The sequence below is a fragment of the uncultured Corynebacterium sp. genome, from assembly GCF_946998835.1.
In the GTDB taxonomy this organism is placed as follows: domain Bacteria; phylum Actinomycetota; class Actinomycetes; order Mycobacteriales; family Mycobacteriaceae; genus Corynebacterium.
This window is the reverse complement of the sequence record NZ_CAMQAZ010000019.1, coordinates 1-49,711: the sequence shown is the minus strand read 5'-3', so window position 1 is coordinate 49,711 and position 49,711 is coordinate 1. Positions and strand designations below refer to the sequence as shown.

Below are 49,711 nucleotides of genomic sequence, written 5' to 3'. Positions count from 1 at the left end.
ATGGAAACTACAGGGCAAGTAAGCCATACCGGGACCAGCGACTATCCCCATTATCGGGGACACTCACAAGGTAACGGGAATGCGACCGGGGAAGCCCAACGCATGTGGGCCTCGAGCATTCGCGTTTTAGCGCTTCAGCCCCGCGATCATGGTCTTCAAGTTGCTGCGCAGGAAATCCTCGTAGGTTCCCGCGACCGTGCCCGGCTTGCCGAGCTCATCGGAGTGCAGTGGCTCGTCGAAGATCGGAATCCCGGCCTCCTTCGAGACGGTCTTCATGGGGCGCGTATCCACGTTCGACTCCACGAACAGGTGCTTCGGGCGCTTGTCCTTCAGCTGGCGCACGAGGTGTCCGATCTGCGCGGGGGAGCCGTTTTCATCCGTGTCGATCTGCCAGATATACAGCTGCTCCATGCCGTAGGTGTCGACCATGTATTGGAAGGCATGTTCACTGGCCACGAGCACACGATCCTCCTTCGGCAGCGCACCGATCTGCTCGCGGTAGTCGGCGTCGATGCTCTCCAGCATGGCCTTGTACTCCGCCCCCTTCTCCTCGATGTGCTCGGCACGCTCGGGCAGGGCCTCGGCCAGCGCCGCGGTCACGTTCTCGGCCATCGCGATGCCGACGGTCGGGTCCAGGAAGGCGTGCGGGTTGATCTCCTGATTGCCCTTTTCGTCCTTGAGGTACTTCGGTTCCACGCCCTTGGTGGCCTCGACCATCTGGGAATCGTCCAGGCCCGCGGTGTTTTTCAGTTTCGCGAGCCAGCCGTGCTCACCGCCCTCGAGGTTCAGCCCGTTGTAGAACAGCAGGTCGGCGTCGCTCGTCGCATCCAGGTCCGCGGGCAGGGGGTCGTAGTCGTGCGGGTCCGTGCCGGTCGGCACGAGGTTATGGACGTCCACCGCCTCGCCGCCGATCTCCTCCACCAGGTCCGCCAGCAGCGTGAAGGTGGTGACGACGTTCAGCTGCTCACCGTCTGCCTTCTCCTCCGTCGAGAAGGTCACGGCCCCGAACACGAGGGCACCGCCCACCAGGAGGGCCAACAGCGCGGCCAGTGGCTTATTGCCCAGCGAGCGAGCAATCAGTCCCTTGCCTGGCGCGAAGAGGAAAGCCAGCAGGAACAGCGCGCTGGCGGTCAGCACGATCGTCACGCCGGAGGACACGTTGTAGCTATAGCTCAGGAACAGCCCCACTACGGAGCTGAGCGCCGAGATCGCCACTGAAAGCCCGATCATCACTCCCAGCCGGTTCGTCAGCAGGTACGCCGCCGACGCCGGAGTGATCAGCAGGGAGACCACCAGGATCACGCCCACCGTCTGCAGGGAAATGACCGTCACCAGCGTGAGCACCACCATCAGCCCGTAGTGGATTGCCCGCACGGGCACGCCAGCCGACTGCGCCATGACGGGGTCGAAGGTGCTGAGCTTGAGCTCCTTGTAAAAGACCAGCGTGAGAATCAGCACGGCAGCGGCAATACCGATCGAGAGGTTGCGGTCGGCGTCCTGAACGGTCAGGACGTTGCCGAAGAGGATCTCCGTCAGATCCGTCGCCGTCTGCGCTTTCGCCATGAGCAGCACGCCGATCGCGAAGAAGGTGGAAAAGACGATGCCGATCGCCGAATCGTTCTTCACAGTGGAGCGTTCGCTGATCAGCCCGATCGCCAGTGTGGCGAGTAGACCCGCGACCACCGCCCCGAGGAAGAGGTTCGTGCCGAGCAGGTAGGAGGCCGCGACCCCCGGTAGTACGGCGTGCGAGATGGCGTCGCCGATCAGGGCCATGCCGCGCAGCACGATGAAGCTGCCGACGATGCCGCAGGCCACGCCCACGATCACCGAGGTGATCAGCGCTTTTTGCAGGTAGCCGTGGCTGAGTAGTGAGTCGAGGAACTCCGCGATCATGCTGTCTCCTCCTGGAGGGCTGCCTGCCGTGGCGTGGGGTGGGCTGGTGCTGACGGCTCGCGGATGACGAGCGCGCCGAAGGCCTTCTGCAGCACGTCGGGGACGAAGACCTCCTCGGTGGGACCCGCCGCGACGAGCTCGCCGTTGAGGACGATGAGGTCGTTGTAGTAGCCGCGCACCGTGTTCATGTCGTGGTGCACGACGACGACGTGCTTGCCCGCGTCCGCCATCTGCCGCAGCAGGGTCACGATCGTCTTCTCGCTGGGGACGTCGATGCCGACGAAGGGCTCGTCCAGGAAGATGTACTCCGCGTCCTGGACGATGGCGCGGGCAAAGAGGACGCGCTGGAACTGTCCGCCCGAGAGTTCGCTGATGTGGCGGTGGCGAAAGTCCCACATGTCGACGTCCTTGAGAGCCTGGGTGGCTGCTTCGCGTTCGGCCTTGCCGGGGCGGTGGAAAAGACCCAGGCGCGGGTAAGTGCCCATCAGGACGGTGTCGAAGACGCTGGTGGGGAAGTTGCGGTCGAGGTCAGAGCGCTGCTCGATATAAGCGATTGCGCGGCGCTGCTCGGCGGGGGCCTTGCCGTCGAGGGTGACGGGGTAGCCGGCAGGGGCGCCGGTGGGGCCTGTGCCGTGGACGTTGTGTTTGTCCAGGATCTGGAGCATCGCCTTCATGAGGGTGGATTTGCCTGAGCCGTTGGGGCCGATGATGCCGTGCATGCCGGGGGAGTCGAGGGTGAAGCTGATGTTCCGAATCGCGGTGTTCGCGCCGTAGCTCACGCTCAAGTTCTGGACGCTAATACTCATGGCAGCCAAGAATAGTGGTCAGTTCAATGAATCACCAAGTTCAATGTATTGACCTTTGGGGTGGGGTGGTGTTGGGGGGGGCAGTAATGGCACTGATTTGGGGCTTGAGCAGTCAGCCGCTCAAGCCCCAAAAAATGCCCAACTTCCGCCCCCCACAACTCACCCCCAAATTTTCACTTTCCCAGAAACAATTGACCGTTTTCACACACTCGGTTAACACCGCTTCAAATGCTTAAGTCCCTAAAACGGGGTTGCATGAACTGGCGTGTTCCAATCATTATGGAATAGTGACTTCTCTCCTGTGCATCCTGTTCGTTACGGCAGCGCTTGCACCATGGACGATTAAGTGGCTCGGAACCCGCGGGTTCCTCGTACTCAGCCTCCCGCTGGCAGGCGGTGCCATCTACACCGGCACCCATCTCGTTCGCTTAGCTCTAGACAATGGCAACGGGGAAACTTCCGCACTCACGCAACCCGCCGTCACGCATTTTTCGTGGATGCCCATTATCCACTTGGATGTAAACCTGCGATTAGGTCCTATTGAATCGCTCTTCGGCACGCTGGTTTTGACCATCGGCTTTCTCGTACTGGTGTACTGCTCCGGTTACTTCATCAACCCGCCACTCGGCAAACGTCGCCGCGTAGGTTCCTTCGCAGCCCAAATGATCGCCTTCGCTGCGGCGATGTACGGCCTGGTCATCAGCGACAGCATCATGCTGATGTTCGTCTTCTGGGAAATTACCTCGGTGCTGTCCTTCCTGCTGGTGGGCTATTATGCCGAGCGTGCTTCCTCCCGTCGCGCAGCGGGCCAGGCACTCCTGATCACGACGCTGGGCGGGCTAATCATGCTGGTCGGTATCGTCCTAATGGGAGTGACCACAGGCTTTTGGAACTTCTCTGAACTCACCGCGCCTGGTGCTCTAACCGTGTCGCAGTTGAACTCCACGGCAGTCTCCACAGCTGCAATCCTGCTGGTCATTGGTGCACTGTCGAAGTCCGCCATCGCGCCCTTCCACTTCTGGCTGCCCGGCGCAATGGCTGCGCCAACTCCGGTTTCTTCCTTCCTGCATTCCGCAGCGATGGTCAAAGCCGGTGTATTCCTGGTCGCCCGACTCGCACCAACTTTCAATGCCACCAACGCCTGGCACCCAATCATCATCCCGCTCGGCCTGTTGACCATGATTATGGGCGGCTGGATGGCCCTACGTCAGAAGGATCTCAAGCTGATCATGGCGTATGGCACCGTCAGCCAGTTGGGGTTCATTATCACGGTCGCGTCGATAGGCACGCGTGCGACGATGCTGGCAGCCCTGGCACTGACGCTCGGCCATGCCATGTTCAAGGCCGCGCTGTTTATGGTCGCGGGCACAATTGACAGGCTGACTGGTACGCGCGATATCCGTGAGCTCTCTGGGCTCGGTAGAAAGTCGCCGCAGTTGTTGGTGATTTCGATTCTCGCCGCTGCATCGATGATGGGTGTGCCGCCGTTCTTCGGCTTCGTCGCCAAGGAAGCTGCGCTGGAGGCCACACTCAGTGCTGAGCCGCTGCACGGCATGCCGTCGGTGTTCACCACCATTGGCCTGGTCGTGGGCTCGATTCTGACCGTGGCGTACTCGCTATACCTGCTGCGCGCCGCTTTTGCGACCAAGTCCAGCACGCACGCCAGCGGTGGTGGCACTTCCCCTGCCGTCGCCGAGATGGATTCCCCGACGTGGGATCAGGTTGGCCCGGCTTGGCTGCTAGCGCTCGGGGGCCTGGTTTTCGGCCTGATTCCGCGCGTCCTCGACTCGATTATCTCGCCCTACCTCACCAGTGCGTTTCCGAATTCGGAAACAGAATCACACCTTGCTCTCTGGCACGGTTTCACCCTCCCCCTGGCGCTGACGGCCACAATCCTGGTCGCGGGTGCCATCATGCATTGGCAGCGCAATCTGGTGCGTCAGCTACAGTTTGAGCAGCCAGCTCTCGGTAGTGCCGATGCGCTTTACGACGGCATCCTGGACCTGGCCCGCCGTCTTTCTCTCCGTGTCACTGCTGCGACCCAGCGTGGTTCCCTCCCGTTGAATGAAGCGGTCATTTTGCTGACCCTCATCGTGCTGTCCATCGGGGCACTGCTGCTCGGTGAGCGCGATGAGCTGCGAATGGAACTGTGGGACTCCGCACCGCAGGGTGCAGTTGCGCTGATTATGATCATTGCGGCGCTGGCCGCTACCCGGCAGAAGAACAGGCTCTCGGGTGTCATTTTGGTGGGCGTGACCGGCTACGGCCTGGCCATTATCTTCGCCATGTACGGTGCTCCTGACTTGGCCCTGACGCAGCTGCTGGTCGAGACGGTCTCGATGATTATTTTCGTGTTGGTACTGCGCACGCTTTCGCCGCGGGCACCGGCATCGAATCCGAGGTGGACTCGGCACCGCGCGTGGCTGGCCATTGCAGTCGGTGTTACGGTTCCCGTTTTGGCCGCCTACGCCATGGGCTCGCGTCGTACTGAGCCAATTTCTGGAGACATTCCGCCGCTGGCCCACGATATTGGGCACGGCCAGAACGCTGTCAACGTGCTTCTTGTCGACATCCGCGCCTGGGATACCTTCGGTGAAATCACCGTGCTGGTGATGGTGGCCTTGGGCATTACCTCGCTGGTCTTCCGTACGCACACGATGCATATGCGCTCGAAGATTAAGCCTCAGCGGAATCGTGCTCGTCGTACCAACCGTTGGCTGAACACTCTCGATGAGTCCGGTGAAGCCGAGCGGTTGCGCTACCCAATCATGGTGCTGGTGGCATCGCGTGTGCTCTTCCCCGCCATGATGGTGGTTTCCTTCTACCTCTTTTTTGCCGGCCATAACGATGTCGGCGGTGGCTTCGCCGGTGGTCTCGTGGCTGCGCTGGCACTGACCATGCGTTATCTCATCGGTGGTCGTCGTGAGTTGGCAGCAACTCTGCCGATTCCTAACGAGATACTTCTCGGCGGCGGTTTGCTGGTGTCGGCACTCAGCGCGTTGTGGCCACTGTTTGTGGGTTGGGCACCGCTAACTTCTGCATATGGCTCGCGGGAAATTCCGCTGCTTGGCGATGTCACCGTTGTCTCCCCCATGCTCTTTGACCTGGGTGTGTACCTGATCGTAGTCGGCACGATTGTCTACATCCTGCGCAGTTTGGGCGGTGGCATCGATATTCAGATGAATCTTCGCGCTGAGCGTGATCGTTCGCGTCGTGTGAATCGAGCCGCACTGGGCCAGTCCCGCCATCTGCGCAGTAAGTTGGCGGCGACTAAGCCAGCAGGTGTTAAGTCCGCAGGCGCTAACCCCGCAAGCGTTAAACCTGCCGGCACTAAACCCGCAAGCACCGCCAACACAACCGCTTCCGAGGCTTCACAACCGACAACCCCAGCTAGGACCGAAGGAAAGGACACACACCCGTGATTCTCAATTTTGTTCTGCTAGCTACTGTCGGCACGCTGATTGCCACCGGGGTGTACCTGTTCCTCGACCGTTCGTTGACCAGGATGCTCATGGGGCTGCTGCTGATGGGCAACGGTATCAACCTGCTCATCCTGCTTGGTTCTGGTGCGCCGGGACGGCCACCAATTTGGGATAGGGAGTCGCTTGTCAGTGATGCTCAGGCAGACTCGCTGCCCCAGGCCTTCATTCTCACCGCAATTGTTATTTCGATGGGCATGACCGCGTTCCTGCTGGCCCTGCTCTATCGCCAGCACCGCTACCGCATCGGCGATCACGTGCAGGATGACCACGAGGACCGCAGTCTGGCAATGCGTCGCGCCAGCGACCCGTCAGCTGCGCCGGATCACGACAAGTCCGATGACCCCACCACCGGTCGCCCTACGGAGGCCGGCGATAACTTCGGTCCGGTCAGTTTCGAAAAGCCTGTGGCCCCACCATCAAACAGCCCAGGAGGTGACGACGATGACGACTGAGCAACTAATTCTGGCACTCATTCCGCTGCCAATCATCGTCCCCGCCGCCACTGCCGCAATCGCACTGCTGCTGGCGCGTTTCCCCAAAGCACAGCAGGCTATCGCGCTGATTTCACTCGGTAGCCTGCTGGGAATCGCCGGCACACTGGTGTATCTCATCTACGCCCACGGCATTCACACCGTTCAGGTTGGCGGCTGGGACGCACCAATTGGCATCACGCTCGTGGCCGACAACCTCGCGGTGCTGATGATTACTGTCTCGCAGCTAGTCCTCTTTGCCGTGATGTGGTTCGGCATCGGCCAGGGCATTAGCGATGGTGATGAAGACGAGCCCATCTCCGTCTTCGTTCCGACGTACATGCTGCTCAACATGGGCGTCTCCATGGCCTTCTTGGCTGGCGACCTGTTCAACATGTATGTCGGCTTTGAGGTTCTGCTCGTAGCCTCCTACGTGCTGCTCACGCTGGGGGCATCGTCGTCACGCATTCGCGCGGGCGTGTCGTATGTGATGGTCAACATGCTGTCCTCGATGGTGTTCCTGCTGGCGATCGGCCTGGTTTATCAGGCGGTCGGCACGGTGAACTTCGCGCACATTTCCCTGCGCATGGAGGACATCCCGGACGGCACCCGCACCGCAATCTTCGCAGTGCTGCTCGTCGCTTTCGCGGTGAAGGCGGCGGTGTTCCCGCTGTCGGCCTGGCTGCCGGACTCCTACCCCACCGCACCGTCCATGGTTACCGCGGTCTTCGCGGGCCTGCTGACGAAGGTGGGTGTCTACGCGATCATCCGTACGCGCAGTGTCGTCTTCCCCGACGGCAGGCTTGACGACGTCCTGATGTGGGCCGGCCTGGCGACAATGCTCATGGGCATTCTCGGCGCCATGGCCCAAAATGACATCAAACGACTCTTGTCATTTACCTTGGTGTCCCACATCGGTTACATGATTTTCGGCATTGCCGTCGGCAATACGCTGGGACTCGGTGGCGCGATTTTCTACATCGTGCACCACATTCTGGTGCAGACGGCACTGTTCCTGGTGGTCGGGCTTATCGAGCGCCAGGCGGGCTCGTCCTCCCTGCGCAGCCTGGGTGGACTGGCTAAGACGTCGCCGCTACTGGCCCTGCTATACCTCGTGCCCGCGCTCAACCTCGGTGGTATCCCGCCGTTCTCGGGCTTCTTGGGCAAGGTCATGCTGATTGAAGCCGGTGCGCAAAACGGATCCGCCACTGCGTGGATTCTGGTTGCAGGTTCCATCATCACCAGCCTGCTGACTCTCTACACCATGATTATCGTTTGGTCGAAGGCCTTCTGGCGCGACCGCTCCGATGCCCCCGAGGGTGACACTGTGCTGGCACACCCAGCCGCACTTCGGGAAAAGACTCAGATGGTCGCTATCGGAGAGCGTGACGACGTCGGCAGGATGCCAATCGGCATGGTGATGCCGACGGCCCTGCTGGTGATTGCCTCTGTGGGCGTTACTGTGCTGGCCGGGCCGCTGTCCAATGTGGCAACCGAAGCGGCAAGCAATGTCGCGAATGTCGATGAGTACCGCGCGGCGGTTCTCGGTATTGACTCGGCCGATGACAAGGGCTTGGAGCAGTTGGAAAACCCAGGCCGCACCAAGAGCCCGTGGCAGTCGAATCCAGTGACCGAACATGCCACCAGCACGCTGGAAGGAGCAGGTGAAGGCTCATGAGTAAAGCGCGCGCCAAGATGGCCGCAAAGCGACCACCACGTATTTCAATCCTGCTTTTCTTGTTCACGCTGATCATTTGGGTCATGCTGTGGGGAGAGGTGACATTTGCCAACGTACTATCGGGAATCCTCGTGGCGACGTTGCTGAACCTCGCCATGCCGATTCCGCCGAGCAGCGCACTGGACCTCAATTTCGGTGGCATGGTGCGCCTGTTCGGTTCTTGGACAATCGACTTCGTGAAGGCCTCCGTCAATGTCGCCTGGCTGGCCATCCGACGAGATGATCCGCCTCCGACAGCCATTATCAAGGTCCCCATGCGCACCAATGACGATATTTCGCTCACGACTGCAATGGCACTGATCAATTTGCAGCCGGGAGGCATCATTGTGGACATCGATAAGCGGGAAAAGACGCTGACCATGCATCTTCTCGACGCTTCGTCGACGGGCAAGGTGGCTGAGCAAATCAACCAGCTGACCCGAATTGAGCGGAGGGTGATTCGCGCATTTGAAAACCGCGATGTCCACGAGCAACCAGCTGGGCCTAAGTCGGAGCCAGGCGACAAACAGATAAAGCTAGGCGACGCCGAGTTAAGCAGCGCGAAAGCCGAAAAGCACAGCGAACATAGAGACGAAAGGAGTAGCCGATGAACCCGGAAGTTTTTAACACTCTGCTCGGAGTGGCCGCTGCGGGCTATTTCATTGCGGTGATGATTACCCTCGGGCACATGATTGCCGGGCCAAACTCGCTGGACCGCCTGGTGGCCCTGGAGTCCATGACTGCAATGCTGCAGGGCATGCTCGCTGCGTTCATGGCATGGAGCTTGGATACTTCCGTGGTCTACCCAATGCTCATCATTGCGCTGCTCGGCTTCCTGTCTTCGCTGGCAGTCGCCAAGTTCCGTGTCCCAGATGACGGAAAGGTGCCGGCAAAGAGCGCCCGGAAGGGTACGGCGAAAGTCCCCGGAAAGTCCGCCGGAAAAGTTGCAGGAAAGGCCGCTGCGAAGAGTGCCCCACCGAAAATCGTGAAGGGAGAGACCAAATGATTCTCGTGGCAGACATTATCGCCATCGTTCTCATTCTCTCCGGAATGCTGCTGTGCGTCGCAGCGTCCGTGGGTTTGATCCGCTTCCGCGACACCATCAGTCGCATGCACGCATCATCCAAGCCGCAGACGCTGGGGCTGATTCTGACGCTGGCGGGCTCGCTGTTGCACGTCGCTATGCATGCACCAACTCACACAACCACTAACAGTGACTTGGCTCTGCTGACCCTGATTATCCTGTTTGCACTGGGAACATCGCCGATTGTTAGTAACCGGGTTGGCCACGAGGCATTCAAGGAGCGGCTTGTGGACGAGGACAGCCTGGCCCGCGATGACAGCCGGGAGCCGCGGGACTAAGCGCCCCGGCCCTCCGCTCCCCCAGCCAGCTCCCCTCAGTTACTGACTGAGTGTATGGCCTAGTGACTAGGTTTATGCACACCGAAAGTGCTATAAGCCTAGTCACTATTTTTGTCTACGCACCCACCGAAGCACCGCTTGACGACGACTAGTCGCTTACCTGCTCGTGGAAATCCGCAGGTGCTATCGGATGCCCGGCGCGCAGTTCCTGCACCGCAAGGTCCACGGCGGCCCGCCACGGGGTGTGCCCAATGCGCTGTTCGTTCGCCCGCACATCATCCTCGGTAGCCATGGACGGCAGCGCCCCGGCCGCATCCGCCACAGTGCGCTGACGCTCGTATGCCGCGCCCATTTCCACGATAGTGTTGACGAATTCCAGTTCGGCTCGGCAGCCCAGTTCGTCGGCAAGCGGGGCGAGCTGAGCCACAAGCTCACGGAGTTCATCGCGCACCCACCGCTCGTCGGTATCGCGATTGACAACGACCAGCGCGTCCATGCCATAGCGGGCGGCGCGCCACTTGTTTTCGGCGATGTGCCAGGACTGCAGGGACGGTAGCTCCTCGCCGGCCTCCCACATGCGGTCGTAGTAGACCGTCAGGCAGTGCGTCAAAGCGACGATAGCGGCGAGTTCCTGCAGGTTAGAGGTGGCATCAGCGACGCGGACCTCGATGGTGCCGTACTTCGATGCCGGACGGATGTCCAAGTGCATCGAGCCGGTGTGGTTGATGACGCCGGAGCGGGACTGGTCGTGCATGTAGGACTCCCACTCGGGCCACGTGTAAATCGCCGGCGGCTGACCAGCTGTGGGAAGCTGTTGATAGAGCAGGCTTCGGTTAGAGGCGTAGCCCATGTCCTCGCCATTCCAGGCCGGTGAAGAGGCAGATAGCGCCAGCATGTGCGGCAGCTTGGTCGCCAGAGCCTGAATAATCGGCCAGACCCGTTCGGAGTCCTTAATGCCGACGTGGACGTGGACTCCCCAAATAATCATCTGATTGCCCCACCACTGCGTGCGGCTGATGATTTCGGAGTAGTGCCCCTTGGCGCTGACCTGCTGAGCAGTGCCGCGGGCAAACGGATGCGAGCCCGACGACCACACGTCTACCCCGACGCGGTCAGCGGCATCGAGAACCATATCCAGCTGGCTCTGGAGCTCCGATACGGCATCGGGCACGTTCATGTGCACGCCGGTGACGAGCTCCACGGTGTTGGCGAGGAATTCGCGTTGGAGCCCATGTCCGGGATGCTCCGCATCGATGATGTCGAGCACCTCGGCGGCAGCGGGGGCGGTGTCGCGCGTTCGTCGGTCAACGAACGCCACTTCCCACTCCACTCCTAAAGATGGCTGCGCCGATCCGGAAAATTGCTCAGTCATACCGTTATTTTTTCACACTAGGAGCCGTTTTCCTCAGTTGGCTCCGTCCAGTTGACGGTTTTTGCGCAGGAAGCGAGGTCACCGTTGGAATCGACAAGCGCGACTGTGGTGAAGCTGTCCTCGTCCACCTTGGAGGGAACGTTCCAGACATTTGCATTCTGCTTGGCATCGACGTGCACTTCACCGATGACACCCAGCCCCTCGGCCGCGGGGCTACCCACTCCACTGCAGCCGGATGCGCCGCGGGCCTGCACTGTGTACTTACCCTCGTCCAACGACGTGAACTGGCCCTTTTCATCGGAAAGGCCCATCCACCCCTTGGCGCTCATGACGTGTACGGTTGCCAGCATTTTCATCGATCCGTCGTCGTTGGTACGGATGAAGTTATAGGCGCTGACTGGTTCAGTGAGTTTCGGTGCGGCGGGATCTACGCTCACCGGCGCAGCGCTTGTCGACGCCTTCGCGTCCTTGTCCTTGTCACTGCTGAAGTCAACTCCCGAGCAGGAAACCAATAGTGCTGCTGCACACCCCAACGCGGTGGCGATGGCAGCGCGACGACGCTTCACGGCCAACATTAAAAACCTCACAGACCTCACTGGCTACTAGCAGAATAGTAGTACCCATCTTTCAATCGTGATCTGTTTGAGGTCGCAAAATATGTAAACGCCCTGCGCAAGCCATGGGTTCATGACTTTCGCAGGGCGTCGATACCACCTCTGATGAGAGAGAACAGCGTCTACTGAGCTGGATCCGTGGCAATCACAACGACTCCAGCTGGCGCACCGCGGAGACGGTCATCGCGAGGGGCGACTTCCCAGCCGTTGTCGTGAGCAATCTGCTCAGCTGCGGCCTTTTCCTTTTCATTCTTCGGGTCGAAGTAGACGGTGGTCTTCTCCCACACGCCCATCTTCTCTTCAGGGGCGTTACCGGTTTCGCCGGTACCCCAGCCCTGCTCGCCCATCTGCTTGGACAGGTCATCAGCGAGGCCCACGACCTGGGAGTTATTCAGGATGCTGACCTTGACAGTCTTGCGGTCAATCTGTGGTGCTTCGTTATCCTCACCCGGGGCACGCTGGTCATCGGCCGGAGCAACCGGTTTTCCTGGCTCATTCGACGGCGGCGGCGGTGGGACCTCGCCTTCTTCGCCATCTCCAGTAGCGCCGCCCTTGGCCGAATCCTTGCCGCCGGCCGAGGAATCTGGCGCGTTCGAGTCAGCCGGAGCCGATGCTGCGGTGTCGTTCTGGCCTGCGTTCTCAGCATCGTCGCCACGCGTGCTGAGCGCATAGGCACCATAGGCGACCAAGCAAATACCAATTGCGAGCAGAACAATAGCGAGAACACGCATGTAGCGACCGTCGCCGGCACCATCGCCGACATCGTCACCGTCGATGCCGTCAGCAGCGGCGCTGTCAGCAGAGACACTATTAGCAGTAGTGGCACCAGTTGCCGCGCCTGCCGCGCCTGCCGCGACGGAGTCCGCAGATTCAGACGGCGTGTATTGATCACCCGACGGCTCGGAATACACATAAGCTTCGCGTTCGGCGGAAGTACCCGCGTAGTCGCTGTACTCATCGAAGTCGTCAAAGTCGTCTTCGAGTCGATGACGGCCCGGACGCGGCGAATTCTGAGGGTTTAGTTGATCAGACACATCCCACATCCTATATGCTCCACCACCTAACCGTGAAGTTAAACTTGAACCTTAAGTGCTGTCACCGTCCCGCACGGCGCGCAGCCGATGAACCAGGACAGGCTCAGCTGCTTCGGCCGCCGGGGAGTCCAAAAGTTGCGAAAGTACCTGGTGGTAGCGGATTGTGTTGTTGCCGAATTCCTCGGCAAAACGACGTCGAATTGCCTCCTGCCGCGCGCCGGCCATGCGCGGTCCACGGCGAGCAACTTTCAGCCATCCTTTCTCAAAATTCAGCATTTTCTGCGCCAATACGGGTTCAATACCGCCGGTGTCACCCGCAAGTCCAAGATGCTCGGAGGCGCCAGTCCGAAGCTCGGACTCGGGCTCAAACTCGTAACTGTCGCTTGCCGTGCTCTCGCGCACCATTTTCCACACCTCGCTTCCTTTTTTTGACTCGCACTATTCCACTCCGCCCTATTTTTCAGCCCTGCACAACACTGCCTGTACAGATACCTAGTGACGATACATAGTAAGCCCCGGTCACCCAGCCCCACCTACACCTCCCCGGTACAACTCAGACATCACCAGGCGGTTTAGAAGTAAAGGATGCCGAGTAGAATCAGCGACATGACTATCCGCCCCATTGTGATTGCCGGAGACCCCGTTCTCCACACTCCTACCCAGCCGGTGACCGAGGATGTCTCCGAGCTGCGTGAGCTCATCGAGGACATGTACGAAACCATGGACCGCGCCCACGGTGTGGGGCTGGCCGCCAACCAGGTGGGCGTCGGCAAGCGTCTGTTCGTCTACAACTGCCCCGATGACGACGATGTCTGGCACCGCGGCTGCGTCATCAATCCGGTGCTGACCACCAGCGAAGTCCCGAAGACCATGCCTAACGACGACGGTTCCGACGACGAAGGCTGCCTCTCTGTGCCCGGTCTGTCCTTCCCCACCAACCGCGCGGAGAAGGCCGTTGTCACCGGCCTGGACGAAAATGGTGATGAGGTCCGCATCGAGGCCACCGGTTTCCTCGCCCGCTGCATGCAGCACGAGGTCGGCCACCTGGATGGGTTCCTTTACACTGATTGCCTCACCGGTCGCTGGAAGCGCATGGCCAAGAAGGAGATTAAGCGCGCCGGTTGGACCGAGGGCGGCCTGACCTGGATGCCGGGCGTGGATCCGGACCCGTTCGGCCACGAGGATTAAATCGTGGCAGATAGGCAATTGGAGTCGTCGGCAAGCGAGAACCCGTCACAGAAGCTGCCGATTTCCCGCTGGGGTGTCGGCGAGGTGGCGGTGGGACGTCGCGTCATTGTGCGGCGCGCGCTGACCGATGCAGAAGCGCTGGCCAGCGGAAAGAAGACTACGGATGTCATTGGGCACGTGCTCAGCATGGATCCGTTCGTCGTGCGTCCGCAGGTTCGCGCCGGCGTGCGTGCCGACGAGTCCGTGGCAGCGGTGGACTTTAGCGATAAGCACATTTTGATTGTTAAGGCCCTGCCGGATCATCCGGTGCGCAATTCGGATATTCGCGCCGTGGAAACTGCGACCGCGAAGGCCTTCCCGGGCATCGCGCATGTGGTGGAATCGGGCTGGCTGCTGCGTGCGGGCGATGGTATTACGGAGCGTTCCAATTCCGCGCTGCCGCTCGAACCCGGAGCTAGCACTCAGCCGGTGCCATTGGAGAAGATTAAGTCGTTTTATGATTCCCACGATTTGCCGGTGCGGATTGCGATTCCGGATAGGATCGCTAAGCCTGCTCAGGCGCTGGTCGCGGGGCCGGAGTGGACGGTCGGACCGGACATTGTGGTTATGACGCGCTCGCTCGATGGGGATTTGCCACCCGCTGTATTGGGAGCTGAATCGACCAGCGCCGAGTCGGCAAACGTGCAGGTGGACATCGCTGACCAGCCTGACGACGACTGGCTGGAGCTCTACCACTTCCGCGGCACCACCCTGCCCGAGCATGCGCTACAGCTACTGCGCAATGAAATCGATGGCCGCATGTGCTTCGGTCGACTGCGAGTACCTGACGACAATGCGCCTGAAGGCATGCGCACGGTGGCAATCACACGCGGAACGCTAACCGAATCGGATGACGGCCGCGTCTGGCTCGGATTCTCCGCGGTCGAAGTCGCAGCCGATATGCGCCGCCGAGGACTAGGCACGCTGCTTGGCATTCACATGATGCACTGGGGCGCACAACACGGGGCAGATTCGGCATATCTGCAGGTATTGGGCTCAAACGAGGCCGGTATTGCGCTGTACCGGACACTCGGTTTTACGGAGCACCACCGGCACCGCTACGCGGAGCTTACGGAGGCTTAAATTTCAGGAGTAACAAAGCACTGTCGACGGCAGCGCAATCAGGACCAGCCAGGCTAGGTTTAGCCCCCCTTTTTCCCTGGTAGTCAATATTTCTCTGCTCTTTCTACTTCCCTCGCTTAACTCGCTTCCCCTGTGTCTTCCGCTTCAGCTGTCGCGACTTGTTGCCCTTCTGATCCATGTGCCGCTGCCCGCGCGACAGCTCGCGTGTCTCAGGTTTTTCCACCACACGCGTACGGACCGAGAGCTCATGGCGCCCTCGACCCAGCGGATCGCGGGACGCACCCATCGCAATCCAGCCAGCCAGGCCCGCAGAGACAAACCAACCGGCGAACGGAATCATCGACGGCAGAATCCAGGCATTACGCACGAAACCATCACGCGCCGAAACAGGCATTCCGTGTGCGCCTTCAATCTTCATCCCCATGGCGTGCTTACCAGGCGAACCATCGAAAATGGAGTCCCCCGCAACACGGTAGAGATAAAAGCCACCGGGTCCGAGGAAGAGACTGATTACCATCACCAACACACCGTTTTCAGAAGTTCCCACGATGCTAGCGAGAACTGCGATGGCGGCAATCAACGCAATGTAGATCACAGAATCCACCAGCAGCGCGCCAGCACGACGTGCCACCGAGCCATTGGCCAGATTGGGGTCAAAGCCCAGGTGCACTGCCATTTGCGCGGTCAGCGGTGCAACTTTGGGGTTAGTGCTGAGCTCACCGAAGAAAGACTCCCCGTAACCGACGGGGTACCCGCTTTCATAGCCGACCGGAATATTTGATGCCGGGTACGGCACTTCCTGATACGGCATTGCCGCATCGTACGCCGCGTAAGCGTCGTACTCCCGATAAGCGTTCCCGCCACCATTACTCAGGTAATCCGCCGGACTGTACTCGCCGCCGTAACGACGATCGTCCCAGTTAGTCAACCTCGAAACTCCCTTTCCTGACGGACCTTTGCCCGTTTGATTTGCCAATTTTTCCGCGCACCTTGGCTTTCCGCACACCTTGTCCTGCTTTGTTCAACGCATGAAGCCGCCATTTCGTTCCCCTTATACGTTCCCCTTTTACAATCGTTGATATGCGAATCTGTGTCTGGAACGTCAATTCGGCCCGAACTCGCCTCGACCGCATGGTGGAAATGCTGCGCCGAAATGACATTGATGTCCTGGCCGTCCAGGAAACCAAGTGCAAGGACGACCAATTCCCCACCGCTGCTTTTGAAGAGCTGGGATACCAAGTCGCCCACCATGGCCTAAATCAGTGGAATGGTGTTGCCATCATCTCCCGCGTCGGCCTCGACGATATCCAGGCAGGATTCCCCGGTCAGCCCGGTTTCAACAAGGACCCCGACGCAACACCCGCGTTGGAAGCCCGCCATATCGCCGCTACCTGCGGTGGGGTGCGCGTCCACAGCCTCTACATCCCGAACGGTCGCGACATCACCGACCCGCACTTCGAGTACAAGCTCGAATTTCTGGAGCAGCTGCGTCAGCACATCATCGCCACGCTTGACGACGATCCGGAGGCCACCTTCATGATGGGCGGCGACTTCAACATCGCCCCGACCGATGGTGATGTCTGGTCGATGGCAGCCTTCGCGGGTAAGACACACGTCACCCCACCTGAACGCGCAGCCTTCTATGCGCTGGAGCAGGCGGGAATGAAAGAAGTGACTCGCCAATTCACTCCAAACCAGTGGACCTACTGGGATTACAAGGCCGGTCGATTTTTTAAGGACGAGGGCATGCGTATCGATTTCCAATTCGCGTCCCCCGCCCTTGCAGCAAAGGCATCCTCAGGATTCATCGATATCGAAGAGCGCCAGGGCAAGGGCGCATCCGACCATGCTCCGGTGATTGTGGATTACGAGGTATAGGTACGACGTGTAGATAAACGTGTGGGCATGATTCCCGCAGAACGGCTGGTCGCTGGGGCCGTCGTAAAGCGGGTTTTAACGGGATTATCTGCTGGCCCCTAAAAACAGGGGCGCAAGTGCGCGATAAAGCTCCTGCACAAGACTTATCAACCTAACTTTTTGTTTAATCTACAAATTTTCGCCACGGAAAGTTCTTTCGACGATATAAGGTGTTAATTCAGAACATCATTTCATTACGTCGGGAAGGAAGACCATGACTCCTGCACGCTCCCCTCAGCGCACCACCACTCCGGAGCCAGCGAGCGGCTTCCCCACGGCGGATGACTCGATTGAGTTCGATGAATCGCTGCGCGAAAGTGTGCAGAAGATTTCCATCGGGCTGTATGACTTCCTCGCGTCGACTCGCCGTCTCGGCGAGCGTCCGAATGCCAGGATGGATATTTCCCAGTCGGAAATGGAAGTACTGCATTTCATTTCGACTCACCCGGGCTGCGGCGTATCTGACATTGCACGTCTGCGCTTCCTCCGCCCATCCAACGTTTCGGCGACAGTTCGCCGACTGCTTGACAACGGACTGATTGAGCGCGAGAACAACGCGAAAGATCGTCGTGCGCAGAACCTCTACGTCTCCGGCGACGGCGAGTCACTATTGGAGCAGCTTATCGACCACTGGGGTGCGCTGGTGTATAAAATTGTGCGGACGATGTCTCCGAAGGATGTACGCGCACTGATTAAGGCTCTGCCATCACTGCTGAAGCTGGCAGAGCACTCGGAAAGCTATGTCGAAGAACACCAGCGCCGCCAGGAGCCATTCTAAAAACAACCGCCGCGAAGCACTTCTTACCAGGTACGATAATGCGTATGGCAACTACTTTGAAGAAGGCAAAAGACGTAAAGACCGCTCCGCTGGTGGCCACTGGCCTCATCGGCGGCTGGCTCACCGCTCGCGAAACCGGCATCCGTCCACTGGGTGGCGTCATCCTGGGTGCAGCTGGCGCATACGCAGCACGCACCTGGCACGAAAAGACCGGTGCTCTCGGAACCACCGGATTGGTGGCTACCTACCTCGGCGCTTTCGGTCTTTCACACCCGCTGGCCAAGAAGATTGGCGCATGGCCGTCCGTCCTGGCCGTCACCGCGCTGGCCGCTGGTGCGGCAGCAGTCGCTGACTCCAAGTAGGCAATGAGTAGACAAACAGCAAAGCCGCCGAGCCGCTGGCTAGTTGAGGTTTTCCAGCAGCGTCTCAAGGTGCGCGCGCACCCGTGGCCACGATTCCGCGAAGGGTGGCAGCAGGTCGAGGCTGTCGACGTCGTCAAGCGGAACCCAGCGCAGCTCTAAGGACTCTTCGTTCGGGTTCGTCTCCAGCTCCTCGGCAGCAAATGCGTAGACCGTGTGATACTTCCAGCCGCCAGCGAGCTCAGGGCAATCCGGATCGGCCGGGAAGGGGCCGGTGGTGACCTGCGTGTCAAGAATGCGAAGCTGATGCTCAAGCAGCCCAGTTTCCTCAGCTGTCTCACGCAGCGCAGTCGCCTCGGGCGTCTCATGTGAATCACACGCCCCACCAGGAACACCCCAGGTTAGGGGGAACGACGTCCAGTCAGCTCGATACTGCATAAGCACAGTGCGCTGAGGACTCGCAATCAGCAGCCCTGCAGCTCCGAAGCGTCCCCAGCAGCGCGTACCGTTGGGACCAGCTGACCAACCATTTCCATCCTGAAGCATGTTTCCACCCTACGCCAGATACCCTTGTGTTTTCGGTCACAAGCTCGAACGACTAAGATTTGCAAGGAACTAACGTTGCTCTGAGCGGAGAGATTGTCGCGGGCGACTTCGGTCACGTCGGAAGGACACGTGCACATGAGTGAAACCACTTCAAGTGCGCCTCATTCCCGCGCCCACGACAAAAGCCGAAATCCATTTCACCGCAAAAACCGCGCCCCGCGCCGGGCCCGTTTCAGCGGTCGAACTACGCCCGGCGGCGAAAGCCTTGATACTCACACCGCGGCTCAAGCGGCAAAGGAATCGAAGAAATCCTCCGCCTCTAGCCCTGCCTCCGTTTCCGCTCCCCCACTCAAGAGTGCTGCACCGTCGACTGCTTTGGAAACCAGCGAGTCCTCAGCTGCTGCAACCACAGCGCCAGCACCAGCCACACCAGCAGACCCAGCAAGCCCGACAGAGCCTGCACCCCCAGCAGCTCCTCCGCGCGATACGGACCTGCGCGTGGATGCCCTCGAGATTGGCCCCCGCAACCGGAGACTGACACGTTTTCTCGGCGAGCGCCTCTACGACAAACTTGGCCCGTCTGCGACGTATGTGCGCCGGTCAGTGTCATTTTTAATGACATCGCCAGGCCGTTTGACCATAGTCGCGCTCATTCTTATCGTCGCTATCCTGGCCGCCGGCCTGTCCATGTGGCAAACGACATCGCAACGCCAGCAGCAGCTGACCCGCATCTCGCAACTGAGCGAGCCGATGGCCAATGCCTCGCAGAATCTCTACGCCTCGCTGACAATTGCCGACGCATCTGCCAACACCGCTTTTTCCCGCGGCACGCTGAACAGCAACCAGGACTTGGTCAGCAACTTCGACGACGTCATCGCGCAGGCCTCCATGTCCGCCACCCGCGCAGCTACGGGCATTGAAAACGTCGACGCCCCAGAGATGAAGGACATCGCGACTGTACAACGCCTGCTGCCGGTCTACACCGGCATGGTCGAGACCGCTCGTGCGAACGCGCGCCAGGGCAATCCCGTCAGTGTCGCGTACCTCGCCTCCGCCTCAAACTTGATGCAGGTGCAGATTCTGCCAGCGGCAAAGTCACTCTACGAACGCACCAGTACCGCTACTAATGCGGAGCAGCGCGAACTGTCGAAGCCGCCGCTTTTCCCCATGTCTGGCATGGCAGCGGCAATTTTGATGCTGCTACTCACACAGTGGTGGTTGACCCGTCGCACTGGCCGTCTTTTCAACGTCGGCCTGTTTGGCGCGACTGTGTTGATGGCCATCGCCCTTGTCGGTGTGGGAATTGCTACCACACAGCCGTGGCAGTCCAGCTCCATCTTCGGTGAGCAACGGCCGGACGTTCATACCCTCACCGAGGTGCGCATTGATGCCCAGCAGCTTCGCGCCAGCGAGACTCTCGGTCTGGTCCGCCGTCAGCCTGCGGATGCGGAGTCCTTCTCACAGTCCGTGCGCTCCTTGGTCGGAGAGCTGGAAAGAGTCGATGCCAATGCGCCAGACGACGATGTCAGAGCTGCCATCCATGCGATTTACAGCTGGGAGGCCGGCCACAATTTGATGATGGAGCACCTCGGCGCAGGTGATTATGCCGGGGCAGTTCGCATCGCGACCGATGTGGACAATGACAGCTCATCGGCAACTGCATTCGATCACTTCGACGAGTCGCTGCAGAACTCGATTGCCGAGTCCCGCCTGACCGCCCGCGAGAACCTTGACCAATCCCGTCGCGCTATCGCGGTACTGTCCATCGCCACAATCACTCTGACCGTAATCGCGGCAGTTCTGGTCGTTTTCGGTTTCCGCCACCGGCTCCTGGAGTACTTATGATTGTCTCGTTGTCCCCATCGCATCGTGGTCTCAGCGGTTGGCGGCGCAGGGCTACCCTCGGCGTACTCGCCGTCGCCGGTCTCACTGTCAGTGCCTGCGCGGCAGATTCGCTTGCCGACGATCCCTACTCGCGCACCATCCTTGAGGCCACGGGTGACTTCCCCCTGCCACCGGGCGCGTTCTACGACAAGGCTTCCTCGAGGCAGCCTGCGGCACAGGCCAACACACCAGATCTGTCCACACTCGCTCCTGAAGACCAGACACCAGAAGAGCGAATCCCGGAGATCTACCAGCGTGGCCGCATCATTGTTGGTGTTGACCAATCGTTGAACCTGCTCAGTTTCCGTGACTTCAGCACCGGTGAGCTCTCTGGCTTTGAAGTATCTCTGGCGCAGGAGATTGCCAGGGATATCTTTGGTAATCCCGATGCCGTAGAGTTCCGGTTCGTCGACAGCAAGGAACGCACCGCTGCGCTCGAAGACGGCACTGTCGATGTTGTATTGCGTACTATGACGGTCACCGATGCCCGGCGCGAAAAGGTGCTGTTTTCTGCACCGTATTTGACTGCCCGAGCTGGAGTCCTGGTCTCTTCGCCGAATGGCGAAGCCTCCCCCGAGGATGTCGAGGACGGTCGTATTTGTGTCTCCCGTGGATCCACTACCGAGGATTTAATTAGAAGGCTCTCGCCGAACAATACGCTGCTGTTGGTCGGTAACTGGTCGGATTGCCTCATCGCACTTCAAAACAACCAGGCCGAGATTGTCGTAGCCGACGACACCATCCTCGCGGGCATCAACGACCAGGATCCGGCCACGGCGATTGTCCAGCGGGACTTGAGCGAGGAGAGTTACGCGGCCGGTGTCTCCCAGAAGAACCCCGGCCTGGTTCGCCAAATCAACGCGACTCTAGAGCGCATAGCAAGCGATGGCACCTGGCAGTCGCTCTACGACACCTGGTTCGGCCCCTTCCTACCAAGCGGCACCCAACCAGTGCCGCAATATGGAGAAGACGAAAACATACTTGGAATCGCACCCGCTCCGGAAGCGCCCCTACCGGAAGCTACCCCAGAAGGCGAGGTGAACAACCGATGAGCGACGAGACCCAATGCTCCGAACGCAACCAGTACCCCGAGCACAACCAGCTCGCGCCCGAGCCCTCGGACGACACGAGCGCAGAGGCAGAGGCTGCTGCTACTCAGGCCGTCGCCTTCGACCCCTTTGCAGACGAGGATGACGACCACGAGCCCGGCACTGCCGCGGTCGCCTTTGACCCCTTTGCAGACGAGGATGACGATGACGACGAGTTCGATATCTCCGAGTTGTTGGGGCGCGGGGGATCGTCGTCAAGCGTGACGACCGCACCCGGTGCCCAGAGCGCAGATCCGTCAATGGCCTCGCACCGTAAAGCGCTGGAGGACTTTCGCCGGAAGCGCTCGAATGCGCACCGTGGACGCACTGTCGCCGACGGCATGGTGCATCTGCCGTACATCACGACGCAGGACCCACGCGATGCAGTGATGAGCGAAGAGAAGATTCGGGCGACGAATAAGCCAGCCCCGAATCTGAAAGCCGGCGATATCGTGGCAGATCAGTACGAGATCGTGGGGCCAATCGCCCATGGCGGTCTCGGCTGGATCTATCTGGCGATTGACCACAACGTCTCGGATCGCTGGGTCGTGCTCAAGGGCATGATGGCTGCCAAAAGTGAGAAGGATTTCGCCGTGGTCCAGGCGGAACGCGAGTTCCTCGCGGAAATCTCGCATCCGGGGATTGTGAAGATTATCAACTTCATCGATGAGACGGATGCCAACAGCGCTACCGGCTTCATTGTGATGGAGTACGTCGGTGGCCCGTCGTTGCGGAAACAGCGCCGCAGCTACCCGGACGGTGTCATGCCCTGTGACCTGGCGATTGGTTACATCCTGGAGCTGCTGCCCGCGCTGGATTACCTGCATTCGCGCGGCGTTGTCTACAACGACTTGAAACCGGACAACGTGCTGCTCACCGAAGACCACGTCACGCTTATCGACGTCGGCGCGGTCACCGGCATCGGAGCTTACGGCCATATCTACGGCACCCCGGGCTTCCAAGCGCCGGAGATCGCCACGACGGGGCCGACAATCGCCAGTGATATCTACACCGTCGGCCGCACGCTGGCCTCGCTAATTCTGAAGCTACCCGCAACCGATGGGGTGTACAATCCGGGGCTACCAACACCTGCCGAGGAACCCCTGTTCCGCCGTTTCTACTCGCTCTACCGCTTCCTCCTGCGCGCTTGCCATGAAGACCCGGAGGCCCGCTTCGGTTCCGCTGAAGAGATGAGTGTGCAGCTCATCGGCGTATTGCGTGAGATTCTGGCGGTGCGCGACGGTGTGCAATTCCCGCAGGCGGTATCGAATTTCTCGCCACAGCGCTCCACGTACGGCACCAAACACCTGGTGTTCCGCACCGATCAGCTTGTCGACGGAATCACCCGAGGCGTGGAAATCACCCCACAAGAGGTGACTTTCGCACTGCCCGTGCCGCTGATTAACCCTGCGGACCCCGGCGCGCGAATCTTGAGTGCCTCGTCATTTACCGAGCCCAACGAATTGATTGAAACCCTGACCAACGCGCTGTTCGAACCCGAGTACGGTTCCTCGGTGGAAATTCCGCTGGGCATCGTGCGCGCACAGTTGGATCTCGGCTTGATTGACGAGGCCCGCGACAGCCTCCGCGAGGCCCCTGAACGCCTGCAGCGCGATTGGCGTTACCGCTGGTACGAGGGCATCACTTATCTGCTTCTCGACCAGTTCAACGACGCCCTGGCCTCGTTCCACCACGTACTGACGATGCTGCCCGGTGAGCCGGCCCCAAAGCTGGCGTTAGCCGCCACTTTAGAGCTGATTCAGCAGCGCCTGGGTATTGCTAACGCTTCGCTTCTCGAACCCGCAGTCGCCCGCGCCGCCGCGAACTTGAGTAACGCATTGGACAATGTAGCCGCTGATACACCGGGAATCTTCTCCCCCACGTGGGCCAGCGAGTCCCTGTCGCCACAGACGATTCGTTTCAATACGCTGCGTCTTTACGCTGTCGTGTGGGCAGCCAACCCCACAACGGTGTCGTCCGCCTTCGGGCTGGCCCGCCAGCTGGCCTCTGAGCGGCAACACGAAATGGCTATCGCCCAGCTCGACCGCGTCCCCGGTAACTCCCGCCACCATCGCATGGCGCGCTTGACGACGATCCTCATGCTCACATCCGGGCAGCCTTCCGAGTTGACCGAGTCGAGAATTCGCCGTGCTGCGCGCCGCCTGGTGGAGCTCCCGACGAATGAACCGCGGATGCCGCAGCTGCGCATTTCCGTGATGGTGTCAGCGCTGAACTGGTTGCGCGGTTCCAACCTCGACCACGCGGCTAGTTCCAATGGCCTTTTCGACGTGCCCTTCACTGTGGCCGGGCTGCGGGAAGGCCTGGAAAAGGACCTGCGAATGCTGGCTCGCTCCTCACAGTTTCCGCGACACCGCTACAACCTGGTGGATATCGCCAACCTCATCCGGCCGCGAACCTGGCGTTAGGCTGAAGAAGTTTGAGAGTTGAGAAATCAGGGGGGGGAGGGGGAGGCGGCGCGCCACCCCGGAATTGGTGAATAAGGGGCAAATTGCTGTTCGTACTTTAAGATACTTCTTATGTTTGCCTCTTCGAAGTCTTCTCTCCGCAGCGCCAAGCGGGTCATTATCAGCGCTGCAGCCCTCACCACCGCTCTTGGCCTCGGCGCGGGTACTGCTGCTGCTCAGCCGGTTTTCCCAGATTTGCAGGTACTGGAACAGAATATCCAGGACCTCCAGCTGCCTGAGAGCCCAGCTCTGAATCTGGACAATCTTGCACCGAAAGTTTCTGAAGCTCTGAACAACGCGAAGGTCGAGCTCTCAAATTCCGTTGTTGCTCTTATTGATCAGAACTTCAAGTTCGCACAGAACAACATGCAGTTCGTCGATGACGTCCACAAGCAGCTGCTAGAAGCCATCAAGAACCTGCCGCTGCCGCAGCCACAGAAAGACGAGGCTACCCGCATCGTCAACGATGTTTTCGCTTTCTTGAAGGAACAGCTAAACCGGCTGCAGCCGGCTCCGAATCCCGCACCTGGCCCGGCTCCAAAGCCGCAGCCGAAGCCACGCCCGACTCCGAACAGCCCGTGCCCGCCGAGCGCCCGCGCTTGCGTTGACCTGGCGGGCCAGAAGACTTGGCTGCAGGAAAACGGTCGTATCACCTACGGCCCGGTGCCAATGTCCTCCGGCATGCCGGGATACGAGACCACCCGCGGTCACCTGCACGTTACCCGTAAGGTCAAGGACGACTGGTCGGTTCCTTACAACGGCCCGATGCCGTACTCGGTGTACTTCACCAACGACGGTGAGGCTTTCCACGAGGGCTCTGTCAAGCAGATGTCCCACGGCTGCATCCACTTGGAGCACCATGACGCTGTGAAGTACTTCAACACCCTGCAGGTCGGCGACGGCGTCTACATCTGGTAGTTTTCCGCTCCCCCTCTCACAGGCTCACAAGCTCACGAGCCCGTCGGGTGCGCGTCAACTCTGACTGGACAACTGTGTCTTTTCGAGGCACAGACACAGTTGTCGGTGTCACGTACGAAATAAGCTCGCCCCGCTAGCTTCTTCCCTTTCTTGGGAGCTAGCGGGGCGAGCTTATTTGTTGAGCTAGTCGACGAAACTCATTGCGTAACGGGCAATAGCCAGTTCCTCATTAGTCGGAACTACGAAGACCTTGACCTTCGAGTCATCCGCCGAGATCAGGCGCGGGCCGTCGTTCGGCTGAGAGTTGCGCTCATCGTCAATCTTGATGCCGAAGTTCTCGAGCTCAGCCATCGAGTCACGACGGATACCGACGTGGTTCTCACCCACACCGGCAGTAAAGGTGATGGCGTCGAGGCGACCGAGAATCAGCATGTAAGAGCCAATGTAGCGGCGCAGCTGGTGGACATACATCTGGTATGCGGCCCACGCATCCGGATCATGGTTGTCCATGCGTTCCTGCAGCACACGGAAGTCATTGACACCGGAGACACCCTTCAGACCGGACTGACGGTTGCACAGGTTGTCAATCTCATCAATGCTCAGGCCGTTGCGGTAGAGGTGGAAGATAACGCCCGGATCAATGTCACCGGTACGAGTGCCCATCATCAGACCAGCCAGCGGAGTCAGCCCCATGGAGGTATCCACCGCCTGGCCACCGCGGATAGCCGCACACGATGCACCATTGCCCAGATGAAGTGTGATCTGGTTGATTTCTTCTGCCGGCTTGTTCAGCAGGTCCGGCACCTGCTTGGAAACAAACTCATGCGAGGTGCCATGGAAGCCGTAACGACGGATGTCGAACTTCGATGCGACTTCGGCATTGAGCGGGTACAGCGCCGCAGCCGGCGGCATGGTGTGGAAGAAACCAGTGTCGAAGACGGCAACGTGAGGCACGTCGGGAAGTAGCTTGCGAGCCTCTTCAATACCGACGATGTTAGCCGGGTTGTGCAGCGGAGCCAACGGAATCAGGTCGCGGATCATGCCAACAATCTCGTCGGTAATAAGCTCCGGGCCAGAGAAGAGGCGACCGCCGTGAACAACGCGGTGACCGACAGCGGCGATGTCCACCGACTCAGGGCCAACACCGTTTTCATCCATCAGCTCAAAAGCACGGTCGAGACCGCTAGCGTGGTCAGCGATTGGCTCAGTGATTTCAATCTTCTGTCCGGAGAACTTCAGATTAACAACACCGTCTTCTTCACCAATACGCTCAACCAGACCGGAGACGTACGGCGGTTGGGTGGAGTCCTTCTCCGGATCTACCAGCTGAAACTTGATAGAGGAGGAACCGGAGTTCAAAACAAGCACATGACGGGACATAAGATTTAGTTTCCTCCAGCCTGAATAGCGGTAATTGCAACCGTGTTGATAATGTCCGGCACCGTAGCGCCACGGGAAAGGTCGTTGACCGGCTTGTTCAAGCCCTGCAGGATCGGGCCGATTGCCAATGCACCACCGCAGCGCTGAGCAATCTTGTAACCGATATTACCGGCGTCCAGATCCGGGAAGACGAAAACAGTTGCCTTACCCGCAACAGAGGAATCCGGCATCTTCTTCGCAGCCACGGACGGATCAATGGCGGCATCGAACTGCAGTGGACCGTCGACAGCGAGATCCGGAGACAGCTCCTTGGCCTTGGCCAAACCTGCCTTCACGCGGTCGACGTCCTCACCTGTGCCAGACGCGCCAGTGGAGTAGCTCAGCATGGCGACGCGGGCATCGATACCGAAGGAAGCGGCGGTCTCCGCGGAGACCACGGCGATTTCTCCCAGCTGCTCCGGAGCCGGCTTTGGCAACACAGCGCAGTCTGCAAAACCCCACAGCGAGTTGTCCATCACCATGAGGAAGAGCGACGACACCGTGGAAGCCGACGGCTTGGTCTTAATAATCTGCAAGGACGGACGGATGGTGTGAGCAGTCGTGTGGGCTGCACCGGAAACCATGCCGTCGACAAGCCCGTTGTGAATCATCATCGTCGCGAAGTAGGAGATGTCCTGCATGGTCTCACGGGCCTGCTCCAGCGTGACGCCCTTGGCCTTGCGCATCTCTGCGAACTGCTCCGCGAACTGCTCAACGTACTCGGAGGTCTGCGGGTTCCAGAGATGAGCAGCGTTGATGTCGTACCCCAGTTCGGAGGCGCGCGCCTTCATAGCGTCCGGGTCACCGAGGATGGTGAGCTCACAGATATCCTCGCGCAAGAGGTAATCAGCGGCCTCGAGAATGCGATCGTCATCGCCCTCTGGCAACACAATGTGGCGCTTATCAGCCTTGGCGCGCTGCAGCAGCCACCACTGGAAACGCTGCGGAGTCATCACAGCGGTAACCTCGCGGCTAACGACCTTGCGGAGGCCCTCGGCATCGTCGACAGCAACAACGGGAACGTCGAGCTCGAGAGTCTTAGCCGCCTCGGCTGCTTCCTCACCGGTAAGGACCACAGCGAGCACTTCGCTGTGACGCTGAGCTGCACTGCTGAGCGCCAGGCGAATGCGGGCCTTGGCAGCCTCTGCGTGGCAGCCCTTACCGCCGGCGACAACAATGACACCAGCACCTGCGACGGTGGCAATGCGGAAGTCAAAGTCCAGGTTGCCGGAGCCCGTCAGAACAGCCGCGCCCTCGCGCGCAGCGCGGTCGGCTTCGACAGCACTGATGATGGTGTCAAGCGCAGATTCCGGATCTTCAACAACCTGGTCCACGGTGGCGCCGTGTGGCCCACCGACAGCGTGGAGACAACGTGCGCCACCAAGTGCCTGAGACAATGCCGTAATGACATCTTGAAGATTATCTGCGCGGTCCACTGAAGTAATCAGGACTGCGGAGTTGTTGGTGGACGCTTGGGCGTTCTGTTCGCTCACCGACGTTCCTTTCTCGCACTGCGCTTAATCGTTGCTTAGTTGCTTAACTTAACCATCGGCTGGACTTGAGCCGCTGGACTGTCTGAGCCTCAAACCATGCCGGAGCAACCACACCAGCAATCACGCCTGAGTCTCAAATCATTATTTTCATCTTATTGTGAGTCACCTTACATCTCACGGCGGAGTCAAACCTCTCTGGTTACCCCTGGTAGCCACAGATTTCCCCACAAAATCCAACGATTTCCCTGTCCAATATGCGCTTTTCCGTGGTTTTTCTAGTGAACTACCCCAAATTCCCGCATAGAAAGTGACTAAGCTCACACCTAGTTTTGTCCACCTTCGAAAGCATCTGGCCGATGATGTGATGCTCGCCTCTCGATTTTTCGTAAGTTATCGCTACGATTGGGGGCGCTACCATTGGGAATGTCGAATAAACCCAAAGCTGACCAATAGCTCACTTTCCCGCGAGGTCACCGCAGGCAGTCACTTAGGCCGCGGACTCGTGGCCGTCGTAAAGCATGAGAGAAAGAAGGACAGACTTCATGAATCGCCCGCTCCGTGTTGCCGTGATTGGCTCTGGCCCGGCCGGTGTTTATGCTTCCGATGCACTAATGAAATCCAGCACTGACGTGGAAGTCGACCTCTTTGAAAAGATGCCGGCCCCATTCGGTCTGATCCGCTACGGCGTCGCCCCCGATCACCCGCGCATCAAGGGCATCATCATGGCCCTGCACCGTGTGATGGAAAAGCCGGAGCTGCGTCTGTTCTCCAACGTCGAGTTTGGTAAGGACATCACACTCGACGAATTGAAGGAGCTTTACGACGCCGTCATCTTCGCCACCGGTGCCGTCGGTGACCGCGCGCTGCCGACCCCGGGCGCGGACCTGCCGGAGCACTTCGGCGCTGGTGAGTTCGTGGGCTTCTACGACGGCAACCCGCTCTTCGAACGCACCTGGGACCTCTCGGCAGAGTCCGTAGCCGTCGTCGGCGTCGGCAACGTTGCGCTGGATGTCTCCCGCATTCTGGCCAAGACCGGCGAGGAACTACACGTCACGGAGATTCCGGACAATGTCTACGAAACTCTGAAGACCAATAAGGCCAAGGAAGTCCACGTCTTCGGCCGCCGTGGCCCTGCACAGGCAAAGTTCACTCCGCTAGAGCTGAAGGAACTGGACTACTCCCCGAACGTCGAAGTCGTGGTCGACCCCCGCGATATTGACTACGACTCCGCGTCCGAGACCATGCGTCGCAACTCCAAGATTACGGACCAGGTCTGCACCATCCTGGAGAACTACGCCATCCGTGACCCGAAGAACGCTCCGCACAAGCTCTACATTCACTTCTTCGAGTCGCCAGTGGAAATCCTCAGCGAAGAGGGGGCCGACGGCCAGCAGCACGTCACGGGCTTGCGCACCCAGCGCATGGAATATGACGGTGCTGGTGGGCTGCGCCCGACCGGCGCAACCACCGACTGGAAGGTCGGCGCTGTCTACTCCGCCGTGGGCTACCGCTCCGACGCACTGCCGGGAATCCCGTTCGACAACGTCAAGAACGTCATCTCCAACGTCGGCGGTCGAGTCATTAAATCGGAAAACACCGAGGATAAAGAAGCCGAGACCATCACCGGCCTCTACACCACAGGATGGGTTCGCCGCGGCCCTGTTGGCCTGATTGGCAATACCAAGGGCGATGCCAACGAGGCCGTGGCCAACCTGTTGGCCGATGCCGCAGAGGGCAAGAAGTTCAACCCGTCCAAGCCGGAACTGTCCGCAGTCAACGAACTGCTGGAGTCCAAGGGCATCGATTACCTGGACTGGGATGGCTGGCACAAGCTCGATGCCGCCGAGCGCGCCGCTGGCGAGGCCGAAGGGCGCGAGCGCAAGAAGTACGTCGAGTGGGATGAGATGGTCGCCCACTCCAAGGGCGAGTAACTAGGGCACTACCCCCACGACCGGCCTACGCCACGACCGGCACGTCCGCGTAGGCTGCGCGCGAGTCCCAACGACAGCACACGATTGGCGCCAAGAGCTCGGCCAACGGCTCACCATAAGCTACTTGGCCAGCGCCAGCACTAGCGTCAGCGTCGACGACTCGATCCCACAGCAGGCCCGGCGCGGTAAACAGCGGCACCACTACCAGTCCGCGACCGCGCTCGGCCGCACGCTGCTGTGCTTCGGCTACGGCACCCGCCCCCTTAATTTTCTCAGGGCCGACCACGAATGCCGCACTCACATGCCCCGGCAGCATCCCGTCCAGGCGGGCCGCAAACTGATGCACAGCCGCATTGGCATCCTCATCGGAGGAGCCGACCCCCATTACCAGGGCATCGACTGGCCAGGAAAAAGACGCATTCTCCGCGGCTTCAATGATTCGCTTGACGACGGCGCGCTTCGTGCCGTCGCCAAGCCCAAGCCCTGCAGCCACTGTGATGTCGACACCATGACGATTGCAGTGTGCGACCTGCTCGGGAACGTCGACTCGCGAGTGGAACGCATCGGTGAACAGCAGCGGTACGGCCAGTGCGTGAGTCTCGCCAGCAGCGGCGAGCTCGGCACAGACGGTGTCCAGCGAGGGCTCGTCGAGGTCCAGCCAGGCGAGGCGAATCCGGGAGGGGGCGTCCAGACGGGTGAGCGGCATCTTCTCACGCACGAGCGCGACTACCTCTTCGAGCACCGGTTTGGTCTCGGAGTGTCGTGAACCGTGCGCGAGCAGAATCAGTGCGGTCATCGATGGTCTCCCTCAGTCTGAATGGCTGTGCTTACTCTTCTTGCCTGTTGGTGCTACCTGCGGCGCTACTGCGCCGCACCGCGCACAAGGCCAGCGGTGAGAGTGTCACCGGTACCTGGCTCGATGAGCAGGAACGCACCGACACGACCACCGACGCGGTAAGCGTCGACTGGCAGCGGCTGGGCGACCTCAATCGTGACCTCGGCGACATCGTTGACCGCGAGCTGATCGGCAACGCCGGTGGGCTCGCCGGTCTCAATGTCTATAAGGGCATCGACGGAAGCGATACGGCCACGCACAAGCGCAGCACCGTAGCGAACCTCGACAACGCGACCGACGGCGAGCGGCTTGTCCGCAAGGTGGACAGCCACGGCGGAGAAGCGACGGACATCTTCCGGGCGGGTGCCACTGATGAGGTCACCGCGGGCGAGGTCGAACTCGGCATCCAGGCTGATGGCCACGGACTGACCGGCCACGGCCTCGTTGACATCCTCGGCAGCCACAGTGATCTTTGTGACCGTCGCCTGACGGTTAGCATCAACGGAGACCGTGTCGCCCACACGCACGCTGCCTGCGGCAATCCGGCCAGCGTAGCCACGGTATTCGGTGGCGTGGTCACGGATGACATAGTCGATGGGCAGACGCAGGTCGGCCTCGGCATCAGCCTCCAGGTCGGCACCAATGTTGAGGTTCTCCAGTACCTCCAACACGGTCGGCCCCTCGTACCACGGGGTGTGTTCGGAAGAATCGACAATATTGTCGCCGACCAGCGCCGACACCGGCACAACGAAGGTGTTCTGCAGACCCAGGCGCTCTGCCAGCGCTGCCACATCCGACTCAATGGCGCGGAAGGCCGCTTCGCTGTAGTCCAGCAGGTCAATCTTGTTGACTGCGAAAATCACATGGCGAACACCCAGCAGACCGGCCACCGTTGCGTGACGCTTGGTCTGCGTCACGACGCCGTTGCGCGCGTCGATAAGCAAAACGACGGCCTCGGCGGTGGACATACCGGTGACGGTGTTTCGGGTGTACTGCTCGTGACCTGGGCAGTCGGCGAGGATGAACGAACGGACGTCGGTGGCGAAGTAGCGGTAGGCGACATCGATGGTGATGCCCTGCTCACGCTCGGCGCGCAGGCCGTCGACCAGCAGCGACAGGTCAGGATTTTCCTGACCGCGCGCCTGCGAGGATGCGACGACGGCCTCGTACTGGTCCGCGAGGATGTTCTTCGTATCGTGCAGCAGGCGACCGACGAAAGTGGACTTGCCGTCATCGACGGAGCCAGCGGTGCAGAGGCGAAGGGTGCGACGTGCGCGGGTGGCGCGGTCGGCGGTGATTAGGGTGGCTGGGGAGTTTGGCTGGCTCATCAGAAGTAACCTTCCTTCTTGCGGTCTTCCATGGAGGATTCGGACAACTTGTCATCTGCGCGGGTAGCGCCGCGCTCGGTGAGCTTGGATGTGCGAAGTTCCTCCATGACCTCCGCAATAGTGGTGGCAGTCGATTCGACAGCGCCGGTGCAGCTCATGTCACCGACAGTGCGGTAGCGGACAGTGCGGACCTCGAGGGTTTCGCCATCGCGGGGCCCACCCCACTCGCCCGGGGCCAACCACATGCCGCCGCGGTTGAACACCTCACGCTCGTGGGAGAAGTAAATAGGTGGCAGTTCAATGTCGCGGGCCTCGATGTAGGCCCAGATGTCAGCCTCGGTCCAGTTCGAGATTGGGAAAACACGAACGTTCTCGCCGGCGGCATGGCGACCGTTGTACAGGCCCCACAGCTCGGGGCGCTGACGACGCGGGTCCCAACCGCCGAAGGAGTCACGGACGGAGAACACACGCTCCTTGGCGCGGGCCTTTTCCTCATCGCGGCGGGCACCACCGAGAACAGCGTCGTAACCGCGGTTGGCAATGGTCTCCACCAGCGGCACGGTCTGCAGGGGGTTGCGGGTGCCGTCTGCACGCTCGGTGAGCACGCCACTGTCAATCCAGTCCTGGACCTTGGCTACGTGCAGCTTGATGCCCGGTTGGGCGGCAATCTTGTCACGAAATTCAATGACCTCGGGGAAGTTGTGGCCGGTGTCGACGTGCAGGAGCTCCAGCGGGGTACCTGCCGGCGCGAAGGCTCGCTTGGCCAGCTCGAGCACGACGACGGAGTCCTTACCGCCGGAGAAAAGCAGCGCCGGGCGGTCGAACTGGCCGGCGGTCTGGCGGATAATGTCGATGGCCTCGGCTTCCAGCTCGGCAAGCCGCGGATCGAGGCGATTCTGTACGGAAACTGTGGTTGGGCTAGTCATGGGGGTTCTTTCTGTTTGGCTGTTTTCGCTGTGTTGGCTGTTGTAGCTATTTCGACTGTCTTAACTGTGTGCTGGTACCGGCTAGTGGCTGACGACCAGTGACTACCTGCCAGCCGCGCGCACTACGCGAACTAGAGATGCAAACCGCACTCTGTCTTTTCGCTGCCCGACCAGCGGCCCGAGCGCGGATCCGCGCCCTCGGCCACTCGCGCGGTGCATGTCGCGCAGCCAATCGACGGGAACCCCTGTTGCGTCAGCGGATGCACAATGAGGTCGTTGTCCTCGATGTACTGGGCAACATCCTCATCCGTCCAGGTGGCCAGCGGGTTGAGCTTGATACGGCCGGTCTTGTCGATCTCCAGTACCGGCGTGTGTGCGCGGGTCGGTGCGTCCACGCGCTTCAGACCAGTGACCCACCCCTCGTAGGGGCGCTTCACGGCTGACAGCGGCTCGACCTTCCGCAGTGCGCAGCATCGCGTCGGGTCGGTCTTGTACAGGTCAACGCCCTCTTCGGCGTCCTGTTCAGCGCGGGTGCGCTTCGGCTCAATCGACAGCAGACGGTTGCTGTAACGCTGCGCAACCTGCTCCGCCACATCGAGAGTCTCCGGAAAGTGGTAACCCGTATCCAGGAAGATCAAATCCGCGTCCGGCGCATGCCGAGCAGCCAGCTCCGCCAATACCGTGTCCTGCATCGACAGGGTCACAGCCAGTGGCGTGTGCAGGTGCTCCGCACCCCATTCCAGCACTTCCCCGGCAGTGGCAGTCTCCAGCTTGGAACCCCACTCCAGTGCGAGCTCAATCAGACGGCGAGCGGTCTCCGGATTGTCCAGCGCGTCCTCACGCGCGAGCGCCTCCTGAGTCTTAATGACTTCAGCGGTTTTCAATCCCGTGCTCATGACGCCACCTTCCTATCAATATGACCATGCAGTTTCACTGTGAATACCCGGCAGCATTCGCGGCATTGCCAGGCGTAATCGGTTTCCACATCGGGCCACAGATCATCACCGCCGCAGTATGGGCAGTGCATCACCGCGCCCCGGTTCGGATTGGGGTGTGCGCTTCGGCCGCCGATTCCCAGTCGTGCCGGCGCTTCGTCGTTGTCGCTTGACGACGGCCCCTGCGACCGAACCCCATTGCGAGATTCACTCACTTCAGGTCCTCCTCATCAGCTCGGACGATCCACTCGCGGAACTGTTCGCCCTCGTGACGCTGCTCCTTGAAGTGATTGACGACCCGCTCGATGTAGTCTCCCAGTTCTGCCGAGGTGACCTTGTGACCGCGGACCTTGCGGCCGAAGTTGGCATCGAGCCCCAGCGAGCCGCCGAGGTGAACCTGGAAACCCTCAACACGGTTGCCCTCGTCATCGGTGACGATTTGGCCCTTGAGGCCGATGTCGGCAATCTGCGTGCGAGCGCAGGCATTCGGGCAGCCGTTGAGCGCAATGGTGATTGGGACATCGAGGTCGCCGAGGCGTGCCTCCAAGTCGTCCACCAAATCGATTGCGCGCTGGCGCGTGGTGACAAGTGCGAGCTTGCAGAACTCCAGGCCGGTGCAGGCCAGGATGCCCCGTCGGAAAGCGGAAGGCTTGGCGGACAGGCCGATGTCGTCGAGTTCGGCGAGCAGGGAGTCGACCTGGTCGTCGGCGACGTCGAGGAGGATGAGCTCCTTCATCACGGTGGTGCGGACGCGGGAGACACCGTGGCGCTCGGCGATGTCGGCGAGCTTGACCAGGTCAGAGCCTGGAACGCGACCGACGGCGGGCTTAACACCGACGTAGTTGAGACCGTCGGCCTGCTTGTGCACGCCGATGTGGTCACGGTCGCCCTCGAAAGGTTCGGGCGCGGGGCCGTCGATAAGCTTGCGGTTGAGGTAGTCGTCTTCGAGCACCTGACGGAACTTCTCCGCGCCCCACTCGGCGACGAGGAACTTCAGACGCGCGCGATTGCGCAGACGACGGTAGCCGTAGTCACGGAAGATGCGGCATACACCCGCCCATACCTCGGGGACCTCGTCCTCGGGGATCCAGGCTCCGAGACGCTGAGCGAGCATCGGGTTGGTGGAGAGACCGCCACCGACCCAGACGTCGAAACCGGGGCCGTGCTCGGGGTGATTGACACCGACGAAGGCAACGTCCTGAACTTCGTGGGTGACGTCGAGTCGCGGGGAACCGGAAACTGCGGACTTGAACTTACGCGGTAGGTTGGAGAACTCGTCGCCGGAGAGGTACTCCTCCTTGATACGGCGGATGGCATTCGTGCCGTCGATAATCTCGTCTGCTGCAACGCCGGCGACCGGGCTACCCAGGATGACGCGGGGAACGTCGCCACAGCCAAAGTTGGTGTCGAGGCCGACTCGCTCCAGACGGTCCCAAATCTCCGGCATATCCTCGATGCGGATCCAGTGCAGCTGAACGTTCTGACGGTCGGAGAAATCCGCGGTGTCGCGTGCGAAGTCGCGGGAGATTTCGCCGATGGTACGGATACCCTCGGTGGTGGTCTGGCCACCGTCGAGGCGGACGCGGAGCATAAAGTACTTGTCCTGCAGCTCGGCGTTGGTCTTCACGCCGGTGTGCTCACCACTAAGGCCCTGCTTGCGCTGGGTGTAAAGGCCAATCCACTTAAAGCGCGGGGCTAGGTCCTCTGCGGGGATGGAATCAAAACCCTGCTTGGAGTAGGTGTCGATAACACGCTGCCTAACGGCAAAGCCAGCATCTTCTTTCTTGATGCGCTCGTCGTCGTTAAGTGGCTCGCGGCCGTCGATAAGCCACTGTCCCTGTGGCTTCGGTGCGCGCTTCTTACGTCGGGTAGCCGCTGCGGAGGCTGGACGCTCGGCGGTTTTCGTGGGAGAGCTCATGGGGGATTTACCGAATCTCTTTCGTTTTGTTCTCGCTGACCAAATCAGAGTTGTTTGAATCAGTCCTGAACGGATTATTTTCTAAATTTCTATAGACCGTGCGGTCTATATTGCGTTGCTGGCAACATTAGACCGACCAGTCTGCCTAGTGCAAGGTGGGGGCGCAACCAGATAGTTACCGAAACCCCGCTTCGCCCACGTGGACACCGTTTTCCGCAGTCACCCTGACACCGTCAGAAGTCCCCACAGGCCCAGCACCGACAGATGCCCGCGATGGGGATTCAGAATCAGTTACAGCAGTCGAGGAAGACGGCGAAACCGGTTCGAGCTGCACACGCTGACGCAGGCCCGGAAGAGTGTCGTGCGAACGCGCCCACAACACCAGCACCACAATGGAAAACACCCATACAAGCAGCACCGTTACCAGCACACCACCGGAAACCAGCGGGGAGAACAAAGTACGGATATTCAGCCCCACCAATACGCCACCGATCACAATTCCAAGCAGACGTGGATTAATGCGCCCGACCAGGAAGGCCGCCAACGGCGCTGCGATTACACCACCGCACAGCAGGCCGATAACCGGCACGGCATGCTGGGTGAATTCCTCCCGCAACTTAGGCAAAAAGCCCAGCACAGCAGCTAGAGCGACAAGAAATTCCGCCGCAGAGACGGTGCCGATAATCTTGCGCGGCTGATCCGCCTCAGCGCCGAGCAACGTGGAGGTTGTAACAGGCCCCCAACCACCACCGCCTGTGGAATCGAGCAGACCTCCGAAGAGCCCCAGCGGAGCGAGCTTTTTCGTCCCCCAGGTCTTCTTCTTGCGCTTTACATTGGAGAAGAAGGCGAAGCGGATAATCACCCACAAGCCGAGAAAAAGCAGAATCGTGGAGGTCACAGGCCTAGCGGCGTCACCATCGAGATTGGACAAAAAGGTCGCACCAGCAAAGGCACCGATAGCACCCGGCACGCCGAGACTCAGCGCACGTCGCCAGTCGACATTGCCAAACCGCCAGTGCGAAATACCAGAGGCAAGTGTCGTACCCACCTCCGCTACGTGAACCACCGCCGACGCAGTGGCAGCACTACTACCAGCGACAATAAACAGAGAAGTGGCGGTGACACCGAACGCCATTCCCAACGTGCCGTCGACCAATTGTGCACCCAGGCCGATTAGCACGAAGACTATGAGTTTTTCCATGACAAGCCCCCTTCCCCGCTTACCCCAACCAGAGCCTGCCGTTGCCACGATGCTCAGACGCTGAACTCGCTCGAAGTTCCTCCAGCAGGAGCGATGCGCAGCAAAACCCTCTCAAGCCAAAGCGGTGATTCTTGCGGTGTTTTGTGTTTGCATTTTGTAGACCAGTTTGTCTATATTCTGTGTCAGCAAGCATAGACCGACCGGTCTACGATAAGCAATCGAGACAAAGAAAAACGTAAAAAAAGGATTCCACCCAATGCCCACCAACCAGGTGCCCAACAACCAAACTGCTGCCCAGAACGCGGCTGCTTCCCCACTACCCGACCTCGCTGAGACCACCACGCCACTGCGCGTAGCCGTGATTGGCTCGGGCCCGGCCGGCATCTACGCCTCCGACGCGCTGATGAAGTCCGGCCGCGATGTCGCCATCGACCTCTACGAGCGCCTGCCAGTACCGTTCGGCTTGATTCGCTACGGCGTTGCCCCGGATCACCCGCGAATCAAGGGCATCATTAAGTCCCTGCACCGAGTGCTGGACAAGCCACAGGTCCGACTGCTGGGCAACGTGGACATCGGCAAGCAGGTCAGCGTTGAGGAACTGCGCCAGTTCTACGACGCCATAATCTTCGCCACCGGCGCGACCGGCGACCGCGACCTGAACATCCCGGGCTCCGACCTACCGGAGCACTACGGCGCCGGTGAGTTCGTAGGTTTCTACGACTCCCACCCAGAATTCGCCCGCGACTGGAATCTCTCCGCTGAGTCCGTCGCCGTGGTCGGTGTCGGCAACGTCGGCCTCGACGTCGCTCGTATTCTCGCCAAGACTGCCGATGAGCTGCACGTCACCGAAATTGCCGACAACGTCTACGACGGCCTGGCAAAGAACGCGGCCCGCGAGGTTCACGTCTTCGGCCGCCGCGGTCCAGCTCAGGCGAAGTTCACCCCGCTGGAGCTGAAGGAACTGGACCACTCCGACACCATTGAGGTGGTCGTGAACCCGGAGGACATCCAGTACGACGCTGCCTCCGAAACCGCCCGTCGCGAGTCCAAGATCACTGACCAGGTCTGCACCATCCTGGAAAACTACGCCATCCGCGAACCGAAGGGCGCTCCGCACAAGCTCTTCATCCACTTCTTCGAGTCTCCAGTCGAAATCATCGGTGAGACCGGCGAAGACGGTATTCAGCACGTCACCGCCATCCGTACCGAGCGCACTGAACTCGACGGCGGGGGCGGCGTGCGCGGCACCGGAAAGTTCACCGAATGGCCGGTCGGCGCGGTCTACCGCGCAGTTGGCTACCGCTCCGACGCAGTCAACGGCGTACCGTTCGACACCGGCACCCACACTATCCCGGATGCCGGCGGACGCGTGCTTGACGACGTCGAGGGCAACCACCTCCAAGGCCTGTACACCACCGGCTGGATCCGCCGTGGCCCGGTCGGCCTGATCGGTAACACCAAGGGTGATGCCAATGAAACCGTCGGCAACCTCATCGCTGACTGGGAGGCAGGTCGCCTGGCCGCACCGGCAAAGCCCACGCATAACGACGTCGACGAGTTCCTGACCAACAAGGGTCTCCACGTCACCACCTGGGAGGGCTGGCACGCACTCGACGCCGCTGAGCGCGCAGCGGGCGAAGCCGAAGGCCGCGAGCGCAAGAAGCTGGTCGAGTGGGCTGACATGGTTGCGGCCTCCACGGTCGTCGCAAAGCAGCCAGATGCCGATGACGTGGCCGAAGCCGTGCACGAAGCTGTTGTAGAGACTGTCGCCAGCTAACGCGGCGGGTCTAACCGGGTAGTTGATTGTGCGCGTCACGCGGTCTTCGGATTAGAGTTAATACATGGCTTATCATGCAGACTCATCCAACCTGGACGTCAAGGAAGTTCTGACCTGGGAAGGCTTCGGCGTCGCCTCCCGCGAACTGGCACAGCAAATTGTCGATTCGGGCTACGAGCCGGAGATTATTATCGCCGTGGCCCGCGGCGGTCTCCTGCCGGCAGGTGCACTCAGCTACACCATGGGTGTCAAGCTTTCTGACGCCATCAACGTCGAGTTCTACACCGACGTGGCAGAGACTCTGCCGGACCCGGTTCTGCTGGAGCCGCTGTTGGACATCGAGTCGATTTCCAACCGTCGCCTGCTGGTTGTCGACGATGTGGCCGACTCCGGCCGCACGCTGCACCTGGTGCTCGACCTGCTCAAGACCCACGGCGCGGAAGTACGCTCCGCTGTGCTCTACGGCAAGTCCCGCTCGGAGATTGCACCGGACTACGTCTGGAAGCACACCGATGACTGGATTGTCTTCCCGTGGTCGGCCGAGCCGCCGGTGCAAAAGTCCAAGTAGCTCGCTTGACTGCAGTGGGCAGATAACACCGGCGCACGAAAAATGCGCTGCAGGGCCAGTCAAGGCCACACTGCAGCGCACATTAGGTCGTCGAACTAGCCCAGTTCGACGACCTTAATCTTTGAAGCCGCCTCCGATGCGCGCTCGCGGGCAGCTTCGACGGAGTCTGCAGTCGAAACCGCAACGCCCATGCGGCGACGCGGTCCGGCAACCGGCTTGCCGAAGATACGAATGTCAGTCTCCGGAATAGCCATGGCCTCAGCCAGGCCGGTGTAGCCCGGCTGCTCAATATCAGCACCGCCGTAGACCACAGCGGAGGCTCCCGGGGACACCAGCGTGACGTCGATAGGCAGCCCCAACACTGCGCGGGCGTGCAACTCGAACTCGGAGAAGCGCTGCGTACCCATAGTGACCATGCCAGTATCGTGCGGACGTGGGCTGACCTCGGAGAACCACACCTCGTCGCCGCGGACAAAGAGCTCTACGCCGAAAATGCCACGACCACCCAGCGCGTTGGTGATACGCGCGGCGACAGAGCGGGCATTGTCCAGGGCGTTTTCGCTCATGGCGGCCGGCTGCCAGGACTCCACGTAGTCACCATCCTGCTGACGGTGCCCAATGGGCTCACAGAACCATGTCGCGTCCTCGCCGGTCTCCGGGTCGATAGAGCGAACGGTCAGCAGCGTAATCTCGTAGTCGAAATCGACGAAGCCCTCTACGATGACGCGACCGGACTCAACGCGGCCGCCACTCATGGCGTAATCCCACGCCGCCTGGACATCCTCCGGCGAGCGCAGCGTGGACTGTCCCTTGCCCGAGGAACTCATCACCGGCTTGACCACGCACGGGAAACCAATCTCATCAACAGCTGCGGTGAACTCCTCGAAGGTGGACGCGAACTGATAGCGGGAAGTAGGCAGACCGACCTCTTCAGCAGCCAGACGGCGAATACCCTCGCGATTCATGGTCAGCTGGGTCGCCCGCGCGGTCGGGATGACCGTGATGTCCAGCGTCTCGTCTTCCTCAACCTCTGCCAGGACTTCGGTTGCCAGCGCCTCAATCTCAGGGACGATAAAGTTCGGCTTGACCTCACGAATCAGCTCACGCAGTGCATTCGGATCCGACATATTCAGCACATACGCGTGGTGGGCTACCTGATGCGCCGGTGCGTGCTCGTAGCGGTCGGCGGCGTGCACCTCAACGCCCAGTCGCTGGAAGGCAATGGACACCTCCTTGCCCAGCTCGCCAGAACCGAGCAGCAGAACTCGCGTCGCTCCCGGCTGGTACGGAGTTCCGGTGACTTCAGGGGTAAACATCGAGATAAACTCGCTTTCGTCTACGGCATATGCGCTGCGCAACCAGCAGCTGAAAGATTGGTTTCTTCCAGCATACGACAGCGGTCCGATTCACCGCGGGGGCAAGCGTTTATAGGGTGAGGAGATTCACGGTGCCGTCGATAAGCGCTTTTACACACCATGCGCGGTTAGCGAGCCAAGGACCCCCGATGCACCTGCCATCGTGGCAAACAGCGCCTTACGCCAGGAAATGCCTCACACTATCCCGCCTCTATTGCCCTAACCGCGGGGTTTAGGGTCGCGGACTGTCGAGAAGCTGGACGAATCTTACGGAACAGCGCCACTAGCCCCATACCGACAACCGCAGTAACAACAATCGCACCACCGGGGCGGACATCAACAGAGTAGGAAATGACCAAGCCGGTCATGGTGTAAATAACACTCGCAAGGATTGAGAGCCAAAAGGCCTGGGCGTAGCTGCGCGCAACAATCAATGCTGTTGCGACCGGCAATACCATCAACGAGACCACCAGCAGCGCGCCGATGACCTTAACAGCAAGTGCGACTGTAACGGCGGCAAGCGCGGTGAATATGGAGTTGACCACGCCGACGCGATTGCCTGCCAGCCGCGCGAGAATGGGATCGACGACCATGTCCAGCAAACTGCCATAGCAGACCACACTTGTGGCAACCACCAGCAAGAACACCACTGCGGTCAGCCAGACATCCGCCTCGGTGACCGCCGAGATAGAACCGAAGAGGTACGAGTCGAAAGAGCGTCCCGACGGCGCCAGATCCGAAAGAATCACTGCTACACCAAGGCCCGCACTGAGCGTCACAGCCGTGGCCATGTCGCCATACTGCGGGAAGCGCTTGCGAATCCCCTCGATAGCAAACGCACCGAGCACGGCCACCACAATCGCACCGGCGACAGGCGGAAAACCAGCAATAAGCCCGAGTGCGACACCCGCCAACGAGGTATGCGAAAGTGCATCGCCCATCATGGAAGTGCGTCGGTTGACCATCACGATACCAATCAGCGGAATGGCAACGGCCAGCATCAGGCCGACGATGAGGGTGCGACGCACAAAGGCGAATTCAACAATCAAATCAAGCATGGCACAGCAGCCCTTCCTTCATCACGTACACCGAGTCCACCTGCATGTGGTTGGTCACGGTTTCCAGTTCGTGACTCACCATGACGATGGTCAGCCCCTTTTCGTCCCGCAGACTCTCCAGCTGCTGAAGAAAGCCAGCCAGGCTCTGCTTGTCGACACCCACCGTCGGCTCATCGAGGACAACAAGCCTGGGGTCGTCGACAAGCGCACGGGCAATGAGCACACGCTGCTGCAAGCCGCCGGAAAGTTCGCCGAAGGGGACGCGCGCAAACTCGCCGAGGCCCATGTGATTGAGCAGCTCGTCGGCACGCTCATAGTGACGACGACGTGGAATCTTCACGAAACCGAAATCGCGAGCAAGGCCCTGTACGACCAGCTCACGGGAGGTAATGGGAAACGAAATCTTGTTGACCACATTCGTCTGCGGAACATAGCCGACACCGCGCAGTCTTCCGTGGGCGGCGGAACCGGATCCGGCGAGCGTCTCCTCTCCGAACAAACGCACGCTTCCCGACGTCGGGAGGTTCTGGCCGATAAGAATCTTTAACAGTGTCGATTTCCCGCAGCCGTTCTCGCCGGTGAAGGCGGCCACCTCGCCCGGCGCGACCGTCAGATTGATACCGCGCAGGACGGGGAAGGCACCGTAGGCGAACTCGACACCACTGGCCTCAATGATTGGGACCGCAGGCGCTTGACTATTGCTCATGACAACTTTTCCCACAAACTACTTCAATGACTCGTACAGGTTTTCCAGGTTCATCCGCATGAAATCCACGTATCCGTGGCCGCTTTCTTCGGACTGCTCGAGCATCGAGGGATCCATGTACTCCATCGATGCCAGCGGTAAAGTGAGGCCGCCGACTTCGTCCGCGATAGTCTTCGCAGACTTTTCCTCCTGGCCGTACTCGTAATAAATGATTTCGATGTCCATCGTGCGAACGGTACGGATGGTGGTGATGAGCGAGCGCAGCGATGGCGCATCCGTTGAGGTCAGCCCCTGCACCGGGTGCTGCGTCAGCTCAAAGTCTCGCGCGAGGTAGCCAAAAGCATTGTGCGAGACGACGAAGTCGCGCCGGGAGACGGTCTTGAACCGCTCCCTGAATTCGGCCTCCAGCGTGGTGATTGAGCTGACGAACTTGCCCTTCTGACGTCGAATCTCATACTCGTCGTCGGGGCGCATTTCTACTAGTCGCTCGGCGATGGCGTTGGCGTAGCGCTTTGCATTGATTGGCGACATCCACGAATGCGGATCAAAGGAAATCTGGTCGGTAGCCGCGGAGCCACCCTCGATAACCGGCTCCATATTTAGCGGTTCACGCCCCTTGTAGAGGTCATAGGACAAAATATCCTCGCTGACGCGATCGGCTACGAATACCCAGTCGCCGTCGGTAGGCACTGTGAACGTCACTTCACCTGACTCGTGCCCCATATCAATGGAGTAGGCCCGATCCGACTCAACGTCGATGTTGCGCTGCTGCGACACAGTGTCACCGGTTTCACTGAGCGCGGCACGACCACGTTCCACCAGATCCTTTTGGGAGACGCCCTGTTCCCGCGGGAAGAACGCCACCCGCATGGAGTTCTCGTGGGTATGGCCGAAGACGATGGAGTACTTCTCCCCCGCCTTCAACGGTGTCGCTGCCATGTACTGGAACTCGCCGAGAGCTGCCGCCCCCTTATAGGTAATGAGCTCCACATAGTCGGAGAGATTCAGCACTGGCACGTTCGGCACAGCCGCCCTGACCTGGGGTAGCCACGGCTCCATGTTTGCGCCATTGACAACGAGCAAGTCTGCCTTGGAGAGCTTCTGAATATCTCTCGGGGTCGGCTCCCACAGGTGTGGGTCTTGGCCGACCGGCATGAAACTGCGAACCTCCGCCATATCTCCGGCAACGTTTTCAACGATGTCGGCAATTGGGTAGAAGGACCCGTACACCAGCTGCTGCCCATCCGAGCTTCCTTCGGATGGTGCAGTTTCATTGATGCTGGCAGTATCACCGCCTGCATTCTGCGCGGGAGTAGTGGCACACGCAGCTAGAAGGATAGCCGCGACAGTCCCTACCACCACGACGAAAAGACGCCGGGCAGAGCGGACAAGTGTGTCAGGTGTGTCAGAGATTCCGGCAAAAAGCGGTCGAATATTGCTCAGCATCGTTGAAAACTAGGTCCCGGGTGTTTTAGTGATCGTGGTGAACCACAGACTCGATGATCTGGTCATCGGTTGCAGTCTTGGGGTCGACGAAGGTTGGGTACCAGTCTTCGGACTGCCCCTGCTTAGTCGGGTCCAGGATCTCCTCGATGCTATTGCCGTAACGCATGTGGAAGTGCTCAAGGGCTTCCTCACCGTGCAGCGGCATCAGTGCGACATACTCGTGGTCAGCGTCCCCGTCGGCCTTGAAAATGAACCAGGTGAACTCGTGCTGGTCGGTCTTGACATCGAGAGCCTTGTCGAAGGTGTACTTCACAGGCTTCTCGCTTGGCGTATCCAAGTCCTTTGCGGACTTCACAAAGGTGATTTCATCCTCGTTGACAACCAGCGCCTCAAAGTCCGCGCCACGGCTTTCGTCCAGCTCAGCGCGCATCTCATCGGTGGTCTCGCCGTGTTCCTTGGCGGCCTCCCCCATCGCCTTCTTGACGAAGTCCTCCTCAAAGTAGGAGTTGAAGCCGCGGAAAGAACCGTTCCAGTCGGACAGAGATGCCTTCTTGGTGCTCTCCGTCACGCCCTCACCGTACTCAGACGAGGTTGCGGCTTCCGAGCTGGTCTCCGATGCCATTGCGCTTGCCGACGACGAGGTCTCCGATGCAGTCGAAGCTGCGTCCGAGGTGTCTTCATTAGAACATGCGGCCAGGGTCAGCGACGAGGTGATGACCAGGCCCGCGATAACGGCCGAGAACTTCTTTGCGTGCATGTGAGTACTCCTTGTTGAAAATGAAAGCAGATTAAGGAACGTAGGTAACGCTAACTTATGTATCGATGTTTGCCTAGCCTTGGTTTCACTCTGGCGAACTTTTTATTTCGCGACTTCTCGCAATGGGTATGGTTATTCTGAACTTTCCGCTGCTAGAGTCACTCCTACAACCGACTGACGCCTAGTCAAAGCAACAAAAAACCGAGCCCAACGTCCCCCTGTTAAAGGGGTACGAAGTACTCGGTTTCGATTCGTTTTCTATGTTCCCACTGGACATACGACAGCGGGCCGGTTCACCGTAAGGGGCGAGGGGCCGGGGCGAGGGAAACTAGCGCGGGAACACCCGTGCAAACTCAGCCAACGCCGCCTCGCGGTCCGCAGCCACGACAACGTTCGCCTCCGCACCGGCAGGATCTTCCACCACCTGTCCGCGCCGCGCAGGCTCATCTGCAAAGGTTCGCTTATCGACGCCCACGAGGCGCATCTTCTCCACTTCCCCGGTTACCGCACCGACGGCCACCATCGCAGCGAAAAGATCATGGACCTGCGCCTTATAACCGACTCCGACACCCTGGTGGAACTCAAAGTAAAACTTCAGCGAGCGACGCAGAACGCGCAACAGCTCCGAGTTCATACCGGCATCTCGCCAGGATTCAATCTCAGTATCACTAATGGTGATGGTCTCGGTGACATTGAGCGGAACCAGCGTCGGCACCGGCGCACCGGCGGCAGTGGCGATGCTGCGCACCGCATCCTCAGGACGCTCGACAGCCACAGCGCCTGCGGTGCCGAAGACCTCAGTGACAGCGGTGGGGTCAACCCAGAAATTCCACTCCGCGAACTCAGTAACGTTGCCGTGATAGTCCACGGCACCGCCCATGACGGTCACGCCGTCGAGTTCCCGCATGAGCTCCGGGTACTTCTTCAATGCGGCTACATACGTCGTCATGGGGCCGGTGACCAGCAAGTGCACCTTCTCCCCCGCCGACCGTGCCTGCTCGATGACTCGTCGCCACAGCGTCAGCGGATCTGCCGCACCACCGCGACCCGGTTCGTAAATGACGGCCGGTGGTGCCAGGTTGTAGCCCAGCCCGTACGGGCCATGTGTCTCAGGGGTGGTGGTCAGCTCACGGTCAGCGGGCCCCTCGAAACCGCTGACGACCGGAACCTCCGGACAACCGCAGAGGTTCAGCATGTACTTGGTATTACGGGCGGACCACGCCGCAGTGGTGTTACCACCTGCGCAGGTCACGCCCACCAGCTCAATCTCACCTGCGGTATGCAACCCCGCGAGGTAGACGAGAGCAAGACTGTCATCGATACCCGTGTCAACGTCGGCAAGCACTTTCATACGCGTCATAAGGTCAAGTGTGACACGAAACACCCCCGCCCTGCACAAATAATCACGGACAATTACAGGGTTATCGACGTGTTTCTGCTGGTACTAGACAGGTTTACTAATTCGTCGCCATTTCCGGGTCATCCACTGGGTCACCCGCCGGTTCACCCACCGGGTCGCCCACCGGAGCTGGCTCGGGCAGTGGCATGTTCAGCTCGGCCAAAACCTCACGCAGGCGCGTCGGGTAGTCAGTGATGATGCCGTCGACACCAGCGGCAATTTGCTCGCGCATGGTTTCCTTTTCATTTACGGTCCACGGCACCACCTTCATGCCGGCCTCATGCGCACGGGAGATTAGCTCCGGCGTGGCGACTGGGCGGTAGCCAGCATCCGACGGCGTCTTGCCATACGGAATGCTGTGCGTTGGCGAGAGCACCTGCACGCCGAGCTGCTTGGCGGCCTCGATGATGTCGCCGTCAACCTCGTCGTAGTTGACATCGCCGGTCCAGGGCGAGTCCTTCTTCCAGGTGGTCTCGTCCCACAGCATGACCAGCGGAATCTCCGGGTTCCGCTCCGCGACCAGTGGCAGCGAGCGCCAATCGAAGGACTGAATCATCACGCGCTCGGCCACGCCCGCGCGGTCAATCTCGTCGAGGATTACATCGACGAACTCCTGTGGTTCTGCGGAGTCACCGCGCTTTTCGCCCTCGATTTTGGTCTCAATGTTGAAGTGAATGTCCTGGTTATTCTTGGTCAGCTCGAATAGCTCCGGCAGGGTCATCATCCTGTTGCCCCGAATAGGCTCTGCATCCGGGAAGTCCTCGAGTTCCTTGTCGCAGACCAGGGTCTGCACCTGCTCGTAGGTCAGGTCATGCACGAGCTTGCCGACGTACGGGAACTGCGAATCCCCCTCCGCCACAGGCTCGGTATCCGAGCACTTGTCATCTTGGACTTCCGGGTCGTGCCAGACCATCGGCACGCCATCTTTTGTCAGGACGATGTCCAGTTCCAGCGTCGTAACGCCTAGTGCCAGCGAGTTGGCCATCGCCTGCTTGGACTCTTCCGTCCACTGGCCACGACCACCGCGATGCGACTGCAGGTCGAAGCCCGCCGGCAGCTTCGCTACCGCGGCCGGGCGCACATTCGCAGCTGCATTCAGCTCGGCAACCTGCTGCTTTTCAAAGGTCTTCTCTTCACTCGAAGTGGCACTGACCGCACTGGCAGCGCTTGACGACGGCACTGCGTCATCGTCCACATCATTGCTGCAGGCTGCAATGGGAGAAACAGCAAACGCTCCCATAGCAATGGCCGCGATTGCGCGGCGTGTGCCATTGGCGCGTGAGTTCTGGGGCTGCTCGCTCTGCTCTGATTGTTCGTCAAAAATTGAGTCAGATGAGTTGCTGGAAGACATAGCCGGTGTAGTTCCTCTTTGGACGTAGCGCCGACATCCACATGTCGGTGACCTAGTGTCAGTTTCGTGGTGTCGGCGGTTTACAAAACACAGAAATCTTTGTGAAATCTGTGTGGTGCGCCACTACTTTAGAACGGCTTAGTAACCCTCGCATCTGGAATGACCTGACCCGGCAGTTAATCTCCCCTACGCCTTCGGAATTTCGCCTTCCTGAGCAACTCCTGATCCATCCCAGGAGTACGTGACGGGAGCGCTGTACTCGTCCTTAAAGGCGAAGGCGCCGCCTTCTTCAATCATCTTGTTGACATCGAAGAAATTGACAGTGACAGTGCTGCCATCACCATCTACGGAGTTAATTGTCTGTGGGCCACCGGCCGTGCCCACATACTTTCCCTTATGGAAGAGCAGAACTGCGCTGGATGTAGTTGAATGAGTAATTTCATTTTGCACTGCCATGGCGAAGGTCAGCTCACTGGTGGTATCCCAGTTCGTATTGTCCGCGACTTTCCAGCCGCTGCCATTGCCACCCTCCATTGAGCTCAGGTCAGCGATCGCGTCGCCGAAAGCCTCTTCCTGAGTGGGCGCAGAAGAACCCCCATCCGAGTCGTTGTCGTCGACATCCGGATTGGGGGTATCTGCATCTTCACTGTCATCTTCGACAGTGGTGGTCGTAGTGATGGTCGTCGTTTCTTCATCTGTTTGAGAAGCGGAAGTCGGTGCTGCAGTCTCATCAGTGGAGCAACCGGACAAAGCCACTACACCTGCGACCGCCGCGCTAACCAGCATCGACCCTCGACGAACTGAACGACCACTCATAACTGGAACACCTTCTGTTCTCTCAAGTTTTCTCAAGTTCTCAACTACGACGGAACACTACTTTCTCGTGCCCGCCTCTGAATTGAGTTTACTTGGGAAACTTCAAGAGTTCTCGAGGGTATTCAGGAATTCCTGGAGGCTTTAACTAGCCCCCTAGAAAATCGGCTACGCGCCGCCTGGAATCTTGCCCTCATGAACGACGCGGTCGCCGTTCCAGAAGAAGTGAACATTAGAGGTGAACTTCGCCGCGTCAGCGTTAGGAGCACCAGCGGCCTCCTGCGCTTCCCAGTCGTGGTAGATGACCGAGATATTCTCGCCATCAGGGGTCGGTGTCACCTTGTTGATGTGCTGAGTCTGATCGGAATCCGTACCAATGAACTCACCCTTGTGGAACATCAACAGCACAGTGGAGGACTGAGCGTTGCCCTGCTTGGTCTGATCGGCGAGAGCGAAGCTCAAATCGGAGCAGGGACTGAAGTTGGAGGTGCCAGTGTACTTCCATCCATCATGGTTATTCGGACGCTCCTTGTTGACCTTATCCAGAGCCTTCTGAATCTCAGGCGCATCCGGGTTCGGGGTACAGCTATCCGACTTTGCCGATGCCTGCGCCGAAGCCGGTGCCGCCTGCGCCGTGGGAGCTGCGATTGCTCCACCCACCGCGGAGAAAATCATCGCACCGGAAAGTACGGCGGAGCTTGCCAGTCGTTGTACTCGGTGTCCTGTGTTTCGGTGTCCTGTGTTTTGCATGAAAACCACACGCCTTCCGTCTTTCGGACTTCTGTCGTTGGACTACGCGGTGAGGCCCACGATACAAAAATGGCCCTGGGATGCCAGTGTCACCTGACAATTCCCAGAGCCTTCTCGTGGCTAGCAAATGTTCTTTTTTTGGAGTAGCCAGCCGTTTCGGCACCGAAGATTTTTTATCTAACAGTTCGATAAAGGCAGGCTAGTTGTCCAACACGTCGTGAACAACGATGGTCTGGTCGCGGCCCGGACCAACACCAATGTAAGAAATGCGAGCGCCCGAGAGCTCCTCCAGGCGATTCAGGTAGTCCTTGGCCTTGTCCGGCAGCTCGTCGAAGGTGCGGCAGCCGGTGATGTCCTCGTCCCACGCAGGCATGGTCTCGTAAATCGGGACGGCATGGTGGAACTCCGACTGGGTGAGCGGCATTTCGTCGTAACGCACACCGTCAACGTCGTAAGCGACACAAATCGGAATCTCGCCGATGCCCGTCAGAACGTCCAGCTTGGTGATGAACAGGTCCGTGAAACCATTGACGCGCGCGGCGTAGCGAGCCAGCACCGAGTCGTACCAACCACAGCGACGCTTACGGCCGGTGTTCACGCCGACCTCACCGCCGGTGGTCTGCAGGTATTCGCCCCACTTGTCGAACAGCTCCGTCGGGAACGGACCCGCACCAACGCGGGTGGTGTAGGCCTTCATGATGCCCAGCACCGAAGTGATCTTCGTCGGGCC

General features: G+C 59.9%; 45 protein-coding genes. 18 read left to right on the top strand and 27 right to left on the bottom strand.

Features of this window, described 5'->3' with window-relative positions:
- Positions 1 to 126: 126 nt before the first annotated feature.
- Both Q0U90_RS07755 and Q0U90_RS07750 read right to left on the bottom strand, forming a co-directional pair.
- Positions 127 to 1,893 (bottom strand): iron chelate uptake ABC transporter family permease subunit, encoded by a 1,767-nt coding sequence (locus tag Q0U90_RS07755; protein WP_222865187.1) that lies wholly within the window; start codon positions 1,891 to 1,893, stop codon positions 127 to 129.
- Positions 1,890 to 2,699, bottom strand: coding sequence for a metal ABC transporter ATP-binding protein (locus tag Q0U90_RS07750; protein WP_035006260.1), 810 nt, complete (start codon positions 2,697 to 2,699; stop codon positions 1,890 to 1,892). Before Q0U90_RS07750 ends, Q0U90_RS07755 begins: the two co-directional genes overlap by 4 nt.
- A gap of 287 nt (positions 2,700 to 2,986) precedes the next feature.
- Here Q0U90_RS07750 and Q0U90_RS07745 point away from each other — a divergent pair, with 287 nt between their 5' ends.
- From Q0U90_RS07745 to Q0U90_RS07720, 6 genes are read left to right on the top strand one after another with little or no spacing between them, the layout of a single operon-like run.
- On the top strand, positions 2,987 to 6,121 hold the full coding sequence (locus Q0U90_RS07745; RefSeq protein ID WP_297453214.1) for a Na+/H+ antiporter subunit A: 3,135 nt from the start codon (positions 2,987 to 2,989) through the stop codon (positions 6,119 to 6,121).
- Positions 6,118 to 6,633, top strand: coding sequence for a Na(+)/H(+) antiporter subunit C (locus Q0U90_RS07740; protein WP_297453212.1), 516 nt, complete (start codon positions 6,118 to 6,120; stop codon positions 6,631 to 6,633). The genes Q0U90_RS07745 and Q0U90_RS07740 overlap by 4 nt, the downstream gene beginning before the upstream one ends.
- Complete coding sequence (locus Q0U90_RS07735; protein WP_297453210.1) at positions 6,623 to 8,329, top strand: Na+/H+ antiporter subunit D; 1,707 nt, start codon at positions 6,623 to 6,625, stop codon at positions 8,327 to 8,329. Before Q0U90_RS07740 ends, Q0U90_RS07735 begins: the two co-directional genes overlap by 11 nt.
- A complete protein-coding gene (locus Q0U90_RS07730; protein WP_297453208.1) occupies positions 8,326 to 8,979 on the top strand; it encodes a Na+/H+ antiporter subunit E in 654 nt (217 codons plus the stop codon). The genes Q0U90_RS07735 and Q0U90_RS07730 overlap by 4 nt, the downstream gene beginning before the upstream one ends.
- On the top strand, positions 8,976 to 9,374 hold the full coding sequence (locus Q0U90_RS07725; RefSeq protein ID WP_297453206.1) for a monovalent cation/H+ antiporter complex subunit F: 399 nt from the start codon (positions 8,976 to 8,978) through the stop codon (positions 9,372 to 9,374). The genes Q0U90_RS07730 and Q0U90_RS07725 overlap by 4 nt, the downstream gene beginning before the upstream one ends.
- Positions 9,371 to 9,730, top strand: coding sequence for a monovalent cation/H(+) antiporter subunit G (locus tag Q0U90_RS07720; protein WP_297453203.1), 360 nt, complete (start codon positions 9,371 to 9,373; stop codon positions 9,728 to 9,730). Before Q0U90_RS07725 ends, Q0U90_RS07720 begins: the two co-directional genes overlap by 4 nt.
- 148 nt (positions 9,731 to 9,878) lie before the next feature.
- Here Q0U90_RS07720 and Q0U90_RS07715 read toward each other — a convergent pair whose 3' ends face one another.
- From Q0U90_RS07715 to Q0U90_RS07700, 4 genes are all read right to left on the bottom strand, one after another.
- Positions 9,879 to 11,102 carry a glutamate--cysteine ligase gene (locus Q0U90_RS07715; protein WP_297453202.1) on the bottom strand — a complete coding sequence of 408 codons (1,224 nt, stop codon included), beginning with the start codon at positions 11,100 to 11,102 and terminating at the stop codon, positions 9,879 to 9,881.
- Between the two features lie 17 nt (positions 11,103 to 11,119).
- Positions 11,120 to 11,677 carry a hypothetical protein gene (locus Q0U90_RS07710; RefSeq protein ID WP_297453200.1) on the bottom strand — a complete coding sequence of 186 codons (558 nt, stop codon included), beginning with the start codon at positions 11,675 to 11,677 and terminating at the stop codon, positions 11,120 to 11,122.
- Between the two features lie 161 nt (positions 11,678 to 11,838).
- Positions 11,839 to 12,750, bottom strand: a complete 912-nt coding sequence (locus tag Q0U90_RS07705) for a LytR C-terminal domain-containing protein (RefSeq protein WP_297453198.1) — start codon at positions 12,748 to 12,750, stop codon at positions 11,839 to 11,841.
- A gap of 51 nt (positions 12,751 to 12,801) precedes the next feature.
- Positions 12,802 to 13,155 carry a DUF3263 domain-containing protein gene (locus Q0U90_RS07700; protein WP_297453196.1) on the bottom strand — a complete coding sequence of 118 codons (354 nt, stop codon included), beginning with the start codon at positions 13,153 to 13,155 and terminating at the stop codon, positions 12,802 to 12,804.
- A 201-nt stretch (positions 13,156 to 13,356) separates the two neighbouring features.
- On the opposite strand from Q0U90_RS07700, the gene Q0U90_RS07695 reads away from it, so the two are divergent.
- Both Q0U90_RS07695 and Q0U90_RS07690 read left to right on the top strand, forming a co-directional pair.
- The gene (locus Q0U90_RS07695; RefSeq protein WP_297453193.1) at positions 13,357 to 13,938 is read left to right on the top strand and encodes a peptide deformylase; all 582 of its coding nucleotides are present in this window, start codon (positions 13,357 to 13,359) and stop codon (positions 13,936 to 13,938) included.
- 3 nt (positions 13,939 to 13,941) lie between these two features.
- The gene (locus Q0U90_RS07690; RefSeq protein WP_297453191.1) at positions 13,942 to 15,060 is read left to right on the top strand and encodes a GNAT family N-acetyltransferase; all 1,119 of its coding nucleotides are present in this window, start codon (positions 13,942 to 13,944) and stop codon (positions 15,058 to 15,060) included.
- Between the two features lie 103 nt (positions 15,061 to 15,163).
- On the opposite strand, the gene Q0U90_RS07685 is transcribed toward Q0U90_RS07690, so the two are convergent.
- The gene (locus tag Q0U90_RS07685) at positions 15,164 to 15,988 is read right to left on the bottom strand and encodes an RDD family protein (protein WP_297453189.1); all 825 of its coding nucleotides are present in this window, start codon (positions 15,986 to 15,988) and stop codon (positions 15,164 to 15,166) included.
- A gap of 152 nt (positions 15,989 to 16,140) precedes the next feature.
- Between Q0U90_RS07685 and Q0U90_RS07680 the strand changes: the two genes are divergently transcribed.
- From Q0U90_RS07680 to Q0U90_RS07670, 3 genes are all read left to right on the top strand, one after another.
- Entirely contained in the window at positions 16,141 to 16,938 is a 798-nt protein-coding gene (locus tag Q0U90_RS07680; protein WP_297453187.1) for an exodeoxyribonuclease III, read from the top strand.
- Between the two features lie 253 nt (positions 16,939 to 17,191).
- Positions 17,192 to 17,755 carry a MarR family winged helix-turn-helix transcriptional regulator gene (locus tag Q0U90_RS07675; protein WP_297453185.1) on the top strand — a complete coding sequence of 188 codons (564 nt, stop codon included), beginning with the start codon at positions 17,192 to 17,194 and terminating at the stop codon, positions 17,753 to 17,755.
- A 44-nt stretch (positions 17,756 to 17,799) separates the two neighbouring features.
- Positions 17,800 to 18,117 (top strand): hypothetical protein, encoded by a 318-nt coding sequence (locus Q0U90_RS07670; protein WP_297453183.1) that lies wholly within the window; start codon positions 17,800 to 17,802, stop codon positions 18,115 to 18,117.
- A 39-nt stretch (positions 18,118 to 18,156) separates the two neighbouring features.
- On the opposite strand, the gene Q0U90_RS07665 is transcribed toward Q0U90_RS07670, so the two are convergent.
- Positions 18,157 to 18,660, bottom strand: coding sequence for an NUDIX hydrolase (locus Q0U90_RS07665; protein WP_297453181.1), 504 nt, complete (start codon positions 18,658 to 18,660; stop codon positions 18,157 to 18,159).
- Between the two features lie 135 nt (positions 18,661 to 18,795).
- Between Q0U90_RS07665 and Q0U90_RS07660 the strand changes: the two genes are divergently transcribed.
- The 4 genes from Q0U90_RS07660 (at position 18,796) to Q0U90_RS07645 (ending at position 25,015) form a co-directional block, all read left to right on the top strand.
- The gene (locus tag Q0U90_RS07660) at positions 18,796 to 20,505 is read left to right on the top strand and encodes a hypothetical protein (RefSeq protein ID WP_297453179.1); all 1,710 of its coding nucleotides are present in this window, start codon (positions 18,796 to 18,798) and stop codon (positions 20,503 to 20,505) included.
- An 8-nt stretch (positions 20,506 to 20,513) separates the two neighbouring features.
- Positions 20,514 to 21,596, top strand: a complete 1,083-nt coding sequence (locus Q0U90_RS07655) for a glutamate ABC transporter substrate-binding protein (protein WP_297453177.1) — start codon at positions 20,514 to 20,516, stop codon at positions 21,594 to 21,596.
- The gene (locus Q0U90_RS07650; RefSeq protein ID WP_297453175.1) at positions 21,593 to 24,058 is read left to right on the top strand and encodes a serine/threonine protein kinase; all 2,466 of its coding nucleotides are present in this window, start codon (positions 21,593 to 21,595) and stop codon (positions 24,056 to 24,058) included. Before Q0U90_RS07655 ends, Q0U90_RS07650 begins: the two co-directional genes overlap by 4 nt.
- A gap of 111 nt (positions 24,059 to 24,169) precedes the next feature.
- Entirely contained in the window at positions 24,170 to 25,015 is an 846-nt protein-coding gene (locus Q0U90_RS07645; protein WP_297453173.1) for a L,D-transpeptidase, read from the top strand.
- A gap of 183 nt (positions 25,016 to 25,198) precedes the next feature.
- On the opposite strand, the gene Q0U90_RS07640 is transcribed toward Q0U90_RS07645, so the two are convergent.
- Both Q0U90_RS07640 and pta read right to left on the bottom strand, forming a co-directional pair.
- The gene (locus tag Q0U90_RS07640) at positions 25,199 to 26,395 is read right to left on the bottom strand and encodes an acetate kinase (RefSeq protein ID WP_297453171.1); all 1,197 of its coding nucleotides are present in this window, start codon (positions 26,393 to 26,395) and stop codon (positions 25,199 to 25,201) included.
- Positions 26,396 to 26,400: 5 nt separating this feature from the next.
- Entirely contained in the window at positions 26,401 to 27,726 is a 1,326-nt protein-coding gene (gene pta, locus Q0U90_RS07635; RefSeq protein ID WP_297453217.1) for a phosphate acetyltransferase, read from the bottom strand.
- Positions 27,727 to 28,469: 743 nt separating this feature from the next.
- Between pta and Q0U90_RS07630 the strand changes: the two genes are divergently transcribed.
- Positions 28,470 to 29,858: an FAD-dependent oxidoreductase gene (locus Q0U90_RS07630; protein WP_297453169.1), complete on the top strand. Its 1,389-nt coding sequence runs from the start codon at positions 28,470 to 28,472 to the stop codon at positions 29,856 to 29,858.
- A 25-nt stretch (positions 29,859 to 29,883) separates the two neighbouring features.
- On the opposite strand, the gene Q0U90_RS07625 is transcribed toward Q0U90_RS07630, so the two are convergent.
- The 7 genes from Q0U90_RS07625 to Q0U90_RS07595 form a co-directional block, all read right to left on the bottom strand.
- On the bottom strand, positions 29,884 to 30,654 hold the full coding sequence (locus Q0U90_RS07625) for a CbiX/SirB N-terminal domain-containing protein (RefSeq protein ID WP_297453167.1): 771 nt from the start codon (positions 30,652 to 30,654) through the stop codon (positions 29,884 to 29,886).
- A gap of 65 nt (positions 30,655 to 30,719) precedes the next feature.
- Complete coding sequence (locus Q0U90_RS07620) at positions 30,720 to 32,021, bottom strand: GTP-binding protein (RefSeq protein WP_297453165.1); 1,302 nt, start codon at positions 32,019 to 32,021, stop codon at positions 30,720 to 30,722.
- Positions 32,021 to 32,947 (bottom strand): sulfate adenylyltransferase subunit CysD, encoded by a 927-nt coding sequence (cysD, locus tag Q0U90_RS07615; protein WP_297453163.1) that lies wholly within the window; start codon positions 32,945 to 32,947, stop codon positions 32,021 to 32,023. The genes Q0U90_RS07620 and cysD overlap by 1 nt, the downstream gene beginning before the upstream one ends.
- A 131-nt stretch (positions 32,948 to 33,078) precedes the next feature.
- A complete protein-coding gene (locus Q0U90_RS07610) occupies positions 33,079 to 33,843 on the bottom strand; it encodes a phosphoadenylyl-sulfate reductase (RefSeq protein ID WP_297453161.1) in 765 nt (254 codons plus the stop codon).
- Positions 33,840 to 34,097: a hypothetical protein gene (locus Q0U90_RS07605; RefSeq protein WP_297453159.1), complete on the bottom strand. Its 258-nt coding sequence runs from the start codon at positions 34,095 to 34,097 to the stop codon at positions 33,840 to 33,842. The genes Q0U90_RS07610 and Q0U90_RS07605 overlap by 4 nt, the downstream gene beginning before the upstream one ends.
- Positions 34,094 to 35,800: a nitrite/sulfite reductase gene (locus Q0U90_RS07600; RefSeq protein ID WP_297453157.1), complete on the bottom strand. Its 1,707-nt coding sequence runs from the start codon at positions 35,798 to 35,800 to the stop codon at positions 34,094 to 34,096. Before Q0U90_RS07600 ends, Q0U90_RS07605 begins: the two co-directional genes overlap by 4 nt.
- A 175-nt stretch (positions 35,801 to 35,975) precedes the next feature.
- Complete coding sequence (locus Q0U90_RS07595) at positions 35,976 to 37,001, bottom strand: sulfite exporter TauE/SafE family protein (protein WP_297453155.1); 1,026 nt, start codon at positions 36,999 to 37,001, stop codon at positions 35,976 to 35,978.
- Between the two features lie 271 nt (positions 37,002 to 37,272).
- Between Q0U90_RS07595 and Q0U90_RS07590 the strand changes: the two genes are divergently transcribed.
- Positions 37,273 to 38,778 carry an FAD-dependent oxidoreductase gene (locus tag Q0U90_RS07590; protein WP_297453216.1) on the top strand — a complete coding sequence of 502 codons (1,506 nt, stop codon included), beginning with the start codon at positions 37,273 to 37,275 and terminating at the stop codon, positions 38,776 to 38,778.
- A 64-nt stretch (positions 38,779 to 38,842) separates the two neighbouring features.
- A complete protein-coding gene (locus Q0U90_RS07585) occupies positions 38,843 to 39,346 on the top strand; it encodes a phosphoribosyltransferase (RefSeq protein ID WP_297453153.1) in 504 nt (167 codons plus the stop codon).
- Positions 39,347 to 39,441: 95 nt separating this feature from the next.
- On the opposite strand, the gene purT is transcribed toward Q0U90_RS07585, so the two are convergent.
- The 10 genes from purT to Q0U90_RS07535 form a co-directional block, all read right to left on the bottom strand.
- Positions 39,442 to 40,662 (bottom strand): formate-dependent phosphoribosylglycinamide formyltransferase, encoded by a 1,221-nt coding sequence (gene purT / locus Q0U90_RS07580; protein WP_297453152.1) that lies wholly within the window; start codon positions 40,660 to 40,662, stop codon positions 39,442 to 39,444.
- A 239-nt stretch (positions 40,663 to 40,901) separates the two neighbouring features.
- Positions 40,902 to 41,759, bottom strand: a complete 858-nt coding sequence (locus Q0U90_RS07575; protein WP_297453151.1) for a metal ABC transporter permease — start codon at positions 41,757 to 41,759, stop codon at positions 40,902 to 40,904.
- Positions 41,752 to 42,465, bottom strand: a complete 714-nt coding sequence (locus Q0U90_RS07570; protein WP_297453150.1) for an ATP-binding cassette domain-containing protein — start codon at positions 42,463 to 42,465, stop codon at positions 41,752 to 41,754. Before Q0U90_RS07570 ends, Q0U90_RS07575 begins: the two co-directional genes overlap by 8 nt.
- 18 nt (positions 42,466 to 42,483) lie before the next feature.
- Positions 42,484 to 43,911 carry a metal ABC transporter substrate-binding protein gene (locus Q0U90_RS07565; protein WP_297453148.1) on the bottom strand — a complete coding sequence of 476 codons (1,428 nt, stop codon included), beginning with the start codon at positions 43,909 to 43,911 and terminating at the stop codon, positions 42,484 to 42,486.
- 25 nt (positions 43,912 to 43,936) lie between these two features.
- A complete protein-coding gene (locus Q0U90_RS07560; protein WP_297453147.1) occupies positions 43,937 to 44,668 on the bottom strand; it encodes a ZinT/AdcA family metal-binding protein in 732 nt (243 codons plus the stop codon).
- A 328-nt stretch (positions 44,669 to 44,996) separates the two neighbouring features.
- Positions 44,997 to 46,028: a nucleoside hydrolase gene (locus Q0U90_RS07555; RefSeq protein WP_297453145.1), complete on the bottom strand. Its 1,032-nt coding sequence runs from the start codon at positions 46,026 to 46,028 to the stop codon at positions 44,997 to 44,999.
- 97 nt (positions 46,029 to 46,125) lie between these two features.
- Complete coding sequence (locus Q0U90_RS07550) at positions 46,126 to 47,418, bottom strand: glycerophosphodiester phosphodiesterase family protein (protein ID WP_297453143.1); 1,293 nt, start codon at positions 47,416 to 47,418, stop codon at positions 46,126 to 46,128.
- A gap of 186 nt (positions 47,419 to 47,604) precedes the next feature.
- On the bottom strand, positions 47,605 to 48,234 hold the full coding sequence (locus Q0U90_RS07545; protein WP_297453141.1) for an LppP/LprE family lipoprotein: 630 nt from the start codon (positions 48,232 to 48,234) through the stop codon (positions 47,605 to 47,607).
- A 165-nt stretch (positions 48,235 to 48,399) separates the two neighbouring features.
- Positions 48,400 to 48,981, bottom strand: a complete 582-nt coding sequence (locus Q0U90_RS07540; RefSeq protein ID WP_297453139.1) for an LppP/LprE family lipoprotein — start codon at positions 48,979 to 48,981, stop codon at positions 48,400 to 48,402.
- Positions 48,982 to 49,180: 199 nt separating this feature from the next.
- Positions 49,181 to 49,711 (bottom strand): adenylosuccinate synthetase (locus Q0U90_RS07535; protein WP_297453137.1); only part of this gene is annotated, 531 nt, incomplete at its 5' end.

Bases quoted from the DNA above. Each gene is read 5' to 3' on its own strand.
- Q0U90_RS07755 (WP_222865187.1), bottom strand. From the start codon at position 1,893: ATGATCGCGGAGTTCCTCGACTCACTACTCAGCCACGGCTACCTGCAA.
- Q0U90_RS07750 (WP_035006260.1), bottom strand. From the start codon at position 2,699: ATGAGTATTAGCGTCCAGAACTTGAGCGTGAGCTACGGCGCGAACACC.
- Q0U90_RS07735 (WP_297453210.1), top strand. From the start codon at position 6,623: ATGACGACTGAGCAACTAATTCTGGCACTCATTCCGCTGCCAATCATC.
- Q0U90_RS07730 (WP_297453208.1), top strand. From the start codon at position 8,326: ATGAGTAAAGCGCGCGCCAAGATGGCCGCAAAGCGACCACCACGTATT.
- Q0U90_RS07725 (WP_297453206.1), top strand. From the start codon at position 8,976: ATGAACCCGGAAGTTTTTAACACTCTGCTCGGAGTGGCCGCTGCGGGC.
- Q0U90_RS07720 (WP_297453203.1), top strand. From the start codon at position 9,371: ATGATTCTCGTGGCAGACATTATCGCCATCGTTCTCATTCTCTCCGGA.
- Q0U90_RS07715 (WP_297453202.1), bottom strand. From the start codon at position 11,102: ATGACTGAGCAATTTTCCGGATCGGCGCAGCCATCTTTAGGAGTGGAG.
- Q0U90_RS07710 (WP_297453200.1), bottom strand. From the start codon at position 11,677: ATGTTGGCCGTGAAGCGTCGTCGCGCTGCCATCGCCACCGCGTTGGGG.
- Q0U90_RS07700 (WP_297453196.1), bottom strand. From the start codon at position 13,155: ATGGTGCGCGAGAGCACGGCAAGCGACAGTTACGAGTTTGAGCCCGAG.
- Q0U90_RS07695 (WP_297453193.1), top strand. From the start codon at position 13,357: ATGACTATCCGCCCCATTGTGATTGCCGGAGACCCCGTTCTCCACACT.
- Q0U90_RS07680 (WP_297453187.1), top strand. From the start codon at position 16,141: ATGCGAATCTGTGTCTGGAACGTCAATTCGGCCCGAACTCGCCTCGAC.
- Q0U90_RS07675 (WP_297453185.1), top strand. From the start codon at position 17,192: ATGACTCCTGCACGCTCCCCTCAGCGCACCACCACTCCGGAGCCAGCG.
- Q0U90_RS07670 (WP_297453183.1), top strand. From the start codon at position 17,800: ATGGCAACTACTTTGAAGAAGGCAAAAGACGTAAAGACCGCTCCGCTG.
- Q0U90_RS07665 (WP_297453181.1), bottom strand. From the start codon at position 18,660: ATGCTTCAGGATGGAAATGGTTGGTCAGCTGGTCCCAACGGTACGCGC.
- Q0U90_RS07660 (WP_297453179.1), top strand. From the start codon at position 18,796: ATGAGTGAAACCACTTCAAGTGCGCCTCATTCCCGCGCCCACGACAAA.
- Q0U90_RS07650 (WP_297453175.1), top strand. From the start codon at position 21,593: ATGAGCGACGAGACCCAATGCTCCGAACGCAACCAGTACCCCGAGCAC.
- Q0U90_RS07645 (WP_297453173.1), top strand. From the start codon at position 24,170: ATGTTTGCCTCTTCGAAGTCTTCTCTCCGCAGCGCCAAGCGGGTCATT.
- Q0U90_RS07640 (WP_297453171.1), bottom strand. From the start codon at position 26,395: ATGTCCCGTCATGTGCTTGTTTTGAACTCCGGTTCCTCCTCTATCAAG.
- Q0U90_RS07630 (WP_297453169.1), top strand. From the start codon at position 28,470: ATGAATCGCCCGCTCCGTGTTGCCGTGATTGGCTCTGGCCCGGCCGGT.
- Q0U90_RS07625 (WP_297453167.1), bottom strand. From the start codon at position 30,654: ATGACCGCACTGATTCTGCTCGCGCACGGTTCACGACACTCCGAGACC.
- Q0U90_RS07620 (WP_297453165.1), bottom strand. From the start codon at position 32,021: ATGAGCCAGCCAAACTCCCCAGCCACCCTAATCACCGCCGACCGCGCC.
- cysD (WP_297453163.1), bottom strand. From the start codon at position 32,947: ATGACTAGCCCAACCACAGTTTCCGTACAGAATCGCCTCGATCCGCGG.
- Q0U90_RS07610 (WP_297453161.1), bottom strand. From the start codon at position 33,843: ATGAGCACGGGATTGAAAACCGCTGAAGTCATTAAGACTCAGGAGGCG.
- Q0U90_RS07600 (WP_297453157.1), bottom strand. From the start codon at position 35,800: ATGAGCTCTCCCACGAAAACCGCCGAGCGTCCAGCCTCCGCAGCGGCT.
- Q0U90_RS07595 (WP_297453155.1), bottom strand. From the start codon at position 37,001: ATGGAAAAACTCATAGTCTTCGTGCTAATCGGCCTGGGTGCACAATTG.
- Q0U90_RS07585 (WP_297453153.1), top strand. From the start codon at position 38,843: ATGGCTTATCATGCAGACTCATCCAACCTGGACGTCAAGGAAGTTCTG.
- purT (WP_297453152.1), bottom strand. From the start codon at position 40,662: ATGTTTACCCCTGAAGTCACCGGAACTCCGTACCAGCCGGGAGCGACG.
- Q0U90_RS07575 (WP_297453151.1), bottom strand. From the start codon at position 41,759: ATGCTTGATTTGATTGTTGAATTCGCCTTTGTGCGTCGCACCCTCATC.
- Q0U90_RS07570 (WP_297453150.1), bottom strand. From the start codon at position 42,465: ATGAGCAATAGTCAAGCGCCTGCGGTCCCAATCATTGAGGCCAGTGGT.
- Q0U90_RS07565 (WP_297453148.1), bottom strand. From the start codon at position 43,911: ATGCTGAGCAATATTCGACCGCTTTTTGCCGGAATCTCTGACACACCT.
- Q0U90_RS07560 (WP_297453147.1), bottom strand. From the start codon at position 44,668: ATGCACGCAAAGAAGTTCTCGGCCGTTATCGCGGGCCTGGTCATCACC.
- Q0U90_RS07555 (WP_297453145.1), bottom strand. From the start codon at position 46,028: ATGACGCGTATGAAAGTGCTTGCCGACGTTGACACGGGTATCGATGAC.
- Q0U90_RS07550 (WP_297453143.1), bottom strand. From the start codon at position 47,418: ATGTCTTCCAGCAACTCATCTGACTCAATTTTTGACGAACAATCAGAG.
- Q0U90_RS07545 (WP_297453141.1), bottom strand. From the start codon at position 48,234: ATGAGTGGTCGTTCAGTTCGTCGAGGGTCGATGCTGGTTAGCGCGGCG.
- Q0U90_RS07540 (WP_297453139.1), bottom strand. From the start codon at position 48,981: ATGCAAAACACAGGACACCGAAACACAGGACACCGAGTACAACGACTG.